General features: G+C 58.7%; 38 protein-coding genes and 1 pseudogene (2 of these 39 only partly in view). 22 read left to right on the top strand and 17 right to left on the bottom strand.

The features are described 5' to 3' along the window. Positions 1-300 carry the 3' end of an amidohydrolase gene (locus TBK1r_RS29155; protein WP_145218552.1) on the top strand. The gene continues 1,047 nt to the left of window position 1, outside the view, so 300 of the gene's 1,347 nt are visible here — the last part of the coding sequence; its start codon lies beyond the left edge, outside the window; it ends in the stop codon at positions 298-300. 40 nt (positions 301-340) lie between these two features. Here TBK1r_RS29155 and TBK1r_RS29160 read toward each other — a convergent pair whose 3' ends face one another. Then, a complete protein-coding gene (locus tag TBK1r_RS29160; RefSeq protein WP_145218555.1) occupies positions 341-541 on the bottom strand; it encodes a hypothetical protein in 201 nt (66 codons plus the stop codon). A gap of 437 nt (positions 542-978) precedes the next feature. On the opposite strand from TBK1r_RS29160, the gene TBK1r_RS29165 reads away from it, so the two are divergent. Next, a complete protein-coding gene (locus TBK1r_RS29165; protein ID WP_145211934.1) occupies positions 979-2,427 on the top strand; it encodes an IS4 family transposase in 1,449 nt (482 codons plus the stop codon). A 25-nt stretch (positions 2,428-2,452) separates the two neighbouring features. Here the strand turns inward: TBK1r_RS29165 and TBK1r_RS29170 are convergent, their stop codons facing one another. Next, complete coding sequence (locus TBK1r_RS29170) at positions 2,453-3,262, bottom strand: hypothetical protein (protein ID WP_145218557.1); 810 nt, start codon at positions 3,260-3,262, stop codon at positions 2,453-2,455. Between the two features lie 137 nt (positions 3,263-3,399). Between TBK1r_RS29170 and TBK1r_RS29175 the strand changes: the two genes are divergently transcribed. The 5 genes from TBK1r_RS29175 (at position 3,400) to TBK1r_RS29195 (ending at position 9,812) form a co-directional block, all read left to right on the top strand. Beyond that, entirely contained in the window at positions 3,400-5,541 is a 2,142-nt protein-coding gene (locus TBK1r_RS29175; RefSeq protein WP_145218559.1) for a CehA/McbA family metallohydrolase, read from the top strand. A gap of 177 nt (positions 5,542-5,718) precedes the next feature. Beyond that, positions 5,719-6,591 (top strand): hypothetical protein, encoded by an 873-nt coding sequence (locus TBK1r_RS29180; RefSeq protein ID WP_145218561.1) that lies wholly within the window; start codon positions 5,719-5,721, stop codon positions 6,589-6,591. A 22-nt stretch (positions 6,592-6,613) separates the two neighbouring features. Continuing rightward, the gene (locus TBK1r_RS29185; RefSeq protein WP_145218563.1) at positions 6,614-7,201 is read left to right on the top strand and encodes a hypothetical protein; all 588 of its coding nucleotides are present in this window, start codon (positions 6,614-6,616) and stop codon (positions 7,199-7,201) included. A gap of 130 nt (positions 7,202-7,331) precedes the next feature. Beyond that, positions 7,332-8,414 (top strand): hypothetical protein, encoded by a 1,083-nt coding sequence (locus tag TBK1r_RS29190; RefSeq protein WP_145218565.1) that lies wholly within the window; start codon positions 7,332-7,334, stop codon positions 8,412-8,414. Positions 8,415-8,549: 135 nt separating this feature from the next. After that, positions 8,550-9,812, top strand: coding sequence for an NRAMP family divalent metal transporter (locus tag TBK1r_RS29195; protein ID WP_145218567.1), 1,263 nt, complete (start codon positions 8,550-8,552; stop codon positions 9,810-9,812). On the opposite strand, the gene TBK1r_RS29200 is transcribed toward TBK1r_RS29195, so the two are convergent. Beyond that, the gene (locus tag TBK1r_RS29200; protein WP_145218569.1) at positions 9,772-11,904 is read right to left on the bottom strand and encodes an FAD-dependent oxidoreductase; all 2,133 of its coding nucleotides are present in this window, start codon (positions 11,902-11,904) and stop codon (positions 9,772-9,774) included. The genes TBK1r_RS29195 and TBK1r_RS29200 overlap by 41 nt on opposite strands. Before the next feature lie 370 nt (positions 11,905-12,274). Between TBK1r_RS29200 and TBK1r_RS29205 the strand changes: the two genes are divergently transcribed. Further along, the gene (locus TBK1r_RS29205) at positions 12,275-13,546 is read left to right on the top strand and encodes an IS110 family RNA-guided transposase (protein ID WP_145206998.1); all 1,272 of its coding nucleotides are present in this window, start codon (positions 12,275-12,277) and stop codon (positions 13,544-13,546) included. Between the two features lie 206 nt (positions 13,547-13,752). Here the strand turns inward: TBK1r_RS29205 and TBK1r_RS29210 are convergent, their stop codons facing one another. Next, a complete protein-coding gene (locus tag TBK1r_RS29210) occupies positions 13,753-15,210 on the bottom strand; it encodes a neutral/alkaline non-lysosomal ceramidase N-terminal domain-containing protein (protein ID WP_419580498.1) in 1,458 nt (485 codons plus the stop codon). A 386-nt stretch (positions 15,211-15,596) separates the two neighbouring features. On the opposite strand from TBK1r_RS29210, the gene TBK1r_RS29215 reads away from it, so the two are divergent. Then, positions 15,597-15,974 carry a hypothetical protein gene (locus tag TBK1r_RS29215; protein WP_419580499.1) on the top strand — a complete coding sequence of 126 codons (378 nt, stop codon included), beginning with the start codon at positions 15,597-15,599 and terminating at the stop codon, positions 15,972-15,974. Positions 15,975-16,061: 87 nt separating this feature from the next. Here TBK1r_RS29215 and TBK1r_RS29220 read toward each other — a convergent pair whose 3' ends face one another. Beyond that, positions 16,062-21,791 (bottom strand): neutral/alkaline non-lysosomal ceramidase N-terminal domain-containing protein, encoded by a 5,730-nt coding sequence (locus tag TBK1r_RS29220; protein ID WP_145218573.1) that lies wholly within the window; start codon positions 21,789-21,791, stop codon positions 16,062-16,064. 357 nt (positions 21,792-22,148) lie between these two features. Between TBK1r_RS29220 and TBK1r_RS29225 the strand changes: the two are divergent. Both TBK1r_RS29225 and TBK1r_RS29230 read left to right on the top strand, forming a co-directional pair. Further along, positions 22,149-22,397, top strand: a pseudogene (locus tag TBK1r_RS29225) (sulfatase-like hydrolase/transferase); the annotation flags it as partial. 7 nt (positions 22,398-22,404) lie between these two features. Further along, positions 22,405-22,722 carry an exo-alpha-sialidase gene (locus TBK1r_RS29230; protein WP_419580500.1) on the top strand — a complete coding sequence of 106 codons (318 nt, stop codon included), beginning with the start codon at positions 22,405-22,407 and terminating at the stop codon, positions 22,720-22,722. A gap of 117 nt (positions 22,723-22,839) precedes the next feature. On the opposite strand, the gene TBK1r_RS29235 is transcribed toward TBK1r_RS29230, so the two are convergent. Continuing rightward, entirely contained in the window at positions 22,840-23,832 is a 993-nt protein-coding gene (locus TBK1r_RS29235) for a sialidase family protein (protein ID WP_419580501.1), read from the bottom strand. A gap of 104 nt (positions 23,833-23,936) precedes the next feature. Further along, the gene (locus TBK1r_RS29240) at positions 23,937-29,762 is read right to left on the bottom strand and encodes a cohesin domain-containing protein (protein ID WP_145218577.1); all 5,826 of its coding nucleotides are present in this window, start codon (positions 29,760-29,762) and stop codon (positions 23,937-23,939) included. A gap of 491 nt (positions 29,763-30,253) precedes the next feature. Here TBK1r_RS29240 and TBK1r_RS29245 point away from each other — a divergent pair, with 491 nt between their 5' ends. Then, positions 30,254-31,072: an HAD-IIB family hydrolase gene (locus TBK1r_RS29245; RefSeq protein WP_419580502.1), complete on the top strand. Its 819-nt coding sequence runs from the start codon at positions 30,254-30,256 to the stop codon at positions 31,070-31,072. 212 nt (positions 31,073-31,284) lie between these two features. Here TBK1r_RS29245 and TBK1r_RS29250 read toward each other — a convergent pair whose 3' ends face one another. The 4 genes from TBK1r_RS29250 to TBK1r_RS29265 all read right to left on the bottom strand — a co-directional run bounded on the left by TBK1r_RS29250 (position 31,285) and on the right by TBK1r_RS29265 (position 37,793). Next, the gene (locus TBK1r_RS29250) at positions 31,285-33,276 is read right to left on the bottom strand and encodes an amylosucrase (RefSeq protein WP_145218581.1); all 1,992 of its coding nucleotides are present in this window, start codon (positions 33,274-33,276) and stop codon (positions 31,285-31,287) included. Continuing rightward, positions 33,260-35,491, bottom strand: a complete 2,232-nt coding sequence (locus tag TBK1r_RS29255; protein WP_473772466.1) for an HAD-IIB family hydrolase — start codon at positions 35,489-35,491, stop codon at positions 33,260-33,262. The genes TBK1r_RS29250 and TBK1r_RS29255 overlap by 17 nt, the downstream gene beginning before the upstream one ends. A 717-nt stretch (positions 35,492-36,208) precedes the next feature. Further along, positions 36,209-37,000, bottom strand: a complete 792-nt coding sequence (locus tag TBK1r_RS29260) for a transglutaminase-like domain-containing protein (protein WP_145218583.1) — start codon at positions 36,998-37,000, stop codon at positions 36,209-36,211. A 7-nt stretch (positions 37,001-37,007) separates the two neighbouring features. Then, positions 37,008-37,793 carry an Ntn hydrolase family protein gene (locus TBK1r_RS29265; RefSeq protein ID WP_145218585.1) on the bottom strand — a complete coding sequence of 262 codons (786 nt, stop codon included), beginning with the start codon at positions 37,791-37,793 and terminating at the stop codon, positions 37,008-37,010. A gap of 360 nt (positions 37,794-38,153) precedes the next feature. Here TBK1r_RS29265 and TBK1r_RS29270 point away from each other — a divergent pair, with 360 nt between their 5' ends. From TBK1r_RS29270 to TBK1r_RS29295, 6 genes are all read left to right on the top strand, one after another. Next, positions 38,154-39,116 (top strand): hypothetical protein, encoded by a 963-nt coding sequence (locus TBK1r_RS29270; RefSeq protein WP_145218588.1) that lies wholly within the window; start codon positions 38,154-38,156, stop codon positions 39,114-39,116. Between the two features lie 215 nt (positions 39,117-39,331). Beyond that, the gene (ylqF, locus tag TBK1r_RS29275) at positions 39,332-40,288 is read left to right on the top strand and encodes a ribosome biogenesis GTPase YlqF (protein ID WP_145218590.1); all 957 of its coding nucleotides are present in this window, start codon (positions 39,332-39,334) and stop codon (positions 40,286-40,288) included. A 244-nt stretch (positions 40,289-40,532) separates the two neighbouring features. Further along, a complete protein-coding gene (locus TBK1r_RS29280) occupies positions 40,533-41,228 on the top strand; it encodes a thioredoxin domain-containing protein (RefSeq protein ID WP_145218593.1) in 696 nt (231 codons plus the stop codon). Further along, complete coding sequence (locus TBK1r_RS29285; protein WP_145218594.1) at positions 41,213-42,706, top strand: sensor histidine kinase; 1,494 nt, start codon at positions 41,213-41,215, stop codon at positions 42,704-42,706. The genes TBK1r_RS29280 and TBK1r_RS29285 overlap by 16 nt, the downstream gene beginning before the upstream one ends. Positions 42,707-42,768: 62 nt before the next feature. Then, positions 42,769-43,239: a response regulator gene (locus TBK1r_RS29290; protein ID WP_095737026.1), complete on the top strand. Its 471-nt coding sequence runs from the start codon at positions 42,769-42,771 to the stop codon at positions 43,237-43,239. A gap of 80 nt (positions 43,240-43,319) precedes the next feature. Further along, positions 43,320-43,778: a response regulator gene (locus tag TBK1r_RS29295; protein WP_145218596.1), complete on the top strand. Its 459-nt coding sequence runs from the start codon at positions 43,320-43,322 to the stop codon at positions 43,776-43,778. 168 nt (positions 43,779-43,946) lie between these two features. On the opposite strand, the gene TBK1r_RS29300 is transcribed toward TBK1r_RS29295, so the two are convergent. The 3 genes from TBK1r_RS29300 to TBK1r_RS29310 all read right to left on the bottom strand — a co-directional run bounded on the left by TBK1r_RS29300 (position 43,947) and on the right by TBK1r_RS29310 (position 45,930). After that, positions 43,947-44,426, bottom strand: coding sequence for a nucleoside deaminase (locus TBK1r_RS29300; RefSeq protein WP_145218598.1), 480 nt, complete (start codon positions 44,424-44,426; stop codon positions 43,947-43,949). A gap of 64 nt (positions 44,427-44,490) precedes the next feature. After that, positions 44,491-44,796 carry a hypothetical protein gene (locus TBK1r_RS29305; protein ID WP_145218600.1) on the bottom strand — a complete coding sequence of 102 codons (306 nt, stop codon included), beginning with the start codon at positions 44,794-44,796 and terminating at the stop codon, positions 44,491-44,493. Between the two features lie 219 nt (positions 44,797-45,015). After that, on the bottom strand, positions 45,016-45,930 hold the full coding sequence (locus TBK1r_RS29310; RefSeq protein ID WP_419580503.1) for a response regulator: 915 nt from the start codon (positions 45,928-45,930) through the stop codon (positions 45,016-45,018). A gap of 361 nt (positions 45,931-46,291) precedes the next feature. Between TBK1r_RS29310 and TBK1r_RS29315 the strand changes: the two genes are divergently transcribed. Together TBK1r_RS29315 and TBK1r_RS29320 are read left to right on the top strand one after the other, a co-directional pair. Continuing rightward, entirely contained in the window at positions 46,292-47,143 is an 852-nt protein-coding gene (locus TBK1r_RS29315) for a class I SAM-dependent methyltransferase (RefSeq protein WP_145218604.1), read from the top strand. Between the two features lie 198 nt (positions 47,144-47,341). Beyond that, complete coding sequence (locus TBK1r_RS29320; RefSeq protein ID WP_145218606.1) at positions 47,342-48,517, top strand: type III polyketide synthase; 1,176 nt, start codon at positions 47,342-47,344, stop codon at positions 48,515-48,517. A gap of 22 nt (positions 48,518-48,539) precedes the next feature. On the opposite strand, the gene pap is transcribed toward TBK1r_RS29320, so the two are convergent. Further along, positions 48,540-50,030, bottom strand: coding sequence for a polyphosphate:AMP phosphotransferase (pap, locus tag TBK1r_RS29325; protein ID WP_145218608.1), 1,491 nt, complete (start codon positions 50,028-50,030; stop codon positions 48,540-48,542). 481 nt (positions 50,031-50,511) lie between these two features. Here pap and TBK1r_RS29330 point away from each other — a divergent pair, with 481 nt between their 5' ends. Both TBK1r_RS29330 and TBK1r_RS29335 read left to right on the top strand, forming a co-directional pair. Beyond that, the gene (locus tag TBK1r_RS29330) at positions 50,512-52,002 is read left to right on the top strand and encodes an efflux RND transporter periplasmic adaptor subunit (RefSeq protein WP_419580504.1); all 1,491 of its coding nucleotides are present in this window, start codon (positions 50,512-50,514) and stop codon (positions 52,000-52,002) included. 79 nt (positions 52,003-52,081) lie between these two features. After that, the gene (locus TBK1r_RS29335; RefSeq protein ID WP_145218612.1) at positions 52,082-55,192 is read left to right on the top strand and encodes an efflux RND transporter permease subunit; all 3,111 of its coding nucleotides are present in this window, start codon (positions 52,082-52,084) and stop codon (positions 55,190-55,192) included. Positions 55,193-55,239: 47 nt separating this feature from the next. Here TBK1r_RS29335 and TBK1r_RS29340 read toward each other — a convergent pair whose 3' ends face one another. Both TBK1r_RS29340 and TBK1r_RS29345 read right to left on the bottom strand, forming a co-directional pair. Then, positions 55,240-56,679: a sigma-54-dependent transcriptional regulator gene (locus TBK1r_RS29340; RefSeq protein WP_145218614.1), complete on the bottom strand. Its 1,440-nt coding sequence runs from the start codon at positions 56,677-56,679 to the stop codon at positions 55,240-55,242. Beyond that, positions 56,664-57,671: the 3' portion of a sensor histidine kinase gene (locus TBK1r_RS29345; RefSeq protein ID WP_419580505.1), read on the bottom strand. Its footprint extends 345 nt past the window's final position; the window shows 1,008 of its 1,353 coding nt (coding positions 346-1,353); the start codon falls outside the window, past its right edge — the gene reads right to left on this strand; its stop codon occupies positions 56,664-56,666. The genes TBK1r_RS29340 and TBK1r_RS29345 overlap by 16 nt, the downstream gene beginning before the upstream one ends.

Consider the following 57,671-nt stretch of genomic DNA (forward strand, 5'->3'; position numbering starts at 1 on the left):
TGGCAGAAAAACATTGGCGAAGATCAAGTCATCGACGAACCGTCCAAAGGGATGGGGGCCGAAGATTTCCCAATCTTCACCAGCGATCCGACGATCCCGTCGGTCTATTGGTCTGTCGGTGGTACCCCGCAATCCGCCTTCGACACCGAAGCAGCCGGCGGCGACGCGGTGCCGAGTCACCACTCGCCACTGTTCAAGATCGAATCCCGGCCGGCTGTCATTCGCGGCGTCGAATCCACCGTCGTTGCGCTGATGACGCTGATGGGCGGCGACGAAGGCAGCGCCCGAAAGCGCGAATGATTCGTTCGCACGAATGATGCGATGGCCGCGTTGCAGCCGACTACTCCATTTCTCCGTCGCTGATCACCGCATCATCGACGCTTCTGGCAATCGTGATGGCGTCCTTGATCGACTGTTTCAGGTATTTCGTGTTGTCGCCGTCGGCGGCTCGTCCGCTGGCGATGTAGGCGGAATAAATCTGAGCCGCGGCCTGCACGATGACGCTCTCGCTGTGTTGCAACGTGATGTGCTTCTTCGCCATGTCTGAGGGGTCCTTTAGATAAATGTCTCGGGTGGAGAGTTCAGTGAATCGCGTCAGTCTATCACAGGACCAGCGCTTCGATTGGCTCGACCGTTAACAACAAGCACCCCGATTGTTGTTCATTGAGAGCGATCGCGAACCGAGTATCCCGGAGGGTTGACAGCGAGTAGCCGGAGGTCAGCGCAGCGCTTAGGTTTGACCACATCTTTTTGTTTGCCGGCGGATGTGTCGAGTTGGCGCGGCTGTGAAACCAATTGTTGATCTTTGTAAATGAGTCAAGCTTGGTAAGGTTGATCTGGTAATTTGGCGATGCCTGGAGTTTTTTCCCTGTGGGAACCGTGGCGTGGAACACACGCTGCGATTGATTCGCGACGGCGGGTTGAGATGGTTGCTGGTGACGGAATGGCTACCAGCACTCGTATCACGGAAGGCCCCCCATGGTTTTGCCCCTGCAAACATTTGGACAAGTCAACTTTGCCAACGCTCAACTCGGCGACAAACGTAGAACAAATCGTCTCGTACAACTTGCTGACTCAATGGCTCGACGACCAAGTGGAACATTGCCACAGAAATTCAATAGCCCCAAAGACCTCAGGGCTTTCTACCGGTTGATGGACCGTGACCAGGTGACGCATGAGGCAATTCTCGCATCTCATCGTGAGGCAACCTGGCACAAGATCAAGCAAATCAGAGGCCCAGTCCTGATTCTTCATGATGCCACCGAGCTGGATTTTACCAATCACAAGTCACTTTCCGATGACATGGGCCAAATTGGCAACGGCAATCGCCGTGGGTACATCGCGCAAAACAGCTTGGCCGTGAACCCGAAAACACGGCAAGTAATTGGATTGTGCAATCAGGTTTTGCACCATCGGGAGGATGCTCCCAAAGACGAACTGACCGCTCAGAAACGCAAGCGTGAATCACGAGAGAGTCGATTGTGGTTGCGCGGTGCCGATCCACTGGCTAACAGCGAGAAACTCGTTGATGTTTGTGATCGAGGAGCTGACACGTTCGAGTTCCTCGAACATGAATTGGCCAGCGGCCGTAGGTTCGTCATTCGTGCCTCTCATAATCGGGCGATCATTCCTGGACATGGCGATCAAGGCAGTAGCGATCAAGCCTGTTACCTTCGCAACTATGCTGCCAGCCTTCCGCCAGCAGGACACTGGACGTTATCGGTAACGAGCAAAGTCGACAAGAAAGTACGGGTTCGCAAAGGCAAAAAGAAATCAGCCAATCGACGGGCTCGTGAGGCGAAGATGGCTGTCTCATTTGCCCCGGTTCAAATCAAACCACCCGCGAAGAAACTAGGAGAACACGGCAACGATCCGCTTGCCGTCTGGGTTGTTCGAGTCTGGGAAGAAGATCCGCCCGCCGGAGAAGAGCGTCTGGAATGGTTTTTGATTACAAACCAACCCGTACTTGATTTTGAAGATGCCTATCAGGTTGTCGGTTGGTACGAATGTCGCTGGATCATTGAAGAGTATCACAAAGGGATGAAAACAGGATGTAGCATTGAGAGCCCGCAATTCACTAGCGAAGAACGTTTGCAGCCAGCGATCGCTTTGATTTCAGTGGTGGCGTTGACTCTGCTGCAAATGCGTGATGCCAGTCGTCGTTGGGACGCAAAGAAACGCAAAGCGACCGAAGTTATCTGCAGCGACTACGTGAGTGTGCTGAGCGCTTGGCGACATGGCCAAATCAAACCCGACTGGTCAATTCACGATTTCTTCTATGCACTGGCGAGACTCGGCGGTCATCAGAACCGCAAATCCGATCACCCACCGGGATGGCAAACGATTTGGCGAGGCTGGAACGACCTCCAAGCGATGCTCTGCGGCGTTGACGCAATGAAGATTGTAAAAAGATGTGGTCAAACCTAAGGCGCAGCGCCACCTCCGGGAAGCATCAGTTGGCGGATTGTGATTTGATCACCAGGTAGGGCTGGTCGGGCCGGTTGACGGCCGGCCACGGCGGGGCCAGCTTCGGAACGTCCCAGATCAACTCGTCGTTTCGGTGCACGATAAAGCGGAGGCTGTTCTGTCGGCCCAGTCCATAATGCCATTGTGTTTGACCGTCTCGCTGGCGGGCTTCGAGCAACAACAGCACTTCCGGGTTGTTCGTGCTGCCTTGACAGAACGCGAACATCGCCCCGTCGACGATGCCCCGTTTTTCGCTTTGGTACCGGTAGATCGGTTTCGGCAAGCGGCGCAAATTCCAGGTCGACGTCGGATCGGAGCGATCTTCCGCTTGGGCGACGAATTGTTCCGCGATCGCGTGCATCTGTCTGGATCGCTGAAACGGGCGATCACTCGGCGCGGGGGCATCGGCAAGCAACTTCATCTCAAGCCCCTTTCCGGTCGACCAGGCCGTCGCTCCGTAGCGTGTCATCGTCAACTCCGACTCGCTGAGTGATTGCAGTTCGGTCGCCTGGTGCGTGTGCGGAGAGAACCATTTGTAAATCGACGCGATCGCTTCGGGGCGGCCGTCCAGCGTCCAAATGTAAACGTCGCCATAAATTTGACCGGAGACCGGATTGGTCCAACGCAACAGCGGTTCGGTTTCCCATTTCAGCTTTTGCGAGCCCTGGAACAGTTCCAACGCTTTCGCTTCCACCTTGGCCAGTTCGATCGCCCGTTTGGCCTGGTCCTCTGACGCTTCTTGGGCCACGCCCCAACATGAAATCAAACACGACATCATGACACAGAAAGCACGCATGGTTCACCTGCATGGAACGAGGGAGGTTTGCGTTGCGGTGTTCCGATACCGTTCCGCAATGGGGAAGCCGTCACGATAAGACGTGGTGTCTATCGCGTCAAGCAAAATGAAGTGAAGCGGGTGGGATCCGAGGTCGAATGGCGTCTACAATCAAGGGTGCTGAGATTCCTGGACTCTTTTGGGCGATTGAATTGAGAAACATCATCATTATCTCGCTGAGCATTCTCCATTGGCTTTCGATCGCGTCGATTTGGGCCGGTGATCGGTCGCCTGTTGTGATCGAAGAGGCGTTGCAGCACGTTCGGGCCACTGCAGAACGCGAATGGGCGTGGTTTCCCGAGAACGCTCCCACGCAACGCTTCGAACGAGAATTCGAATCGACCGCCAACGCTGAAGCCTGGACGCTCACACTGCGTCAGCAGAATGTCAAACAGGCTTGGGACGTCCGGCTCAACGGGACGTCACTGGGGAGACTCGTTCGCGACGAGAATGACATGCGGGTCGACTTCCCGGTCCCACCGGGCAGCGTGATCGACGGCAAGAATCGGTTGGAGATTCGCCAAAATGGATCGGACGCCGATGACATTCGGATCGGGGAAGTCCGGCTTTATCCGATTTCGGCGGAGACACGTCGCAATCGCGCCCAGGTCGAGATCTCGCTGGTGGATCCCGCTGGTGCCCCGATGCCCGGACGAATCACGATCACCGATCAAGCGGGCGCGTTGATTCCCGTCGGTGCCGTGTCCAACCACGATAGGGCCGTTCGCCAGGGTGTGGTCTACACGCTCAGCGGCAAAGTTGCCTTCGGTGTCGCGCCTGGTCAATATCGCATCGTTGCCACCCGAGGATTCGAATACTCGTTGGCGGACGTGACGATTCAACCGACGGCGGGACAACGGATCACGAAAACATTGGTGTTGTCACGCCAGGTCGATACACGCGGCTGGGTCGCATGCGACACCCACGTGCATACGGTCACGCATTCCGGGCACGGTGACTGCACCATCGAAGAGCGGATGGTGACGTTGGCCGGCGAAGGCATCGAGTTGCCGATCGCGACCGATCACAACAAAGCCATCGATTACCGGCCGATCGCCGAGTCGATGGGCGCGGACGCCTACTTCACGCCTGTCATCGGTGATGAATGCACTACGAAACAAGGCCATTTCAACATCTTTCCGATCCGTCCCGACAGCGAGCTGCCCGATCATACGCAAACCGATTGGAAATCATTGCTGGCCGACATCGCGTCGACGCCCGATGTCAAAGTCGCGATCTTGAATCACGCACGCGACATTCACAGCGGATTTCGCCCCTTCTCGCCGGCCCGCCACAACCGTTTGACCGGCGAACGACTGGACGGAAAAGCGTTGGATTTTAACGCGATGGAGATCATCAATTCGGGAGCGGTGCAAACCGAGACGTTGGAATTGTTCCACGATTGGTGCGGCTTGATCAATCGTGGACTGGACGTGACCCCGGTCGGTTGCAGTGATTCGCACGATGTCGCTCGTTTCATCGTCGGTCAAGGCAGGACCTACATTCGCTGTGACGATGCAGACCCTGGGCAGATCAACGTCGCCGACGCGATCGACGCGTTCGTTCAAGGACGTGTGATTGTCAGCTATGGCTTGATGGTGAATTTAACGGTCCACGACGACTCGGAGCCGGGGGATCTGGTTTCGCTGGATCCTGATCAGGGAGACCTGGTGGTGACCGCTCGGGTGACGGGACCGGCGTGGACACGCGCCGATTCGATCGCGTTGTACGTTTGCGGCCGCGAGAGGTTTCGCCACACGGTCGCTGCTCCGCCGGACCGCGAAACCGCAGTCGATGCGAGTGTCACTTGGCGTCTGCCACGTTCCGAGTGCGGGCACGATCTGTGGTTGACTGCCGTGGCCACCGGTCCCGGCATCACCGATCCCTCCTGGGCGACGGCGCTGCCCTACCAGCCCACGTCCCCCTCGTTTTCCCCCACCGTCTTCAGCTCCACGGGCGCGATTCGCGTTGATGGTGATGGAGACGGAACATTCACATCGTCACTGGAGTATGCGCGGCAGATCGTCCGGCGGCACGCGGGGGACGCCGCCGGATTGCTGAATCGGTTGCGTTCCAGCGATCCAAGCGTGATCCATCACGTCGCGTCGCTGTTGCGGACGTCCGCTGATGCGCTCGCGGAATTGGAGTCTTTGGCCCAGGGGGATGTGGCCAAGGCGTTGAGTGAAGCTCGCCGGGCTGACCGCATGTCCGTCGTCGCCAAGCTTGAAGGCGTCCAATAGCCGGTCCAGGGGACGACTGTCCCTTTCCAATCACTTCAGAGACTCGTAGGATCAGGTGGATCGCATTTTTGAACCGCATTCGATTGGTTTTGGCGCCCCGGTGGCGGCAAGAATTTGCCAGAATAACCGAATCGTCTCCCGCCAAGCCGCGCTCTTCACGTGAAGGACAAAACTGAAATGTCTAATTTTGTCGATCCCCAGACTCCAGGTAGCGAACCGCAAGTGCAGAGTTCCGGATCCGGCAACGGCTGTCTGTGGGGCTGCTTGATCGCAGGCGGATTGTTCATCGGATCGATCCTGTGCGCCGGATTCGGCGGCTATTGGCTGATCAGTAGCCAGATCGCCAAATACACATCAGACACGCCGGTTGACCTGCCGACCGTCGAATACTCCGAAGAAGAACTCGCCAAATTGGATGCGCGGGTCGAATCGTTTCGAGAGAAACTTGATGCCGGGGAGACGCCCGAAGAAGACCTGGTGCTGACCGCCGATGACATCAACGCACTGATCAGCAAGAACGAAGACCTCAAGGGAAAGGTCTACGTCAAGATCGAGAACAATCAGGTCGAAGGGGACGTGAGTATTCCGTTGGATAAACTGCCGATGGGCAAGGGACGCTACTTCAACGGATCAGCGACCTTCGACGTCTCGATGGACGGCGGCGTGCTGATCGTCACCGTCGACCAAGCAGAACTCAACGGCGAACCGGTGCCCGAAGAATTCATGCAGGCGATGCGGCAAGAGAACTTGGCCAAAGACGTCTACAAGGACCCCGAAAACGCCAAGTTCATGAGCCGGTTCGAAGACATCCGCGTCGAAGACGATAAGTTCATCCTGCGCGTCAAACGCGGTGGCGAAGGCGGTGTCCAGACCAACCCGATGGTCGAGCCCGCTGACGAAGCCACCCCAGACGAAGCCACCCCAGACGAAGTTTCCGAGGTGGAGCCCGCTGAGGCAGCTACCGGCGAATCGGAAACCAGCGACGCCGAAGCCGAGACCGCCGAAGCCGAAACCGACGAAGCCGAGACCGCCGAGGCGGCGAGCGAGTAGTCTCGCGGGAGCAAGTCACGCGATGGGAGAGAATGAATTCGAGGGTTCGCGAGCCGAATTCCTACAGATGTTGGCCGAGCAAGGTGAGGAGCCCGCGTTCATCACCCGCCATCGACGTCTCGATGCGGCGATGGAGCAGTTGCGTTGGGCGTGCCGGACGCATCGGCAGACCTTGTTACGCGGTCCGCGATTGCATCTCCGAAAGATCGCGTCGATGATTCGCGGTGACTGGTCCAAGCTGTCTCCGTGTCTCGCCTCGCCAAGTCAATGGCGCGTCTTCGCCTCGCTTCATGAAGAATGGAATCGGAATTCGCCGACTCCTGCCTGGGCCAACCAGGGGCTTTGGTTCGACAGACTCGACCGGCCGTTGCGAGAGCTTCGTCGGTCCGTGGATCGATTCAACCGTGATTGGCAAAGCCATCTAGACACGTTTGATTTGAAGCCGATCAACCAGATGATCGCCGGCTTCAACGACTACTACGTCTTGGAAAAAGCCTGTGCCTTCGGAAGCGAGGATATCGCGAGTCGGGGCTTCGATCCGGTTCCGCCCGTGACCCCGCAGTCCTTGTTGGATGAATTTCCGCTGGTCGAATTGCCGGCGCTTCGGTAATACTACATCCCCCGTCCGGCTTTCGTCTCGCCGACGTCCCTTGCCCGGGTTTCGTCTTGTTATACTCCCTGCTTTTCCCCAAAACAGCAGTTTTGATTCCTCAAGGCGGGCGAGACGGATGATGAAAACAATGGAGCGTTCCCCTGTGCTCCCAGCAATGTTGTTGGCGGTTGGGTTCGCCATCGGTTGCCACAGCAGTCACGCGGACGGCCCACCCCAGGTCAATGTCACGAATATCCGCCGCGTCTTTCATAACGGCGAGCACAATGCGTTCACGGATCTGGTGCGTTTTCGTGGTAAGTATTACCTCACGTTTCGTAGCTGCCCCGATGGGCATATGGTGCATCCGACCGCTTCGGTCATCATCTTGGCAAGCGACGACGCCAAAGAGTGGCATCAAGTCCACCAGTTCAGTGTCAAGCATCGTGACACACGCGACCCGCACTTTCTGGTGTTCCAAGACAAGTTGTTCGTCTACACCGGCACTTGGTACAGCGGCGAAACAACGATCCCGGTCAGCGATTACGATCTCAACATGCACCTCGGCTATGCCGCATGGAGCGAGGACGGCCGCAACTGGCACAGTCCCGTTCTGCTGGAGGGGACGTTTGGGCATTACATTTGGCGTGCCAATACCTTTGACGGAAAAGCATTCTTGTGCGGTCGCAGAAAAGCTAAGTTCGAAGCCGGTCCACGCGGCGAAGGCAAGATCGTTGAGTCGTTGATGTTGGAGAGCGACGACGGATTGATCTGGCGCAAACGGGCAATCTTTCAAGAAGTCCGCGGTGACGAAACGGCGTTTCTGTTCGAACGTGACGGAAGCGTGATCGCCGTAGGGCGGCGGGGCAGCGACACGGCGCAGCTTCTGCGTTCCAAACCACCCTACCAACAATGGGATCGTCGTGAATTGGATCGTTACATCGGCGGTCCGCTGATCGTGCGGTGGGGCGATCGCTATGTCGTCGGTGGCCGCAAGTCGATCGGCGGCAAAGGTCCCAAGACGTCGATGTGTTGGCTGATCGATGATGAGTTGCACGAATTCGCCGAGCTTCCCAGTGGAGGCGACAACTCCTACCCCGGCTTTATTGAATTGAGTCCGACGGTAGCGATCATGTCGTGGTATTCGTCTCACGAAAACGACGACGACGGCAATCCGATCACCGCGATCTATCTGGCCGACCTGGAAATTGCTCCGGTTCAGAGCCCGGAATGAGAACAAGTGGGATAGGCTTCCAGCCTGTCATTGCAGCATGGTCGATCTGACAGGCTGGAAGCCTATCCCACCTCTCGCTCGTCGCACGTCTTCCCCTCCCTTCCCCCGCCCACCTCATCTGCCCCCCAATCACCCATGAAACGAATTTTACAAGCCGTCGGTCCAGCCATCATTGTGGCGGCGGTGGTTCTCGGTCCAGGATCGATCCTGACCAGTTCCAAGGTTGGTGCTTCGCTAGGATTACTCGGTCTGCCCGTCGTTTTTGGGGCGTCGGTGTTGATGATCGCGATGGTCGCGTTGTCGGCCCGGTTAGGGGCGGTCTATGAAAACAGCCCCTGTGATGAATTGGCCAGTCGGTTGGGACGCCCCGTGGCGGTCGTGATCGGCGTGACACTGTTCACGCTGGTCGCGTTTTTTCAGTCCTCCAACAACATCGCATTGATCGGCGGCGTGGAGCCGATGTTCGGCGACGATCCGCTGCCGCTGGCTGCGCGAGCGATTGTGTTGCTGGGTGTCAACGGTTTGGTGATCGCCAGTTTGTATCTGTTAAAAAATCTGTATCGCAGCGTCGAAGGGTTGATGAAGATCCTGATCGGTTTGATGACGCTGGCGTTCTTGTTTAATTTTGTCGTGATCTTCATCAGCCCACCGGATTTCGAGCGTGTGGTTCCCGAGGCTGCGCCGGATGTGTTTGCCTTGTTGGGCATGATCGGCACCACGTTTTCGGTCGGTGGGGCTTTTTACCAGGCCTATCTGGTCAAAGAGAAAGGCTGGGGGATCGGTCAAGTGCGACAGGGGATGGTCGATTCGATTGTCAGCATGACCGTGTTAGGATTGATCACGTCGATGATTCTGGTGACGTCGTGGCGGGTCTTTTACGGCAACCCCAACGGCGTGGCATTGTCCTCGGTCGGCGATGTGGCACGGCAATTGGAGCCACTGTTTGGTGCGTCGGCCAAGCTTATTTTCTGTACCGGAATCCTCGCCGGCGCGCTCAGTTCGTTCCTGGTCAACGCATTGATCGGCGGGACGGTGATGTCCGACTCGCTGGGCAAGGGATCCAAGCTGGACGACAAATGGCCGCTGCATTTGACCACTGCCGCGCTGCTGGTCGGGATGTGCGTGGCGATCGCGTCGCTGGCCCGCGAAGGCAGCACGGTGCACCTGATCACCATCGCCCAAGCCTGCACGGTGTTGGGCATTCCGGCGTTGGCCGCGGCGTTGATCTATCTAGGCACACGGAAGGAACTGACCGGACCGCGCAAGGTGCCGCGCTGGATCATCGCACTGGCGGTGATCGGGTTTGTCGTTTCCTGTGTGTTGGCTGGTTTAACGGCCACCAAGGTCTATCAAAAAATCAATCCGCCAGCGGCAGTAGCTGAATTGCGTCAACGATGACGTGGCCGTCGGTGTCGCGGTTGTTGATCTCGACTTCTGCCTGTCCGACCGGGAAGGTAAACTTGCCGACCGTGGCGAATGCGCTGTGTTCGGGCTTGCGTCGTTGATCGACCGTCACCGTCTGCGTGGATCCGCCGGCGCGGATGATGACCGGAACATTGGTGGCGCGATTGGCGTTGGGCGAGTATGCGAGACGTAGTTCGTAGTTGCCTGCCGTTTTGATCGTTACCGGAAACCGAAGACTTTGGTGGCCCTTGTCGGTGTCGCCGTCGTGGCGATAACCGACGGCGACGAAGGGACCGACCATCTGACTGGTCGCGTGAAAGCCTGTTCGCTCGGCGGCTTCGTCATCAACGACGATCCCCGGCAGCGACTTGGGGGCGACCGACGCCGCCGCTTTTCGGACGGGGCCGGTCCAGGTCAAAATCTGTCCGTCGGCCACCAGACGTTCCTTCAGTCCCGCATAGTCGATCGCTTGAACCGGGACGTCGGCTTCGATCGCTTGCATCGCGGCCGTCGCCGACGACTGCCCGAGGACCATGAACACCGGTTCCATCCGGATTGAGCCGAAGGCGATGTGCGTGGCGCTCAAACAGACCGGGACCAATAAGTTTTCGCAATGCTCGGTCTTTGGCGTCAACGAGCCATAGTCGATGGCGTAGGGAGAAAAGCCACCGACTTGCACGTCTCCTTCATTTCGGGCGTGTCCTTCGGCGTCGACATAGCGCTGGACGTTGTGGGAATCCATCGTGTAGGCGGCCAGCCCAATCGGGGCTTCGGCAACCTTGCGACCTTGACAGTGGTGTTGTGTCATCACCGTTGCACCGATCATCCGTCTCGCTTCACGGATGTAGAGCTGTTCTTGCCAGCCGTCTTCTCGCTCGAATTCGTCGCGGCACGTTCCCCACCGGGCGACGTTGCTTCGGATCGACTCGGGCACCCGCGGATGATTCGCCAGCGTCCACATCAACCCCTGTTGGTAGTCGTGGTGACGCTGAATGATCGTTTCACGCTCGGCATAGCTGGCTTCCGGATAATCGTAGTTCTGGCCGATGAAATCCGTCGAGAATCCCGTCCGGTTGTTGGTGTCTGTCTTACGATTGGGCATGCTGGAATTGATCCACGGCATGCCCCGCTCGCCGGCCTCGAAATTGCGCAGCAACAATTCATAGTCCAGCGGATCGTAGCCTTCGGGTTTCGCGAACGGGATGCGGTTTGGGGGGTGATCGGTCAAACACATGCGAAAGCAGAAGGCCTGAACGCGGTGATCGCCACTGCCTCCTTCGCCCGGTCCGTCGGCGTCGATGCCCGGCAGCAATCCACTGCTGGCGTCGCCTGGAATCACGTACGCATCGACACCCGGCACGATTTGATGGTGCTTGGCCTGGCGGGTCTGAACGCCGTTTAAGGTTTCGTCGTACTCGGCATTGCTTTCGCGTCCGACGGTGTACGCGACGCCGGCACCGGCCAACAAGTCGCCTTCGTACGTGGCGTCGAGAAAGATGCGTCCTCGGTATGTCTGACCGCTTTCGGTACGGATCGACACGATCCGTTTGCCCTCAAGCGTGACGCCCTGCACCCGGCTGGTTGAATCCGAGATCGGTGTGCGGTCGAGCCGCTGGTTGTAGATCACCGGGATGTCGTACTGGCGGACAAAGTCGTGCATGATCGAGAGGGCCGCCGACGGTTCGAACGTCCACATCGTGTCTTCGCCCGATCCCGTTCGTGACTGACCGCTATCGCGAAACTGATCGCTCCGCTGCCACTTCCAGTGTTCCGGTTGCTCGTAGTACTTTCGCACGCGTTGATAGAACTCACGTGCGATGCCACCGATGGCGGCCTTGTTACCAATGTCGGTTTGCCCGAGCCCGCCGGTCGTCAGGCCTCCGATTCGTGTTCCCGGTTCGATGACAACCACCGAGCCGCCCATGCGTTTGACTTGGACCGCCGCGGCGATCCCGGCGGAGGTGCCACCGTAGATCACGACATCATGGACGGAGTCATCGGCGGCATGCACAGTGCCAGACGTTGTGCCGAGGAAAAACGCCAGGATCAAGGCGACGGTTAGCGGGAAGTGAGCACGATTTATCATTGTTTTTATTCCTTTGCGGCATCGTTGTTGTCATCGGTGGGTGCGGGGCAGCGGAAACCCTCCCCTTATAGCATCTCCTCAGTGTTCGGCGTTGAGCGTCCTTGCCATCGCGCAGCCCTTTCCGCAGCGCAGCTTTGGCATGGCGGATTCTCAACGCCGCGCTGATTATTATTTGAAGCGGTAGCCAGCGGAGTGCTACGGATCCCCTCCCCAGCCGCATGACGGCTTAGCGAGACTTCCGAGCACACCGCTCGCTTCATCCCAAAACGGATCACTCAGATGTAGCTTAGCGGGCTCTCTATAAGGTTTCCGAAGTGGGTGAGGCTGGACTACCAATCACACAAGCCTTTCAACTCGGTGAGACTACAGCATGAACGACAATTCACCCACACTCAACCAATCCATCGCGCTTTTTGTTGGAATCGATTGGGCTGATCAGAAACATGACTGCCACATCATTGATTCTCAAGGCAGAGAATCGGCGATGGAACTGCCCCACACCCCCGAAGCGATCAACCAATGGATCGCCAAGATGACTGAGAAAGCCAAGGGCGGGAAAATCGCGATCATGCTCGAACAGTCCAAGGGCCCCCTGATCCATGCCTTGATGTTCCGTCAGAACATCGTTCTCTACCCGATTAACCCTAAACAACTCTCTCGCTATCGAGAAAGCTATCCGGGTGGCGATGGCAAAAGTGATCCTACCGACGCGATGTATCTGGCCAGGCTTCTTCGCGAACGAATCGAGACCCTTAAGGCATGGCTGCCTGATGATGAGCAGACGCGATTGCTGAACCGGCTTTGCGAGCAAAGACGCTTCATCGTAGGCAGCCAAACAAAACTGCGTCAGCAGCTTATCAGCGTACTTAAACAGTATTTTCCTGTAGTTTTGGAGCTGTTCGGCAAATCCCACCAGCTGGATTTGCTACTGGCTGTACTCAAGCGGTGGCCTGATCCCAGGCAACTCCGTCGTGCTGATCGTCGGTTGATTGTTCGGGTTCTGCGAGAACACGGAGTCCGAAATGAGGAGCGGCAAAAAGAAGCCCTCGATGCCATTCGTAGCTCGCCGTTGCTCTGCGATGACTCTGCCCTGATCACTCCCATGTCCATGACGGTTAAGCATTTGGCTCAGCAAATCGAAGGATCCATCAAAACGATTGAGCAGTTCGACCAACAGATTAGCGAGTCGTTCAAGGCTCACGGCGATGCCCACCTGTTCTCCTCGCTCCGAGGAGCCGGCCCAGCACTTGCGCCTCGACTTCTGTGTGCGTTCGGTTCGCAGCGTGATCGCTGGTCCGATGCCGATGAACTGGCTTCCTTTAGCGGAATCGCACCCATCACGCGTCAAAGCGGAAAGCAGCGTCATGTTCAACGGCGCTATGCCTGCCCGAAATACCTTCGCCAAACCTTTCATGAGTTTGCAGCCGCAGCCCGGACATGGTGTCCGTGGACCAAAGCTCGCTACCAAATGTTACGAGCCCAAGGAATGAAACACCACGCGGTGCTACGCAAGCTCGCACGTAGTTGGATCCGGATTCTCTACCGCGTCTGGCAGACCCGCATCCCGTTCGACTGTGGTCGATACATTGAAACTCTCAAACGCCGATTACCCGGTATCGTCCCCTACCTCGAAAATTCCTGAAATCCGAAAACAAGCCACTTGCTCAGAGCTCAGATGTCTCGCTGCGCTCGACCCTCCCGCACACGGGAGGGTTACTTCTCAAATTGATGCGTGTGGGGGGCGCTGACGCGACCCCAAGCTTTGTTGTGGCACGCCGCTGGCGTGCACCTCCAAGGTTGTCGCGGATTTGACCCACCCTGCGTGAATCACCCGGGCCTTCATCAACACTACTGCGAAACCTGTTCGAGCAAGTCCAGCAAGGTCTGTCGCACTAGCGGTTCGGCATCGGCGGACAGATAGCTGGACTTGGCACGCCAGGTTTCGTAACCACCCCACGTGTGTTGCTCCGCAGTCGGCAGGTAGCCGTTGTATCCGTTGGCCAGTTCGATCGTGAAGGTCGGTTTCAAGGGGCTGTGTTTCTTGATCGCCAAGCCCGTCTCGACGAATGTTTCACAGGGACTGCTGACGATTCCCAACTCACCGATCCGGATCGCTTGAAGCTTGACATGGACCGTCTCGGGGTACTTGGCCAGATCCAGCGTTTCGTTGGCATAGATTAACCGGCGGTCGCGCCACGGGCCCGGTCCGGCTTCGGCGATCAATTCCTCCGCGCGGGCCAATTCTTCAGCGTCGGGGCGGCGCACGCCGAGTTCGATTTCGGTTTCCCGCATTTTCAACGGCACCCAATCCAGATACTCGATCCGTTGGTACGCGACGAGTGCGGATGCCGCGACATCGGCGGCGACCAGTCGGATCTGTTCGAACGGTTGCTGCCGTGCGGCGCCTTCAAAGAAATTGATGTTGTTGATGTCACCGCTGGTTCCGTTGGTCATCGCGGCGACGAACGCGGGCTTTGTGTCGTCGGCGTCGATTGATCGCGAGAACTGACGAGCGAATTCGCCGAAGTAATCCGCCGAAAGCGAGTTGGCCGGCACGCCGCCGACGTAGTGCAGCGAGTAGTTGGCCCACATCGCGATCGGGCGACCATCAATGGCCTGGACCGCCAAGACGGGGACTTGGGGATCGATCGGGCCGGCCGGTTGCAGCAGGCTCTTGCTGTTCGCGGCGGGATTCATCCGGACCTTGTCGGTGCCACGGTCGAACGGATCAGCCAAGGAATTTCCGGGACGCAGGAACCAGCGGCGGTTGAACACCTGCCGCGGATTGTTTCCGATCGCCCAACCCACGCGAGCCGGTTCCAATTGCGAATGGGCTTGGACGATCCCGTCAGCAATTCGCTGGGTAAGAAACTCGAGGTAGTCGTCTTGGACGATGCTTTGAAAGGTGGGTGTCGCCGTCACCGCGGTGTGCGTGTGGGTGGCCGAGCAAAGGATGTGATCGGTTTCAATGCCGGTCGCTTCGGACGCCCGTTGCTTGGCCGCGTCGTAGATCTCGCGCGGAATCATGCAACTGTCGCAGGTCACCAATGCGATCGTCGTTTGGCCGTTGTCCATCACCAGACACCGTGCGTGCAGCGGGTCATGTGCCTTGTCGGCCATCCGATGCGTCATGCTGCCGGCCGAACTGACGGGGAACTTGGTCGGAGTGATGTCGATCGCGAACGCACCGGCGCGAAGCAGTTTGGTCGGTGTCTCCGCAACGACGGTCACGCTACCGAAAAAGAGGCTCAGGGAACCAACAAGGGCGGCGGCAAGGTGCAGCCTGAAACGAAGCGACGAATACATGGATGGATGCTTCCGTGGGAGGTGCCGTTGCGTCGTCCGGTGGGAACAAGCAGCGTGCATGGGTGGTGGGCAATGATCTCGCGTGGTGAATCGCGAACCATGGTGCAGGCGGGCGTGAATCTGTTTGTCGACAAGCGATTGCGGAGATTATGCTATCTTGTCGGCGGGGCAGACGCAACTAAATCTCGACTTGCCCCACACCAGCCTGCCATCGGAACGGTGCTTGCGATGACGATTCTTTCGAACGAGAAAGTCGCAGGGAACTTCCTGCAGCGATCCCAATGACGATAACCAGACGCAGGCAATTTTCGATCGCTTCGTTACTTGCAATGACTGCGATTGCAACCTGCGCTGTTGCATTTCTGCATTTCAAATACGAACGGGCAATGGCTCAGCAGGCGCTCCATCGATCGACGTTCTACGACCGTGTCATCAAAGAACAAGCGACTGTCACCGGGCCTCCACTGGCCAAGGTCGTTGCGATGGATAGCGGCGAACCGGTCGCAGGTGTGATCATCGGAATGACTCTGATTGGGCCCGACGGCGGCGATGGTGGTTTTCAATGCTTCACGACTCAGCAAGCCGGGATTGCCATTCGGCACCTCCCACTCGCGCCCGGACGATACCAGTACCACTTGGATCCCGATCCCAAATCACGATTTGCTCCTACCCAATGGCGTCGAGGCCAGCCCTATGTCGTCGTTGCAAATGATGGCACGACGGCAGTGCCGGTCTTAAAGCTTGGTGTTCGTGTCGCCCGATAGCTATCGATTCGCGTTGGAACAAAAGGTCTCGCAGGCTCTGCGTATTGCTGCACCGGAAGGACTGGTTGGCGTCAAACGGCTGATCTCTCAATCCGTCGTCGTCGGATTGGACCGCAACAACACGATCAGGTCGGCGACGTCTTGTGGTGAAAGTTCTTTTTCCAACCCATCAGGCATCAGCGATTTTCCCGATGCCCGTAACTCTTCAATCTCCGATCGCAGGATCGTTTCCCGTTTGCCTTCGCCGGACAACAGCGTGATGCTGCTGCCCGTCTCGGTGCCCAACAATCCGTTTCGGACGCGGCCGTCATCGCTCAGCACGATGTACGTCAGATAGCGTGCTTCGACCGCGGCACTGGGGTCCAAGATGTTCGACAGCAGCACGTGGGGACGTTTGTCGGTGATCGACGCCAGGTTGGGGCCGACTTCATGGCCGACGTTTCCGAGTCGATGGCAGGCGGCGCAGCTCTTGGCAAACACCTTCTTTCCCCGTTCCAAGTCACCGACCAACGTCAATGCGTTTTGGTAGTCTTCGATCACCTTTCTACGGTCTGGGCTGGTCGAAGACGCGAAGGCTTTCGTCCAGCCGGCTTGAAGCGTTTTGTCCTTGGTCGCCAACAGCCGTTCACGGATCGCGGGACCGATTTCGCCACTGGAAAGTTGTTCCGAACGCACCGCCGCCAACAGCGCCGAACTCCACGCCGTGCGACCGGACAGCACGTCGAGTACACGTGATCGTAGCGCGGGACCGTAGGACGGCCAGCCGGACAGCAAGGCGTCCCCAATTTGCGGATCGGATTGGTCGGCCAATCGATCCACCACCGCCAGTTGCAACTCCACCGTCGATTGCGGCACCAGCAACTCGGCGAGCAGCCGCATGTCATGGGTGTGATCGCCTGGTTGTCGTAACAACAGACGCAGCGCACTGTCGACCATGGGGGTCAACGTTCCCGACGCTTCGGAAACCACGCTCCGCGCCTGTTGGATCGATCCGGCGATCAACTGTTGCTGAGCATCGGAAAGCTGTGTGATCGAAAACTTGCGTTTTTCCAAACCATCGAGCAGCTCGGCCAACCCGGACAGCTGCCATGGTTCTGGGGGCAAGTCTGACCGTCCCACGAGGCTGGCGATGGTTTGACCGATAGCGTCGACATCCCCCAAGGCCGCGACCTGTGCGAATAACTGTCGTTGCAATGGGTGGGCGCTTCGGTCGCGCGCCGATGAATCAGACGCGATCGCCATGAAGGCATTCAGCACCTCGGTAAGGTTGCGATCACTCAGCGAACTCATCACGTTGGCAACGATGTACGCATCGTCGGCTGACTGCCACGCCAGACTTGCGAGTGCTTGGGACGCGAGCGGATCGTCGTACGCCCCCAGCGTGGCCGCGAGCTGTAATCGCACCTTGGCGTCCTTGTCCTCGATCAGCGACGCCAATGTCTGTACCTCGACCACATGTCTGGCAGCCAATCGCACGGCTTGGCGGCGGACTCCCGGATGCGGGTCACGCAACGCCGTCTGCAAGACTTCAGCGTTCAGCGCCTGCAGCCCATCGAGTGTGCACAGGGCTTGCAGTCGCTGGCGTGGACGGTCGTCGGCGGTTGCCATCGATCGAAGATGCGGAACCGCTGCCATGTCCTTCGTGCGAACCAGAGTGCGCTGTGCCGCGTCTCGCTGCCAGCCGTTCGAGCTGGCCATGGCACGCAGCAATCCTTCACGCGAGTCGTCGATCTTTGGCATTCCCGGATGCTTGCCGGAGGGTAGGATGCGATAGATCCGGCCATGGTTTTCTCCCAACCGATAATACGGTCTCAGCTCATCTTTGCCGTTTTGAGGCAGCCATTGGGGATGTTCGATCATGTAGCGATACATATCGACAACCCACAGCGCGCCGTCGGGGCCGGTGCGGACCATCACCGGCCGGCACCAGCGATCTTCACTGGCAAAGAAATCAACGACATCCTCGGCCGGGTCTCGGTGGAAGTCAAAACTGACGCCGTCCTCGGTGATGATGTTGTGTTGAACCAAGTTGTGAAACGGCTCGCAGGTAAACGCGTGCTGCTGGTCGTCGGCTTGCGGGAATAGCACGTCGTCGCGATAGATCATTGCCGAGCAGGCTGACGTGAAACGTCCGGATTGGTTGAAGCTGTGAAAACGCTTTTGCAGTTGTGCGGCGGGAAACACCGGAGGATTGACCGGTGTGACGACCAGATGCTTCGGATCCGGCGGGGCGAAGTGCGGATTGCGACGGATGTCTTCATCGGCCAAGACGTAATGCCAAAGCGGTCGACTGTTTTGCACTCCGAACCAGTTGCCCCAGTCGTCTCGATTGCGTCCGTATTGTGAGGGACCACTCTGCGGATCGATCTCGCCGGTGTCAGGCCGAATGCGAAAATCACGGCTGCCGATTTGATGACTCTCGCCCGTGATCACCGACGTGATTTGGTTGCCTTTGCCGTACCCCGCATGATGGCTGCCGCTGGCGCAGTGGACCCAGTTGTCCAACCCCCAGCGCAACCCGTTGACACGCAGTTGCTGGTTGCCTTCCAGGAACCCGTTGAAGACCGTTCGTTTGACGTCGGCTTTGCCATCCCCGTTGCTGTCTTCCAGATACAGAATCTCCGGTGCGGCGGTAATCAGAATGCCATTGCCCCAGACCAGGATTCCGGGCGGGAAACTGAGGTCGTCGGCAAACAACGTGGATGTTTCGTAGTACCCGTCCGCATCCCGATCTTCCAAGACGCGAATCCGGCCGCCCGGTTTGCCGTGCCCATCGATGCCCAACGGATAGTCGGCCATTTCCACAACCCACAGTTTGCCATCGAGTCCCCAGTCGATCGAAACCGGATCCTTCAACTGCGGTTCGCTGGCGACCAACTGGACGTGATAACCCTCGCGAACATGAATCTTTTCCAGGGAATCGGCCGCTGCGATCGGTGTCGGTTCCGCTTCCTGTTGGGGCTGCGTTGTGGTGTTTTCAACGGGAGTCGGTTTGACGCCAGCGGCCGCGAAATGAGATTTGGCTTCTTCCAATGTGATCGCCCGATCGTACACCGCCACCTCGTCGATCATCCCTTGCAGATTGGCGAAATTGTCATTGCGACCACCGATTTGAAGTTCTCCGCAACCATCGGGATAGGTCTTGGGAAGCCGATCCTCGATTTCAATCTCGCCGTTTAAAAAGACCGTTACCTTGGCTCCCTGTCGCGTCATCACCACATGGTTCCAGCCACCGGGGACAAGCAACGTCTTGCCGGTCACTGATTCCCCGCGTTCGTTGCCGTTGAACACCAACAATCGTCCCGTGGCAGTGTGCGTTCCGCCGAGTCCCAGGTTGTCACCGGGGGCACCGTTGGCGCCGTCGACCCCTCGCGTGAAGAGGTAGGCGGTGATCGGGCGGCTGGTGATCGGGAGCTCATTCCGGAACCAGAATTCGACGCTGTATTGATCGTCCAGCTTGGAAACGCCCGCCAAGACTCTGCCGCCGGAAAAGTTCGGCGTCGCGGTGCCAGGTTTTCGGGGACCGGCATGGGGTTCGTAACGGGCGTGGTTGCCGCCCAGTTCGTCTCGGGCGGACTGGCGGTCGGCGTCATGCAACCGCCAATAGGCGATCGGTTGCGAAGTCCGAACCGCTTCGGCGTACCGTTTCAGCGAATCGTCGTTGGACGGTTTTTCGCTTTGAATGAACGGCCGTCGAGGACGCGCCGGAGGTTGCATTTCAGAGGTGCGAAACAAATCGCCAATTTCGTCTGCGGAGAGCGTTCGCGCGAACAAGGCAATGTCATCGAGCTTGCCGTCGAATCGGCCGAATGAGAATTCCTCTGCCGGTGAGCCGTCCTTTGCCGGGAGTGGCCGTTCCAATTCCGGTTTCGGGTTGCCGTCCAAGTAGATCTTGATCGAATCGACATCAAGCACCAACGTGACGTGATGCCATGCTTTGGTCGACAGGGGTGTCGCAGCGACGTGCCGTGTCGAGCCATCGCCGAACGCCAGCAAAGTCATGCCTTGATCGCCACCGACGATCGATAACGATTCCATTGATTCGTCGCGGCCACGCGAAAACAGCGTCCCCGTTTGGTCATGTCCATCGGCGGGCAAACCGTTCCAAAACCACATCGACATGCTGTAGGTATTCGACAGCGAGTTCACGGTGGCTTCTAACGAGCCGCCGGCGAAGTAGACACTGCGGTTGGGAGTTTCACCGAATCCGTGGCCGCTCGGTCCCGGCAAATAAAGGGCGACACCGCCCTGGAACGTCGCATGATGATTGCCCGTCGCATCGGTCGCACGGTCGACCACCATGTCGCCCAATCGCCAGTACGCCGTGGGCTCGGCATCGAGGATGGCGCGGGAATACGCGTTGGGAGGATCGACCAGCGGACGCCGCTTCTTTCCCGAGACGGATTCCAACAGCGACAGCACGCGGTCGACGATCTTCGGTTCCGCATCGATTTCCAATCCAGCCGTACGTGCCGGCCAGGTTGTGTATCCGCCCAAGCGATGCTGTTCGGGTGGCGGAATGTAACCTTCGGCGCCGTTGGCGAGTTCCAAGTTAAACGTTTCGCCGAGCGGACTTTGCTGTTTCAGTTTCAATCCCGTGATGCCGTAGACTTCATTCGGCAGTGCGGTGATGCCCAGGTCGCCGATCCGCACGGCTTGCAAAACCACTTCTGTTTCCGGATTCTCGTCAATCCACTCAGCCTGTTGCGCGTAGACTTCCGGGCGATCTTTGGGTGGACGCTCACCCCGTTGTTCGTTGATTGTCTTGGCCCACGCCAGACGTTGGGCGTCGGGAACTCGCCTGCGGAGTTTCATCCGTGATTCGGCCATCGCGATCGTCAGATCCGACCGATGCTCGATTTGTTTCCACGCCGCCAATGTTTGTTCGGCGATCGCTTTGGCGTAGTCTTTTCGATTCACAGGTTGATGCGGTTTGGCGTAGTTCATCCAATGCAGATCACCGCTGGTCCCTTGCGACATGATGCCGACGAAGGTGTGATCGGATGCGTTATCCGTTGGAGCGATTTGCGATTCCAGCAAATCGGCGACTTCACCGAAGTAGTCCGCCGAGAAGCCGGAACTGCTGCCGAAGTAGTGCATCGAATAATTCGCCAACACGCAGATCGGCGCGTCGTCCTGGGCGGAAACGACGCTCAGCACGGACAGTTGAGGATCGACCGGGCCGGCCGGACTGACGTAATCGGGATTCAGGTACCCCGGATGCATCATGGCCCGCACCGTCGTTTCGCCGAATGGATCGGGTCGGATCCGATCGCTGCGGGTGATCCAGCGACGACAATTCGTGTGTTCTTCCGCGTCCACGGACGTCCAGCCGAGTTTTGCCGGTCGCAGGTTCCGGTGCGCGGACACGATCGCCTGGGCGATTTGCGGCACGACGAATTCGACATACGCCTCATCGCGACTGGTGCCCAAGCAGTACGACATCACCGAAGGGGCTGAATGGGTGTGGGTGGCGCTGATCAGGATGCGTTGGGGCGGTAGCGAAATCTGATCGGCCACCTTCGCTTTGATGGCGTCGCAAATGTCGGTGGGAAGCATGCACGAATCGACGATTGCGATCGCGATGGTTTCCTCGCCATCGGACAACACCAGACAACGAGCGTGCAGCGGATCGTCGACACGATTCCATTCAGCTTGTAAGAAGCCACCGTTGCGAATCGCCGGCAGGCTGCGGGGAGAGATGTCCACCGATGCCGCTCCGGCGCGCAATTCACCAGCCCACACGGGTTTGTCGTCGAGCGTTCCGGCGGCCAGGGAGACCAGAAACAACCAACACACGAAGCCGTTTCGATTCATAAAATTCACTCGTGGAAATGATCGCTTGTCAAAAGTGGGATAGGCTTCCAGCCTGTCAATTCCGCATTCGTTCAGTCGTGATCATTGAGGGGTGCTGGATCAAGGTGGGCAATGGAAGCAGCACGTCGGGGGTGGGGCAATCGACATCGATCGATGTCCACTGCGGTGCGGGAGATTATTGTAACATACCGTTACAGCATCAATCGCGGTTGAAATCCTGCGGTCTCCATTCCACGAAAGCTTCACATCCATCGTCAAGATGCTTACTCCATGAAACCACTCCTGGGTCATCACTCTGTTTGGGTATGCGCGCTGTGTCTGTTGTCCGCTAGCTTGGTTCCCGCGACCTCCTATGCGATGGAACCCCAGGCAGAATCTCCCAACATCGTGCTGATCGTCGCCGATGATCTCGGTTACGGTGACCTCGGTTGCTATGGTCAGCAGTTGATCGCCACGCCCAACATTGACCGACTGGCACAGCAAGGAATCCGTTTCACCCAAGCCGATGCCGGAGGACCGGTGTGTACGTCGTCACGGAGTGTATTGATGACCGGGCTGCATGGCGGGCACACTCCGGCTCGCAACAACATTCCGCACTATCCGACCTACCTCGATGACAACGATCACACCGTTGCTGAACTGCTTCAGGACGCCGGTTATCGATGCGGTGATCTTGTCCGATGGTCGGCATCTGCTGGTCTACAACCACACCATCAAACGCGGCCCGTTCCCCGCCGGCCGCTCGATGTTGAATGTGGCCCTTTCCTCTGACGGGAAACAATGGAATCCCGTGCTGACGTTGGAACGCGAACGCGGCGCCGAGTTTTCCTATCCGGCCGTCATTCAAACCGCCGACCACAAGATTCACATCACTTACACGTGGAAACGCACGAGCATCCGTCACGTCGTGCTGGATCCCGACCGATTGTGAACGCGGCTTTGGACGATGAAGTGCACGCCGCGATTGACGGTTCGACCTCCCCTCGCAACGACCATGGATTCGGTCGACTTGCCGAGCGACAGGAGTTACTGATCAAACGGCGGCTGCTTAACCTTCGAAGCGGACCTTGGCCAAGTAGATGTTCGTCTTGCCTTCGTGTGACGAATAGTAGCTGATCCACAGCATCTCATCATGCCAAACCAGCCCTGCGTAACTGGTGTCTCCGCCCGACGGCAGCTTAAGTGCTTCGGTCAGCGTGCCGGTCTCCGGATCGAGCCAACAGAGCGACGTACGGACGGGCGAATCGTATAGACGAACGACGGCGACGAAACGACCGTCGGGCAGCTGGATCATGTCGGGACCGCCTATCCGCACTCCCAGGGGCTTCCAATCCCAATGCGTGTACGGGGGACGCGACGTACCGAGGTTGCCCGAGTTGGGTTTTCCGTCCTGTCGCAATAAGCAATACGCCGTGTCATTGGGAAGGAAAACGATGGACGTTTCGTTGGGGTACGTGCCTTCGACGTCAACGTTTTCGATCAGAGTTTCAAACGACTTTCCGTCGGAACTTTTGAACAGCCGCAGGCATCGATCGCCCTTGCCGCAACCGTAGCCGAAGCCGTACGCATTTCCCTTGTGCCAAGTGATCCGCCAGAGCCAGTTGTCTGGATCACCGACCGCGGTGGGGGCACTCCAGTGGGTGCCGTCGTCGGAGAACCAGACCAGCGATTGATGGTGTCGTCCCTCCGGCGTGTCGGCCGCTCCGGCGCCGGCGAGCATCAGCCGGCCATCGGGAGTGACGGTGATTTTGGCATCGCGCAGATCGTAGTCTTGCGACGTGACGAGCGCCGCGGACTTCCAATGTTCACCGTCCGACGACGTCAGAACTCGCAACGCGCCGTCGGGAGAGACGTGTTTTTGACCCTCGCGAAAAACGCAGTACCAACGCTCGTTAAACCGCACCAGATCGGTGAACGCGTTGTGTGGAGCCGCGTCCCATATACGCTGCGCGTCGACGAGAACGGGTTTAGGAAAGTCATCGGCCGCCAAGAGTGCGACGGGGAGGAGAAGCAATGCAAAGAGGGAAGCGGCACGGTTCATGATGCATGTCCTGGGTGGGCTGGGGAGGGTGGGAGGCGTGCATTCTAACGAACCGGGACAGCGACGGGGGAAGATGACCTGGCCAGCACCCGACTGCCATCCTCCTAAAGCCTCTTCAGGAAATTCAAACCGAAGCGGCCATAATCTTGTCCATCGACATCGCCATCGCCGTCGGAATCCATGAAGGGGTCGTAATTTGGGTCATCGGATTGGCTGAGGAAGGCCCGTCCGAAACGACCATAGTCCTGGCCATCGACGTCGCGGTCGCCGTCGGTATCGCCATAGAGTCGAAAGAACTGGTCGAGTGAAGTTTGGCCGAACTGATAGGGGGCCGTCATTTCACCCTCGGTTGCGGCGCGGACGTTGCCGGCGGTGATCTCCAGGCGATAGTTCCCGTCGGCCAGAGAGTTTGCGAACAGTCCTGAACCGTTGCGTGGCACCGTGGAATCGCCGGCAAAGGTGAGTGTCGCAATCGTTTTGCCAAGCCCAGGATCGTCCACGGCCGACACATGGATCACACCGACACTTTGCAACCGATCGAGATTGACCAGTTCGAACGCATCGCTCAGCAAGCCATGGTCCAAGATCGTGTTGAATTGAATCGTCAACGACGTGATCTGGGAGCGATTGTTCGTTCCATCGTTGACCGTGATTTGCTGGACACCGGGCATCACCGTGATCGCTCCGTCGACCGGATCGTTGGCGCCGTTGGTCGGTGACGGAACCAGCACCAACTCTTGGACGTTTGCGTTGGTCGCATTGGTCGTCGTCCGGCTGATCGTGTCAACGAAATTGGCTCTCAAGTTGATCGTCGAAGCGCCGATCAACGCGTCGCTTTTGACCGTCATGTCGAACACCAGCAGCGACCCGGTGGTCCCGTTGGCAAGCAGCGGTGTGCTCGCGGCGGTGGACATCGTGACCCGGATCATTCCCGGACGCTGGACATTGACGGCGGGGGCGCTAAAGCCCGCATCTTGGACCAAGTCTCCCAGACGGAAATTTGCAACATCGAATCGGTCGGGATCAAACTCGATGACCAAGTCGACACTGCTGAGCGTGATGCCGTCACCTTCGGTCACGGTCAGCATCACGGGTGTGGCGACGGTCGTCGTCGGCGAGGCTTTCAGGTCGGTCGGAATGAAGATCAGCGGATCGGGGCCGTCGGCCGCTTGTGGTGTAATGCCACTGGGGATCGCCGGCACCACGTCGACCGGAACGCCGATGATCACGCGTTGCAGCAACGTCGCATCGCCACCGGATAGGTCGCCGCTATGGTTGAGGTCGGCGATCACCCGCGGATCGGCAAGTTTGTAGTCGGCAAACCCCGAAGCGCTGCCCACCACGACGCGTTGAAGCAGGGTGACGTCGCCACCGGTGTACGAACCGCTGGCGTTGTGGTCGCCGACATAAGCCGCGACGTGCAATCCATCATCGTCACGCGTCGGACGCAGCGCAGGCAATGGGGCGCTATCGCGGACCTCGACGGTCCGCAGGTCCAAGACCTGTTTGGCCGTGTAGGGTGCGGAGGCGGGAACCGATGCGGCGAATCGTCCGAGTTCCATCACACCCTCCACGGCCGCAAACTCGTTCGGACTGCTGACGGTGACGCGTGCCAATCCGGGGTTGACCAGATGGAACGCCGCAACCGCGCCGGAGATGTCGGTGGAAAACCCACTCAGCGTCAACAGGTTGGGATCAAATGCCAGTTCAAAGTCGACGCTGGATACATCGTGCCCGGTGCTTAGCGTCACAGGGATTCCGGAGTCGGCGTTGCCGGGCAGATTGACCGTCTGGCCGGCTCCGCGGGCGAATTCGGGGATTGAGATGGTCACGTCATTGGCCGCCGGCGTCGCGATCACAAAGCCGCGAATGAAATCGTCCCCCACGGTTCCGTCTTCGTTGCCGTCGAGGCGTTCGCCCTGGTCGTCTTTGAATCCGTCGGTTGCACTGCGCAAGGTGACGGTGTAGTGGTCCGGTTCCAAGGGACCACCGGTGCGGACAAAGGTCACGCTGCGCCCGGTTTCAGCGACGACCAGTGATCCACTCACGATTCCCGTTGCGGCACCTTGCACGACGACATCCGCCGGCCCGAGGGATTGGGCAAAGTCGTCGTACAGGTTTAAGTCGGTGTCATCGAGCGAGCGATTGAAGTGCGCGACAAAGCCGTTGTGGTTGGCCATGAAGTGCGTGACCACCAGCGTCGGCGTTGCTTGGTGATTGCCAAAATCGATGGCGCCAACCACCTCGTCTTCGCCAAGATGCACCAGATGCGACTGATCGTTCGCAGTGCTGGTGAATGTGAATTGATCTACCACACCACCGCTAAACACGATTCGCGAAATCGGATCGGTCGGATCGAGTGTGACAAAGTTCGCCGGATCGGCGTTGACCGTTGCCAGCCGGCTGGTGACCTGTCCCAACACGGTCCCGTCCACACCGTAGGCCGTCGCCGTCGCAGGGGTGGGGCCGGCATGAACGAAGAAGAACCGCGTCGAATCGATCGGGCGGTTGAACTCCACGCTCCCCTCCGTGTCGTTGATTTCGTAAGCGAACAGCCCCGACGCGTTCAATGCCGGCATGCCCGTGTTGAGGACGGTTCCGCCGGCGAAGTGCGCCCCGGAAAAACTGAAATCGGTCACGCCGGGAAGCGTGATCCCCGACTCCGGCCCAGTCGCATCAAATTCAATCGTGCTCGAAACCGCCGCCGCGATCGGAAAGGTCTGTTGGAATCCCGTCGGCACGACTTCGCGAATGACATGACTTCCTTCGATCAGGTCGATGATCGTGTACCGGCCGGTTTCATCCACGTCGCTCGTCGAGGGGTTGTCCGCCGATGAGATGGCAAAGGGCTCACCGACGTCGTACTGTCCGTCACGGTCCACGTCGACGTACATCCGGACACCCCCGAGTCCCGGTTCGCCGGCGTCGCGTTGTCCATTGTTGTTCAAGTCATTGAACTTGGTCCCGGTGACTTCACCGAAACCGGCTCGCGGCGCGGGCAACGGCGGCATGTACACAGCCAGCGGGCGGCTGGGATTATCGACCTTGTCCAGGATCTTGGCGTCAATTTGTGCCGGAGTCGTCGTGCCCCAGAAATTGTAGCGCAAGTCGACTTCCGCATTCGAATCGCCGACCAGCACGATGCCGGTATTGTTGGACGCCAGATTGCTGAAGTCATTGATGCGAATGTTTGTCCGGGCCGAACTGTCGATTTGCAGCGGAGTGTAGAACTCATTGCGGTCAAACACGACGCTCGCTGCCGGATCGATCTCGATCTTGTCCCAGGCAAAAAGCGACTTCTCGGCGAAGAAGTTCCCACGGACAAAGATCCGAGCGATGTCTTGGAGGTTGCCCGTGCTGATGCGGGTGAAATCGGTCTTGATCACGTCCAACGTGCCTGTCGCGCTGACTGAAATGCCCGAGGTTTGCCCGCTGTATCCATCTTCAAGTACCAGGGACGCGGCGTTGTCGAATCGCAAGGTGCCATTCACGTTGAATTGCTGATTTTCCTTGAGCAGTGTTCGCACATCATGATTGACCGACAGTAACGCCTCCTCTTGGATCGTGAATCCGCTCGGGAACACGTAGCGAAGATCAACCGTCGTCGCCGTACCGATCAGATTCAGATTCAGCGTTTCCCCGGTCGGCAGTGAGCCGGCCAGGATGTCGATGTCTTCAAAACGGAGGTTGTCCGCAAGTCGTGAGGCATCGTGCAGGTGTGGATAGGGCACCGAGATCGGCTGGGTGAACTCGTTCCGCAGGACCCAAGGCGTGGCACCGTTGCTGATCACACTGCCATCGCTCAATCGGATGGAATCCCAGTCGAATTGTGAGTCCGTTGCTTTGAATTTCCCACCGGCGGCGACGTCGATGCGAATGTCGTCTTGAAAGTTGCCGGTGTTGGTACGCGTGAAGTCCGTATTGATCACGTCCAGCGTGCCCGTTCCATTGACCGAAATCCCGGCGAATTGACCGCTGTAACCGTCTTCGGCGACCATCGATGCCGCGTTGTCAAGCTTCAACGTGCCATCAACCGAAATCTGTTGGTCTTCTTTCAACAACACCGAGACGCCCTGATTGACCGACAGCGTCGCGTTGGATTGGATCTCGAATCCGCTCGGGAACACGTAGCGAAGATCAACCGTCGTCGCCGTACCGATCAGATTCAGATTCAGCGTTTCCCCGGTCGGCAGTGAGCCGGCCAGGATGTCGATGTCTTCAAAACGGAGGTTGTCCGCAAGTCGTGAGGCATCGTGCAGGTGTGGATAGGGCACCGAGATCGGCTGGGTGAACTCGTTCCGCACGACCCAAGGCGTGGCACCGTTGCTGATCACACTGCCATCGCTCAATCGGATGGAATCCCAGTCGAATTGTGAGTCCGTTGCTTTGAATTTCCCACCGGCGGCGACGTCGATGCGAATGTCGTCTTGAAAGTTGCCGGTGTTGGTACGCGTGAAGTCCGTGTTGATCACGTCCAGCGTGCCCGTTCCATTGACCGAAATCCCGGCGAATTGACCGCTGTAACCGTCTTCGGCGACCATCGATGCCGCGTTGTCAAACTTCAACGTGCCATCAACCGAAATCTGTTGGTCTTCTTTCAGCAACACCGAGACGCCCTGATTGACCGACAGCGTCGCGTTGGATTGGATCTCGAATCCGCTCGGGAACACGTAGCGCAGGTCAATTGTCGTCGCCGTACCGATCAGATTCAGATTCAGCGTTTCCCCGGTCGGCAGTGAGCCGGCCAGGATGTTGATGTCTTCAAAACGCAGGTTGTCCGCAAGTCGTGAGGCAACGTGCAGGTGTGGATAGGGCACTGAGATCGGCTGGGTGAACTCGTTCCGCAGGACCCAAGGCGTGGCACCGTTGCTGATCACACTGCCATCGCTCAATCGGATGGAATCCCAGTCGAAGTGCGAGTCTGTTGCTTTGAATTTTCCACCGGCGGCGACGTCGATGCGAATGTCGTCTTGAAAGTTGCCGGTGTTGGTACGCGTGAAGTCCGTGTTGATCACGTCCAGCGTGCCCGTTCCATTGACCGAAATCCCGGCGAATTGACCGCTGTAACCGTCTTCGGCGACCATCGATGCTGCGTTGTCAAACTTCAACGTGCCATCAACCGAAATCTGTTGGTCTTCTTTCAACAACACCGAGACGCCCTGATTGACCGACAGCGTCGAGTTGGATTGGATCTCGAATCCGCTCGGGAACACGTAGCGAAGATCAACCGTCGTCGCCGTACCGATCAGATTCAGGTCCAGTGTTTCCCCGGTCGGCAGTGAGCCGGCCAGGATGTTGATGTCTTCAAAACGCAGGTTGTCCGAAAGTCGTGAGGCATCTTGCAGGTGTTGATAGGGCACCGAGATCGGCTGATTGAACTCATTGCTTTGGACCCAGGTCGTGGAGGCATCGGCAATCAGACTGCCGTCATCGAACACAACCGTATCCCAGTCGAAACGGGAATCGGTCGCCATGAATTTCCCGCCCGCCACGACCGCGATGCGTGTTCGGTCAAACGCGTTGCTGATCGTGCGACGCGTGAAGTCGGTGTCGTCGATGTCCAGCGTCCCTGTCCCGCTGACGACGATTCCGGAATCCTGTCCACCACTTCCATCGGTGATCTCGACGCCGGCCGAATGGTCGAACTTCAACATTCCATCAACGGTGACGTTGACGTTTTCAAAAATCCTGATCGGGACGTTTGCTCCGACCTCGACGATCACCCCCGACGCGATCTGAGTGTCGGCGACGAACTCCACTGGATCGGACGGGTCGGTGAACGTCAGGTTGCTGGTGATCAGCCCTGAAACTGCGGCCAGCACTCGGCGATTTTCCAGTCGTTCCAAGCGGGGACGCAGGGTCGGGCGACGCAGTCGTTTCGAAAGTGCAGTGCGTTGACGCGTTGACCGGTGTGCATTTCGACGTCTCATGTCATGTTTCCCCGATGCGTGTGCAGATCAAAAAATGTCCCAGTGTTGGCTGCTCGCAAGTGAAATCGCACCAACACACCGACGGCGTCCTCGTCACCCTCGCGACGTCGGGCCGGCAATCCGTTGATCGATTCCCAGGGGAGCATGTCGAGCCCCCCAGATAGCATCCGCCAGGCAAGAGCTTATGCTTGTCAGGGGGTGGTGTCTATGCTCTTGCGAGGGGATATCCGACGGGATGATTGAGGAAATGGCAGGGCTGAGCGGATCAATCAGCCTGGCGTCCGAGGCGTCGAACTTGTTCAATGCAGCCTGACCCACCATGCGGTGCAGGTTCATATCCCTCGGATAGGCTGGCAATTGGCACTGCGTTTGCTCTTCTGAGAAACTGCGATGGAGATAGAGAGAGAAGGAGAACGAGCAGAAGTGCCCGTTCGACAAAAAGTCGTCGATCCATCGATCGGCGTTCCCAGCAGACCACGTTCAGCATGCCCATGAATTTGAAAACAAACTCGACGGTCACGACGCTCGCCACCGACTTGGATGGAACGTTCATCCCAGTTCATGAAACTCCAGAGCAACACGCGGCGGTCAAGCATTTGGGCAGTCTGGTTGAAGAACATTCCCTGCAGCTGATCTTTGTCACCGGACGTTCGTTCGAGCTGACGTTCGAAGCGATCACGCAATTCGACTTGCCGCATCCGGCTTCGATCCTGTGCGACGTCGGGTCCACCATCTGGCATCGCGGCGAGGATGGCAGTTACGAGCAGGACCGCGATTACGAACAGGCCTTGCTGGATCGGATGGGACGCTGGACCAATGCGAGCATCCAATCCGCGCTCTGCGAGCGTGTCGAATGGTTGACGCCACAAGATCCGCGTCAACAGACGCCGCTGAAGTGCAGTTTCGACTTTCCGCACCGGGCCGTTTCGGCGGTCCGCGAGTCAGTCGCGATGTGGATCGTCGAGTTCGATTGCCCGCTCGCATTCACCATCAGCCGCGATCCGGAAACCGGTGACGGTTTGTTGGACATCCTTCCGATCAACGTCAACAAGGGTTCGGCAATCCATTGGTGGGCAACCCGTCGTTCGATCGATCCCGCATCGATCGTGTTCGCCGGGGACTCCGGCAATGACACCGCGGCAATGACCAGCGGGGTTCGCGCCGTGCTGGTGGGGAACGCGGACGAACAATTGCGTGCCGAAACCAGGGACGCGATGCGGGATCAACAATGGCTGTACTTGGCCAACGGAATCGGCCCGGAAGGAGTCCGAGACGGATTGATGTATCACCTCGGTCGACGCGAGGAGTGATTGGTCGGCACGCGAGTCTGTTGAGCGGAGCCACTCAATTTGGCGACGAAGGCGTTCGGCCGATTCGGCCAAACCGAATACCGCTAAATCGACATGGATGGGCGCCGCTCGCGCTGGCGCGAACCGGCTAATGTCAATTGATGATCAGCCGTTTGGCGCCAGCCTACGGGCCCTGCCCTGATCAAAACCTAGTGGAGTTAGCGGGTATTGGGCTAAATCCTCTTGAGCCACAGCAGTTCATACGGCTGCAGCAGCACGGGTTCGGCGGTCCCGTACTCGACATCGTTGAGCAGATTTTTAAAGAAACGACCGAGTCCGGCGGTCCGCAATCGATTTGCGTCCAAGACCTGGGCGTGTTCGGTGAAGTTCGCCACCACGACGACGTTGGACGCTTCGTTGGAGCGGACGTAACCGAGCAAGTGATGGTTGCCGGTCGGAAACAGCTTCATTTCCTGGCCGGCGAAGGCCAGCGTGCGTTTTCGGATCGCGATCATCGATTGCAGCGAACGGAAGATGCGTCGGCGAATCGAGTCGCGTCCGGATTCGTCATCCAGCTCTTCCAAGTACTCCCACTTCATCCGCGGCCGGTGAATCCAGCGGGAATCGCCGGCCTTGGCGGGGTCGGTGGTGAAGGAGTAGTCGTTCAACATGCCCCACTCTTCGCCCATGTACAACAAGGGGATTCCGCCGATGCTGAGTGTGACGCCGTGCAGCAGCATCATCCGTCGTATCGCAAGTTCCTTGCCTTCTTCGTCTTCTTGCTCGATCGCCCGTTCTAACCCGGCCAGTGACGCCATGGTTCCCGAGATCCGCATGTCGCCGGTCTCGTGATTGTGCTGGAACGGAACACCCCTGGCGAAGGAACCTTCGAACTGACCTGAATAGAACGCATTGAGGAAGTTGCGATGGTCGTAGGCGTTGATTCCGATCGACGCCGCGTCGTCATCATCGAACGTCCAGCCGATGTCGTCGTGGCAGCGCAGGTAATTGACCCACGACGTGCCATCGGGCAATGAAAAACGTCGCGAGAGTGTTCGCACCAACAAATCGGTTCGCCGGGTCGCCAGGGATTCCCACAGCAAAGCCATCAACGTCGGGTTGTAGGAGACCTGGCATTCATTCTTGTCGATGTACTTGACGACTTCATCGGGGTGCACGATCGCTTCGGATTTAAACACCAGCGCCGGCGCGGCCAAACGCACCAACCGATTGAACGCGCGGATGACCAAGTGTGCTTGGGGCAGATTTTCGCAACTGGTGCCCATCTGTTTCCAGATAAACGCCACCGCGTCGAGACGCAGAAAGTCGACGCCCAGGTTGGCGATAAACAGCATCTCATCGAGCATCGCTCGAAACACGGCGGGGTTGCTGTAGTTCAGATCCCACTGAAAGCTGTTGAACGTGGTCCAGACCCAGCGTCCCATGCCGTCGTGCCAGGTAAAGTTACCGCGGCGAACGGTGGGAAAGATCTCGCGCAGGTTGCGTTCGTATTGCTCCGGCACCGATCGATCGGCGAAGGTGTAATAGAACTCCTGGTATTCCCGTTGTCCGGCCTGGGCTCGCTGAGCCCACTCGTGATCGTCCGACGTGTGGTTGAACACGAAATCCAGCACCAGGCTGATGCCGGCTTCGCGAAGGTCATCGGCCAGCAGCTTCAAATCTTCCACCGTTCCCAGGCTGGGCGCGATGGTTCGATAGTTGCTGATCGCATAGCCGCCGTCGTTGTTTCCCGGACGGACCGCAAACAACGGCATCAAGTGCAAGTAGGTCAGCCCCAGGTCCTTGAAGTACCCGACGTGCTCGCGCAACCGGCTCAGATTGTCGCTGAACAGGTCGACGTAGAGGGCGCCGCCGACCACGTTTTCGGACTGGAACCAATCCGGCTCGATCACCCGATGGCGGTCGATTTCACACAGGTCCTCGCTGCGCTGGGCGAATGCCAGCGCGCAGGTCAATAGCACCTGTTCGAGATGATAAAAGAAATCGTAGCGTCCGCTGTAGAGTTCATGCAGCTGCGCGAACAACGGTCGCCAATGCTCTCGCAATCGCGTCTCGAAGATCTTTTGTCGCTCATCCGATGTCGAATACTGTTCCCAAACCTGCTCCAACCGCGGCTTGAGCCGTTGCAGTGATAGATCGGCCTGAAATGACAGCTCATCAAGCTCTGCCTGGGTGTCCGTACCGTAGTCAATCAATCCGATCATTGGGAATTACGATTTTGTCCAAAAAGTTGTAGTACTCGATGCCTTCCAGAATTCCGCCCGCGTGCGGCGTGTTTGCGAAATAGATGCGCGGTCGATTCTTCAGTCGATCCAGTTCGCGGCTGTGATTGGCGACCACGACGCCCAAGGTTCGCCCCAGCAACATGCCGGCATCGTTGCCCGAATCACCGGCGACCAGGACATGATCCGGCTGGAAGCCCCATTTCCAGAGCACATGCCGCATCGACAGGTCACTGCCACCCCGGACCGGGATTACATCCAAAAACATTCCGAGGGACAACACCACCTTAGCCCTCAGTCCGGCTTCTCGCAGTTTCTTTTTGACGTTTGTGACCGTGATTTTACTCGGGTCCATATCGAAGCTGACTTTGAATTCGGATTGTCGGTCTTCCGACTGCGGGGTCAACCCTTCCAGCTCCTCCAGACAGGCGAGGATCCCGTCCCGATCCCAGGCATAACCGATCGATTTCTGCCAGGTCCGGTCAGGGGTCATCGACTCCCCGTAGTGCAATTGAGTCCCCGCATCGGTGTCGAGCAGATCCGGTTGCGGCAACCCGAGCGACTCGATCAATTCCAACGCGCTGTCGCGTCGCCGTCCGGTCGCGATGCCGAATCCGATGTGATCGTTCTCGCGAATCAGGTCCGCAAACCGTCCCAGGGCCTCGTCGTCGCCGGTCAGCGTGTTGTCCAAATCGGTAATGATCATGCGATCAAATTGCGGCAGCCGACGTACCGGACGGTTCACCGAACTGGGGTACGTTGCCCGTTCCAGGATCTCTTTCACGTCGCGGAGATAACGCGAGGCGTGGTTGCTCCAGGCATAGTGCTTGCGCGTCCCCGCGATCCCCGCCTGCGAGAATTTTTGCCAGACGTCTTCTTCGGTCAGCACCCGCAACAACGCTCGTTCGATCTCGCCGGCGTCGAGCGGATCGATCAGCAGCCCGTTTTCACAGTTGGAAATGATGTCCCGCGGTCCGCCATCGTTCGTCGCGACGATCGGCAGCCCGGTCGCGCCGGCTTCCAGCAAGGTCAGTCCGAATGGCTCGGTCAGCGCGGGGTTGATGAAGACGCCTTTGGACTGCGCCGCCATCCGGTACAGATCGGGCACGTCGCACGGGCGATGGGTCTTGGGATAGGCCACCTTGCCGTACAAGTTGTACTTGTCGATCAAATGCAAGATATTCGTGATGATCGTCTGCTGCCCCTTGGGGAGCTCCCGCAAATCGTCTCGCGTGCCCAGGATCAAGACCAAGTTCGCGATCTTCTGCAGTTCTTCGCTTTCGCCGTAAACCTGGACCAGCATCTCCAGATTCTTTCGCTCATCCGGGCGCGCCATCGTCAAGATCATTGGCTTGTCGCGATCGCGCAGAAACGGCTCGAGCGCCTTGTGGATTTCCGGTTCGTGATTGGGGGCGGCCTGCGGAGAAAAATTGGACAGGTCGACGCCCGGCGGGATCACTTCCATCCTCGCCGGGACGTAATGATCGTACAGCTCGTACTGCTGCTTCACTTCCTGATTTGTACTGGTGACGACCATCGCGGCCGTCTCCAACGCCGTCTCTTCGGCCTCGATCCGCTGCGTGAACTTGTACTTCTTTTCCAACGCTTCGGGGTTCGTTTTGCCCCCCGACAACCGCTGGCGTTTGACCCGGCCGAGCGAGTGCCCGGTAAAGATGTAAGGCAGATGCAGCAGCTGCGCCAGGTGCGCCCCGGCGATGCCGGCGTCGGCGTAGTGGCCATGAATCACATCGGGTATCCCGTGGCGTTTGAAGTGCGCGAGTGTCTGGTCGATGAACATCTCGATGTAGGGCCACAGCGATTCTTTCTTCAAATACCGTTTCGGCCCGAAGGGGATGCGAACGATCTTGGCGCACTCACCGATCGGCTCTTCCAGAACCGCATAGTCCTCCGAGACCTTGGGGTCGATGATCTGTCGGGTTAAAAGTTGCACCTGACGGACGTTCGACCGCGCTCCCAGCTCGCGAGCGAGTTCCAAGACGTATTTCACCTGGCCACCGGTGTCGGCGTCGCAGCCGAGCTCGGGGTCGGTGCCGCGGATCAGCCCGTGCAAGCTGATCAGGCAGATGTTCAATTCGCCGGCCGCCTCAACGTTCAAACTCTCGCTGGGCGGCGCAAGCACCTGAGGAATCGTGTCATTGGGTTGGGGATGGTTTTCAGATTCGATGATCGAGCTCATTGATTCTTGGATCCGTGTCAGTGGCCGGGCAGACAGCCCGCCTGTGGTAGGTACAAACAACGCCCTAAGGAATGGCAAGTGGTATGCCAAAGAGAATCGCGGCGGCGCCAGGCCCCCTTAAGCGTCGCTAAGGTGCTCAGAAAGCGTTCGAGATGGATGCCCCACCCGCCGGTTCGGGGGAATCTGATGGGACCTGGGCCTGGAATGCAAATCCGTCTTCGCGTCGATTGATTTGACTGCATTGAAGACCTCGAGATGCGAACACGCGTCGTGAATGCTCGGCTGCTTCCTTGCCTGCGGTGCGAATCCGCCAGCTCTGTGTTCCGGTCGTCGTGACGACAATTTTCGGCGTTTTAATCGTTTTCCTGTTGGTTGAGGGCACATCGAATGGACGTCGGCCGGCGCGATTCTCCACGGATGAACGATTGACGCGCCCCCTGGGGCGATCCCCTTCAGGCTGGTCGATTGCCGACCAGTGTGGTCGATCGTCGTTCATTGCGGCGCAGGCTGTTCAATCGCCGACAAAGGCTCACTTCCCCAGAGCGCATTGGGGCTCGCTCGCCGCCTGTCGACCCACCAATGACGGGCTGGAAACCTCTCTCACGGGCTTCCGCTGCGCAACTGCGTCACCGGGGGAACGGCTAGTGTGAAGTGTCGAGATCGTCTGACCGACGTGGTGGGATATAAGCGTGCAACTGTCATTCCAACCCGGGCCGCTCACTCGGGCAAGAAAACGGCGCTGACGTTTTTCGACGTCAGTCCCGCGTCCCCGGTGATCGTCGCAAAGGGGACATCGGCGGCATCGCGACCGGTCGCAATGCGGACCAGACCGTCGACGGCGGCCAGCTCGGTGGGATCAAAAAAGTACCACTGACCGCTCAAGAACACTTCCATGAATCCATGGAAATCGGGTGGCTGCAACTGGGCGGCATAGCCGGACACGTACCGCGCCGGCACGCCGATGCCCCGGCACAGCGCGATCGCCAGGTGTGCGTAGTCGCGACAGACCCCGGTTCGTTGCAAGACAACGTCCGCCGCCGTAGTCATCACGCCGGTGCTTCCCGGCGTGTAATCGAGATGTTCGTTGACCCAATCACAGATCGCTTGGATTCGCAGCAGCCCGGGCTGAACCTGACCGAACTCTTCAAACGCGAATCGGCCCAGCAGATCACTTTCGCAGTACCGGCTCGGGTTGAGATAGGGCAAGACCTCCATCGGCAGACTGCCCACGTTTGATTCGGGAACATTGCCCAGATCGGTCGGTTGAGAAATCGAGACGACCTCGGCTTCATATTCGATCGTCAGTTGGCAGGGTTGCACGGACAGACGCTGCATCGTGTTCCCTTCCAAGCCGACGTCCAGCGTTTCCATCTGGATCTCCGGGTGGACCGTCAGACGCTCATTGTGCACCTCCTGCCGATCGGTGCGAGCCGCTGCGATTTTGAACAACATGTTGGTCGGCTGACGCACGTCGTATTGAAGCTGGCTTTCAACTTTGATGGTCGGCATGGCACGCTTAACTCTGAGTTTGATCTTGGTTCGGCGGATTCAACACACCCGAAGGGCCGGCAGCATCAAAGCTGGCAGAGTTGAGCAATGGATCGGCCCAGGACATCGGCAGTTGCCCAAGGATGTCTTTGAGCCCCTGTGCCCAGCTGTCGGATGTTTCGGCAAGATCCGCCTGGGTCAAACGTTGATAAACAGGAAGCCGGCTTTGCGTTGAAATCACCGCAACGTCAATCGGATAGCCGACGTCGGTGACACTGGCACGCGTCGCATCAAAGGCCAGAAAGGCGAGCGCCAGGGCGGCACGCAAGGGAGTCTCGAACGTCAGCAGGCGATCCAAGATGGGTTTGCCGTAGTACGTGCGTCCGATCATGAAGTACGGCGAATCGATCGCGCACTCGACCCAATTCCCTTCCGGATAGACATAGAACATCTGGGGGCGATCATCGGCGGGCAAACAACCGCCGATGATCGCGTGCAGGTTGAACGAGTGCCCGGTGGAGGTTAGGGAGGGGCCGTCTTCCTCTTTCACCCGCCGCAGTTGTTGACCGAACAGGTTGGCAAATTGATACAGCCGATCCTGCGTTTCTCCGCCCCCACGCAGCGATTCTTCGACGTAAACCAGCGTCTTGTCGCGGACCGACCGCAGTCCACTGGTCATCGTGAACAAGGCGCTGTTGCCGTGCTGAAACGCGGCCAGCTTTTGCTTGTTGACCTGCTCACTGCCCCGAACAATGCGGGTGTCCGCCAGGGCGATGATCCCTTCGCGGACTTGGATTCCGATACAGAACGTCATCGTTCGGTTAACACGTCGGTGGATGAATTCAATGATCGATCTTCCACTCGCGGCACAACGCCGACGCCGCGATGATCGCTGTCTTCGAATGATCTTCCTGGTTGCCGGCCCGCTTGGCAACCACACGACCGGTTCACGCCCAGCGGCTGGAACAACTCGCCGGGGCTGGGGCGTCCGTCGAGCCCCCGCGGGCGGGCGCCTTTCGGTCGCGTCTTTATTTTCTCTGTCGCGGAGGCTGCCATCGGCTAAAGTGAACGGTCGGTCAGCAAGCGGCCGCCGGTGAACGTTCAGCGGCACGCGATCACCGACTCCGCCGACCGCCGACTGAAATGGGAGCCGACTGAAATGGGAGACCGAACGATGAATCCTTCGCTGGACCGTAGACGATTTGCAATGGGCAGCGGGGCGCTGATCAGTGGATGGCTGCTCGCTGGTGATCGCCAATCCAACGCGGAGGAACGCAGCTTGACCGAGAAGCGTCTGGTGCGGCTTGGTCTCAATGCCCTCGCGCGAGCGCCCGAAATGAACTACTTCGCCGACGGCCATCGCGGCGCGTCGATGATTTCGGCGCACCTGATGTGCGTCGACAACGGCTTCGATGATGTGGCCGCCGGCAGAATCGTCCAACTGTTCGACCTCAATTGGGCACCGTCGAAGCTGTGTGAACCGTTCCCCGAACAGGATCCCGTGCCCGACGCGGTCGAACAGGTCGGCAAGGCGCTGGCCGAAGGCGGCGGGGTGTTGCGCGAAGTCGGCCACGACGCGATCTTTGCGATGCACGCGATCAAAGCGTTTCGCATGCTGCCCGAAACCGCCACGCCCGAGCGGGTTGCCGGAATCTGCAACCTGATCAAAGCCTTCAAGCCCTGGCGCGACATCCAACCAGACGACGCCGTTGACCCGCCACCTTTCGATGATTCGCAGGCTGCATCGCGATTTATCTTGCAAGAAGCCAGCGATGCGATCGATCGGTTCGTCGGCTATGGACAAGGGTTCGCCGGGCACATGCTGACCTTCGGTCAGTCGCTCGTTGAACTCGCCGCGATGGGAGATGTCGAATGGGCCGAGAGTTGTCGCACCGCGTTTCGAAAATACGTGACGGTCACGCGGTTGGGCCCCCAACCAGGCGACCGCAAGATCAAAGATCACCCGCTCAGCCCGCTGCGTCCCCGAGACGCGGAATACTGGCAAAAACGAGGCGACAAAACCTTGGGCATCGGCCACGTGTTCAAGTATCCCTACGGCTACTATGACCTGCTGGCGCGAGCCAATGACCCCGAATTGGCGAGCCGCTTGGACGCCAAGGCTTACCATTTGTTTTAGTCCCGGCCCACGCCAACCTTTCGGTTCGGCCTTTGGCGTGGGCGGGGGACGGCAGAAGGATACGGGGCAGCGTGAGATCGGGGCGAGATTGACAACCCGTTGACGGGTTTTGCCCTTTTTCGAGGCCTTGGGGTTAGCAGAACGGCTTTCAGTGGCGACACTACACGACGCTTTGTCGTTTTCCGTTTCACGTCTCACGCCCCATCGAGCGTCCCATGTCCATCCAGTGGTTTCCCGGCCACATGCATAAAGCTCGGCTTGAAATGCAGGCGACGTTGCCGAAAGTGGACGTGGTCATCGAGATCCTCGATGCGCGGATTCCGTATTCCAGCGAGAACCCGTTGCTGGCCGAACTGCGCGGCGACAAACCCTGCTTGAAGGTGTTGGCCAAGAGCGACCTGGCCGATGAAGCGATGACGGCGACCTGGCAAGCTTATTTTGAGCAAACCGTCGGCGTGCGCAGCCATGCGGTGACCACCGACGACGTGCCGACGATTCGACGCTTGAAATCCATCGCGACCCAGATGGTGCCCCACCGCAGCGGCCGAACCGTGACCGCCATGATCGTGGGGATCCCCAACGTCGGTAAATCGACGATCATCAACTATCTGGCGGGGCGAAAGATCGCCAAGACGGGCAACACGCCCGCGGTCACCAAGCAACAACAACGCGTCAACATCGGCGACGGTGTCACGCTGCTCGACACGCCGGGAATGCTGTGGCCCAACGTGCTCAACGCCAATAGCGGTTACCGGTTGGCATTGCTGGGTTCGATCAAAGAAACGGCGATGGAGTACGCCGACATCGGTTTCTTCGCCGCGCGGTACATGCTGGCCGAATATCCCGACAAGCTGACCGAGCGTTACGAGTTGAATCCCAAGCCGACGACGGAATTGGAAGCCATCGAAGCGATCGGACGCAAACGCGGCTGTTTGGGCAAAAACAATCTTGTCGACATTGATCGCGCCTCGCGAATCCTGGTGACGGAATTTCGATCAGGCGTCTTCGGCCGATTGACGCTGGAGACGCCCAAGATCATGGAGCGTGAGAAAACGCAAACCGCAATCCTGGCCGCCGAGAAAGCGGAAAAGGACGCCGCCAAGGACGCCAAACGCAAGAAGCGATTTCGCGATCAACAGCGCGCCAAGCGAAAAGCACGCGAACGGCGTTGAGTCCCGTCGGCTCGCGCCAAACGGCGGATCTTCGTTTGCCATCCGCCGGCTCGCGGCCAGCCGCCATCAAGTGCTTCACCGCGATGTACCCGCCCCGCACGTCCGATCTCCCTCAACGAGGTCGTGAACGTGACGGTCCTGAGGGGAATCCTCCCTTTGGCGGGTTTGCAAAAGCGGCCCCTTCAATCGCGGTCTACGCTCCCCACAATGGCTAGAGACTGCCTTTGCCCCGGCGAACGATTTGATGACCCCAAGACCTTCCGACGACCGCGACGCCCCTGCCGGCCAGGGGACGGCGTTTGACCACGTGGCGCGTCGCCCTGGTGGATGGACGATCCCCGTGTTGGTGATCGCCTGGAGCGTGATGGTGGCGGCCGGCCTGGGCATCGTCTGGCGATACGAACACACCGCAGGCCCGCTGCACGTCGCACCGGATCGTTGGCCGAGCGACTCGCAAATCGAACGGTCACCGGAGCGTTGGACGCTGGTCCTGTTCGCCCATCCCAAATGCCCTTGCACTCGCGCCACGCTCGGCGAACTGGCCCGAATCATGACGCAATGCGCGGATCGGGTGCAGGCTTCGGCATTGTTCGTCAAACCCCCGGCCTGCGCGTTGGAACCCGGTTGGGAATACTCCCAGCTCTGGCAGGCCGCCGAACAGATACCGGACCTTAGCGTGTATGCCGACCCCGGTGGCGTGGAAGCGAATCGGTTCGCCGCAGTGATCTCCGGTTTGGTCTTGCTGTACGACCCGGCCGGTCGATTGAGGTTCCGCGGCGGCATCACGGCCTCGCGCGGACACAGCGGCGACAACCTGGGACGATCCACGATTGTCCAATTATTGAACCAAGGCTCTGGCGACGTGGACAGCACCAAGGTCTACGGTTGCGAACTCGGCACCAACCTTCAGGAGACCCATCAATCATGTCATCAACCGTAGCTGCCACGCCGGATGCGGGCGACCGCCGCCGTGCGGACGAAATATTGCGCGAGCAACAACAGCTCATTCACGTGCGCACCGATCGACTGTTCGCGGCGCTGATGGTCATCCAGTGGGTCGCCGGGATCATGGCGGCGCTGTGGATTTCGCCACGGACCTGGTCGGGCGCGATCAGCGAAACCCACGTGCATGTGTGGGCCGCGATTCTGCTGGGCGGAGTGATCACCGCATTGCCCGTCCTGTTGGCTTGGAAACGACCGGGACGCGTCGTCACGCGACACATCATCGCGATCAGCCAAATGCTCACGTCGGCATTGTTGATCCACTTGACCGGCGGACGTATCGAAACGCACTTTCACATCTTCGGTTCACTCGCGTTCCTGGCCTGCTATCGTGACTGGCGGGTCCTGTGCACCGCGACGGTAGTCGTCGCCGCCGATCATGGGCTACGCGGTTGGTTGTGGCCCGAATCGGTCTACGGTGTGATCGGCGGAGCGCCGCTGCGTTTGATCGAACACGCCGGGTGGGTCGTTTTCGAAGACATCTTTTTGATCGTCACGATTCGACAAAGTCTGGCCGATATGTCCCGCAATGCCTGTAACCAGGCGCAGTTGGAATCGACCAATCAACGCATCGAAGCCGAGGTGCATCGACGGACCGAAGAGCTCCGCGAATCGGTGGAGGAGACGGCGCGAGCGAGCCGTCAATTGGTTCACGCCAACAAGGCTCTCGAAGAGCAGAACAAGGAACTCGATCAGTTCACGTACATCGCCAGCCATGACCTCCAAGAACCCGTTCGTAAACTGGTCTCCTTCAGCCGCTTGTTGGAACAAGACATCGACGGTGACTTGAACGAAGACGCCCAACGCGACTTGCAATTCATCGTCGATGCCGCCAAACGGATGCGTAGCCTGGTGCAGGCGTTGTTGGAGCTTTCTCGCGTGGGCCGATCGGCGATGAAACACGAGCCGGTCGATTTGGAACAATGTGTCGATGACGCCCTCGATTCATTGGAGCTGCGCATCAAGGAGACCGGCGCCGTGATCACTCGGGATGAATTTCCCACCGTCATCGGTGACCGTACCATGTTGACGCAGCTGTACCAGAACCTGGTCAGCAACGCGCTCAAGTTCACCGACGAAGTGTCTCCCACCATTCAAATCTCCGTCACGCAAAACGATGATCACTGGGTGCTCGGCGTCCGCGACAACGGCATCGGCATGAAACCCGAATACGCCGAGCGAATCTTCCAGCCCTTTCAGCGATTGCACAACCGTGGCGAATACGAGGGCACCGGCATCGGACTGTCGATCTGCAAGAAAACGGTGCAGCGACACGCCGGTGAGATTTGGGTGGAATCCGAACCGTGCCAAGGCGCCCATTTTCGGTTCTCCTTGCCGATCGCCGAACCGCAGATCGAACCAACGGCCCCGACCGAATCGATCGAAACCGAACCCGTTGAATTAGCGATCTGCTAATCCCGCCTCTCAATCTCCTACCCCAATCTCCTACCCCAATCTCCTACCCCAATGGAACTCTGATGAGCGACCAACCCCAACGTCGACGACCCGCGGTGATTCTTCTGGTCGAAGATGACCCCGGTGATCAAGAGCTGACACGCCGCGCACTCAAACACGACTCGATCCATGTCGACCTCCGGATTGCCAACGACGGCGTGCAGGCGATGGAGTACTTGACGCGCCAAGGCGAATTTGAAGATCCGGCATCCTCCCCCACCCCGGATCTGATTCTGCTGGACTTGAACATGCCCAAACGAAACGGGCGCGAAGTGCTCGGCGACCTGAAAGAACACGAGCATCTGTCACGCATCCCCGTCGTTGTCCTGACGACCAGCGAACAGGAAGCGGACATCCTGCGCAGTTACGACTTGGGATGCAATTCCTACATCCAAAAGCCGGTCGACATCGATCAATTCACCGAGTCCGTTCGTCGGCTCGGCACGTACTGGTTCAATGTCGTCACCTTGCCGTCGGCAAGCGTCCCCGCGTGATCCCAATACCGCTGAGTTAACTTAGCGGCATTGCGTTTGAACCCCACCGCCAATCACTCTCCGACGCCAAGCCGATCCACATGGGCCACACCTCCCTCGACGCCGCCAAGATTCTGCTCATCGAAGACGATGAAGTCGACGCGTTGCTCTTTCAACGGACGCTCGCCGATTGCACCGGTCGCTACGAACTGGACGTTTGTGTCACCCTGGATTCGGCGATCCAGTGGATCCTGAACCATGAATGCGATGTCGTGCTGCTCGACTATTCGCTACCCGATTCCTTCGGGATCGAAGGCCTGCGCAAATTGCAGTCTCGATTCGCCGATTTGCCGGTCGTCATGTTGACCGGATTGGACGATCCCCAGACGTCGCTGGATGCCCGCGAAAGCGGCGCCCATGCCTACGTCGTGAAAGGACAGTTCGATCCCGTCGAGTTGGACGAAACGCTGACCAGTGCGATCCGGAGCGGCCGACCGCTTCATGGAGATCAATCGAGGACTCGCTCGCGCCTGCGAGAAACGGAAGATGCCAAACGATAGTCTGTCGATTGGGGCGAGCCATCGGGACCCACCCTAGTACTAGTGTTCCGCCGCACCTTGGTTTTCGGGTAGGCGGTAGTGGACGAGGCGACGAGTCCTCTGTAGTCGGCATATTCGCAAGGACTCGTCGCCTCGTCTACTACCCGAAAATTGAGCTGCGATAGACCACTAAGGTAGATTGAACAATGCGCGGCACTCTTGCCGAAGCACGTTGGGATAGACGGTAATCTCATCGCTGCTGCGATCAAAAATTTGGCGGCTCGGTAATTGCAATTCCGAAAATCCCGCCTCCTGTGCATCTTCCACCGAGGCACCATAGACGACGTGACGCAAGCCCGCGAACACGGCCGCGGTAGCACACATCGGACAGGGTTCACAGGTCGTAAAGAGCCAACAGCCCGTTAGCGTTTGCCGGTCAATCAAACGACAGGCCAATCGGATCGCGAAGACCTCTGCATGGGCGGTCGGATCCAACATCTTTCTGACCTGGTTGTGCTCCGCGACGATCAACTCACCTTGCTCGGTGAAGATCGCCGCACCGAACGGAGCTTGCCCGGCAAGGATCCCATGACGTGCCGCGTCGAGCGCCGCACGCATTCCGCCGGCGCGTCCTTCTTCGGTTTGAAGCATGTTTTCGCTGGCAGACATGGAAACAGGCGTTGGTAAGATCGAAAACGGAAAGAGTCGGCCGCACAAGTTGTCCTTGCCCGGTTTAACGAATCATCCAGTACAACAGGGCGAAGGCGAGTGCTGCCAGCAGCAGTATCCCCAAATAAGAAAGGGCCACCAGAAGGAAGGGGCTAGAGGGTGCCTTCTTGCTCAGCGGTGCGTCTTGGCTGGTTGTCTCAGTCGAATTGTGGGTCTTTGTTGTGGTATTCATCGGAAAGCTTGTAGCAGCATGGTCAAGGGATTGGACCGAAAAGGAATGGTCCTCGTGGCCGCATCCAATTGCCGCAGTAATCATGCCAAACATTTTCGGCGCCTCGGAATAGCCGCTAATAGCGTATCGCTGGGTCAACAGGGCTCCGCGGTTGGTCGCCAGGGCTCCGCGGTTGGTCGCCAGGGCACCACGCTGTTCGATAAGCCAGCACCCCGATGACGTTACGTTGACGTCAATGAAGAGGCCGCTTGCGGGCGCGCGAACCGGTGGATCTCAAACGATGATCAACCGTTTGCTGTGCGCCTCAACCGGCTGCTGTGAGCCTATGGGCTCCAACCCGTGGGTTGGGTTTCGTGCTCAAACCGCCTGCGGGCGGAGTTCCTTGAGCGTCATCCGCAACTCACTTCCCGTCTCGTTGAACAAGACTTCGTCCATAAAGGTTCGGATCAGTAGCAGGCCGCGGCCGGATTCCTCGTTGATCCGGTCTTCGGCGGATTGGGGCCAGACGCTTTCGACATCAAATCCTGATCCGCCGTCACCGACAACCAATTGGGCTCGGCTGCGATTAAAATCAGCCGCCACGTGGATCTTACGATCGGCATAAGGCTGTTCACTACGACGCTCTTCCACAATCGTCGACGTCTTGCCTTCGTGCAGCAGATTGCGGATCTCGAGCAGTTTGTTCGACGGCACTTCGAGGTTGCCGTGCAGCATCGCATTCAACAAAGCTTCTTCCAAGGCGATCCCGATGTGCATTCTCTGCGTTGCCGAACAGAGATGCATCGCGATCATCCCTTGCTGGATGCGGTCGATGACCGGAGAGATCAACGTCGGGTCGTTGTCGAGAACGAATCGGTAACGCGTGTTGGTGGTTAGCTGAACGACTCGTTCGTCATAGTGATCGGCGTCGCGGACCGCCAACACCTGTTCGACGGTTTCCAGCAAACTTTCGGCGAGCTGCTGTTTGGGGACAAAACTGGCGGCGCCGTGACGCAGTGCTTTGAGTGCAATTTCCGAATCGTCTTCTCCGGTCACCAGAATCACTGGCACTTCGGGAAAGGATTCCGCCATGTGCGAGACCAGTTGCAAACCGTCCATCTCCGGCATGTTCAGGTCGGTCACGACGACGTCGGGCAACGCATAGGTGACCATGTCGACCGCTTCGACCCCATTCTTGGCTTGAGACACCAACCAATCCACGTCGGTACTGAGCAGCCCTTTCATCAACAGGCGATCAACGTCCGAATCGTCCACGACTAAAATGATCGGCATCCGAGTCACCCGCCTTTTTGCGCGCAAGAGAAGTTTCAACAGGACTGAAACTAGCATCTCGGCTGGCGCAATTCCAGTTCCACACGGTTTTCCGATCCTGAAACGGCAAACTTCATCGCCGCAGATGCAAAAAGCGATCCACCCCATGGCAAATCAAGTCCAGCTTTGCCGGCCACGGGGCTGCCCCGGGTGATGACGAAGACGGTCGGCCGCGAACTTTCCCCCAAAACCGTGCCCTTGGAAAGTCGCCGGGCCGTTGGCTCATCGAATCCCCCGTCTTTGGCATGAGACGTGCAACTCTTAATGGGTCCTACCGCTAAAAAATGCTCACAGCGTTACCCACTCCGCAGCCAGAAAAACAATGATCGCCGTCGAAGGAGTCAAGCAGGATTCCATCCGCAGCCACTACCAACTCGGCACGCTGTTCTACCGATTGCTGTGGGGCCCGCACATTCACCATGGGCTGTGGGACGAAAACGTTTCCGAGGACGACACGTCGGCTTACCAAGCCCAATGCCAATTGACCGACACCCTGGCCGATTTGGCCAGCATCACGTCCGTGGACCGGGTGGCGGATATCGGTTGTGGGATGGGCGGGTCGGCCATTCGACTTGCCAAACTGCGCGGATGCGACGTCACCGGCGTCACGCTCAGCCCGGTCCAACGAAATTGGGCTGCGTTCTCTTCACGCCTCAAACGGGTCGCCGGCCAGACACGCTTCTTGGCCGAAGACGCCGAGCGTGTGATGTTTCAGCCCGCCAGTTTTGATGTCGTGTGGTCGGTCGAATGCACCGAGCATCTGTTCGACAAACCCCGATTCGTCCGACGCGCCGCCGAGTGGCTTCGGCCCGGAGGACGCTTGGCGATTTGCGTGTGGTTCGAAGGCGAAGACACGACGCAACCGGGGCACCGAAGGCAATGTGAAGAGGTTTGTGAACGTTTCGTCTGTCCCTCCTTGGCGACCCGCCGCGACTATGCCGAGTGGATGGTCCAAAACGGATTAGAAATTCGACACAACGTCGAATGGACCGATCGAGTGGCTCGCACCTGGGAAATTTGCAAACGACGTGTCCAGCGGACCGGCGTTCGACATCTGGCGCGTGTCCTGGATCGTGAACAAGTCGACTTCATTGACGGTTTCGATGCATTGCTGAATGCCTATCGTAGCGGTGCGATGCAATATGGCGCGATCGTCGCGGAGAAACATGAATGAGTGCGCGCGACTGCTGACCGCCGCCCCGGTTGGCGATTCGATCGTTTGGCCCGCGGTTTTGCTCCCTTCGCTGGGCCGGGAATCGGTATTTGCCCCTGGGAGCGAGACGGCGTGTCAAGTAAAACGGATTGGCGTGTTGGAACAAAACGATCGGTCGAAGTCGGTTACCGATCAACATCAGATGAATCGGATAGGAACATGAGCATGATCATTGACGGCCTCGGCACGGCGACGCCGGCTCATGGAATCTCCCAGAGTTCCGCCGCGGAGATCGCGCAAACCCTGTGTTGCGACAACGCCAAGCAAGCGCGGTTGCTATCGGCGCTGTACCAGCGATCCGGGGTCCGCTATCGGCATAGCGTTGCCTTGGAATCCTCCGAACCTCGATTCGATTCATCCGTCTCGCAAAATGGTGACTTCGACACAGGGGATCATCGTGTTTTGGCGATGACCGGCGTCGCGGAAAAGACGCAGCCGGTTCGCCAAACGTTTTTCGCACCTGCAACGAGCCCCGAGGATTGTGGGCCGACGACCGCACAGCGGATGGAGCTTTACGAACGTCACGCCGGCCGCTTGGGTTCTGAATCGGTCTTGCAAGCGTTGGATCGATCGTCGTTCAACGCCGCAGACATCGATCACCTGATCACGGTTTCCTGCACCGGATTTTACGCGCCCGGGCTGGACGTTTCGATCATCAAACGCTGTGGGCTCGCCCCGTCGGTGAGCCGCACGCACATCGGGTTCATGGGATGTCATGGTGCCCTGAACGGACTTCGGGTGGCCGAGTCGTTTGCCCGTTCGAATCCCGAGTTGCGGATTCTGATGTGTGCCGTTGAATTGTGTACGCTGCATCAACAATACGGATGGCACCCCGAGCGTGTGGTGTCCAACGCACTGTTCGCCGATGGGGCCGCCGCGCTGGTCGCCTGCGCGGCGCCGTCATCATCGCGAGGCCCACAGGTGATCGCGACCGGATCCACCATCCTGCCCGACAGCGAAGACTTGATGCGTTGGCGGATCGGAGACCACGGTTTTCAGATGACTTTATCACCGCGTGTGCCGGCGTTGATCCAGCGGACGTTGGAACCCTGGCTACGGGATTGGCTTGGCAAACATCGTCTGACGATCGACGACATCCGCGGCTGGGCGATTCATCCCGGCGGCCCCAAGATCTTGCAGGCCTGTGGGGACGCGTTGCGATTTCGACGGGGAGAACTCTCCGTGTCGCAAAGCATTCTGGCTGAATACGGAAACATGTCCTCGCCGACCGTGCTGTTTATCTTGGAGCGGTTGCTGCAAGAACCGGAATCCTTGCCCTGCGTGATGCTCGGTTTCGGCCCCGGCCTTTCGATCGAAGCCGCGTTGGTCGGTTAGTCCGGCGAGCTTGCACGCGCGGTCAGCCGAGGCGTTCTTGCAAATGGTCGATCACGGTCTGCAAGACCTTCAGGCGGGCGTACTGTTTGTTGTTCGCTTCGACGAGTATCCAGGGGGCTTTCTTGGTGCTCGTGTACTGGATGATGTCCTGGCCGTACTGTTTGTAGGCCTGCCACAGTTCGCGGTTGCGCCAGTCTTCGTCGGTCAGCTTCCAGTGCTTATACAGCGACTTCTCTCGCTTCTTGAATCGTTTAAGCTGTTCATCCTCGTCGATGTGCAGCCAGAACTTGAGCAACAGGATGCCGTGGTCGACGATCTGGTGTTCGAAGTCGTTGATCTCGTTGTAGGCCCGCCGCCATTCGTCCTCGGTGGCGAAGCCCTCGGCGCGTTCGACGAGCACCCGCCCGTACCAGCTTCGATCGAACACCGAAACATTTCCCGCCCGCGGCAGATGACGCCAAAAACGCCACAGGTAGTGATGCGCACGCTCTTCTTCGGTTGGTGCGGCGAACTGGTAAATGCGGTAGGTGCGGGCATCCAGGCTCCAGACCGTGCGGCGGATCGCGCCGCCTTTGCCGCTGGCGTCGGGACCTTCGAACACGAGCACGGTCGACTGCTCCATTGCCTGCGCCTTGCGACCGAGTTCACCGAGTCGAGCCTGGCCGGTCTTGATCTCTTTCTTGTATTCCGACTTCGGTACCGAACGCGTCAGGTCCAACGCATCGAAGACCGTGTCGACCTTCGGCATGTCGGGGCTGGCGACCCGCACCGGCGCCGACTGATTGGCCGCTTTCTGCTCTTGTGCATCCAGATGGCGAGACAGCTCGGCAGCGATGATTTCGCCGACGCGGAGGTGTCGATAATTCTCGTTGCCCCCTTCGACGATATGCCACGACGCGGCGCCGCGGTTGGTGCGGGTGATCAGCCGCTCGGCCGCCGCGATGAAATCGTCGTAGTGCTCGTGGTTGTTCCAGTCTTCCTCGGTGACCTGGTAGCTCAGCAGCGGATCGGCCTCGAGTTCTCGGAGCCGCTCTTCCTGCTGGGTGGAGCCGAGGTGCATCCAGAACTTCAAAATCAGTGCGCCGTCGTCGACCAATGCGTTTTCGAAGCGGATGATTTCGGACAGGTGATTGTCGAATTCCCGCTCGTCGATCTCGCCGTAGACCCTGCCCAGCAAGGGCTCGGAGTAACGCCCACTGAGGTACAAGCCGATGCGGCCTTTGGGTGGCATGTCGCGCCAGTAACGCCAAAACCGCGGGCGTGCCGCTTCGACGTGCGTCGGTTTCTGGTACCCGATCGTCCGGATCCAACGCGGATCCATCCACATGTTGAGCATGTTGATCGCGGTGGTCTTGCCAGCCCCTTCCACGCCGGCAAAGTCGATCAACACGGGGAATCTCGCCAATTCGCCCGTGCGAAACTGCAAGGTCAGCAGCTTGGTCCGCAGCTCGAGCTCCCGTTCCTTGAATTCTCGCTGGCTAACACGTTGTCCCAGCTCTGCCGCGTCGAACATGAATGCTCCTTAAGCTCCTGTGATCCCCAACCCTGACGTGCCGATCCTGAGCGACGACCGATCGCCGGCCCGATCCCTGGTTCCAGGCCAAGAGTACCCGAAACCATCGATTGCTTCCACTCCGCGCCTCGGTCGATGCGATCGACTGAAGCTTTGGTATTCAGTGCGGGTTGCTCGGCGAGGCAATGATCATCCAGTGGGACGAATGGGACGCATCGGACACATTGGACGTATCGGTCCCATCGAGAGCGACAGGATTCGCAGCAGTGGTCGGACCAACACCCGCGGTCGCTACTCGCCGCGGTGGACAGAAACTGTCCACTGCCGTGGCGAATCTCTGTGCATTGGCCGGCCGTGGCCACTCCCGCCCGACCCAAACGGCCCCAAAACCTCGTCTTCTCGCTCCCGGTGCACTCTGGCACGGTGCGTGCTTCTGGGTTTCGGCAAGACCCGAATCCCAACCTTCCGATTGCTCCCCGCGATGTCCGAGCCAACGAGCCCCGCCGCCAAGCCGAATCTCTTGCACACACTCTCGCAGGGGCTTCCCACACTGCTGGTCTTGGTCGTCATGGCCGGGGGCTGGCTGGCGATCCACACGATCAACAACCCCGCGGCGACCGAAACACAATCCGAGCAGGTCCAGGAACCTGTGGATCCGGACACCGTGATCCTGCCCGAGGGGAAGCTGGCGGTCGCGCGGATCGAAACCATTCCGGCCCAGCAGCAAATGGTTCAACATGTTCACACCGTCCCGGGCCGATTGCGTTACGACCAAACCCGGCACGTCGACGTGAAGGCCCCGATGGATGGGATTTTGTCGGAGATCTTGGTGACCCCCGGTGACCCCGTCGCCAGCGGTCAGCTGATCGCCGTCTTGCGCAGCCCCGAAATCGGACAAGCACGCGCCGAAATCTTGAAGCGCCAGAAAGAGCGTGAGATCGCTCGGCAGGTGCTGACGCGTGAAACGACATTGTCCAAAAATCTGCAACGGCTCTCGGAGATGCTCGATCGGGGTGAAACCGTTGAGGTGATCGAAGCCGCGTTTGCCGACGAGGCCTTGGGCAGCTACCGCCAGGCCATCTTGTCGAGCTACTCGAAAATGAAGTTGGCCGACGCGTTGATCACCAAGATTCAGCCCTTGGTCGAATCCGGCTCGGTTTCTGGACGGACGGTCCGTGAACGCGAGGGCGAGCGACAACTGGCCGAAACGGCGTTCCGAACCGCTCGCGATCAAGCAACCTTCGACGCCGAACAAGCAAAACTGCAAGCCGAAGCCGGGTTGTCGCAGGCCGATCGTCAACTGAATTTGGCGTGGCAGTCGCTCGAAACCCTGCTCGGATACAAGGAGGACAAACGAACCGCGAATCTGAGCAACGAAGAAGCGTTGTCGCGATTGGAAGTCCGCGCCCCGTTTGACGGTACGGTTGAATCGCGGATGTTCGCTGACAACGAACGCGTCTCACGTGGCGACTCGCTGATCGTGCTGGCCAACACCGATTCGTTGTACGTCGAAGCGAGTATTCGTGAAAGCGATTGGTCCGCGGTGTCGCTACGACCCGGAACCGAAATCGCGGTCCGCGTTCCGGCGCTGGAAAACCAGTCTTTCGGCGCGACGATTCACTACGTCGGCCGCGAAGTGCAACCCGACACCAACTCGGTCCCGTTGGTCGCAAGAATCGACAATCGAGACGGCCTGCTGCGACCGGGCATGTTTGTCCGCGTGACGATTCCCATCGGTCAAGCGCGGCAGGCATTGTCGGTCAAACCGGAATCGGTCATCCAACACGACAACCAGCAATTCGTGTTCGTCGACGTCGATGGTGGTGCCTTTCGACGCGTCGACGTGACCACCGGCGACGTGTCGGACGACTGGGTGGAAATCACCGAGGGATTGTCGCCGCGGCAACGGGTCGTGACCGAAGGGGCGTTCCTGCTGAAGTCCGAACTGTTGCTGCAAGGCGAAGCCGAGTGAGAGCCGGTGGAAGCATTGGCATCCACTTCGCTCCCACTGAACCCACCTCCACACGTGAATCAACTCCGATCCCGGCACCATGCTCACTCGCATCATTGAACTCTCACTGACCAACCGTGGTCTGGTCATCATTCTGACGTTGTTGATGGCCGCCGCGGGAATGTACTCGGCGTTGCACTTGCCGATCGACGCGGTGCCGGACATGACGAACGTGCAAGTGCAAGTCGTCACCGATGCCGGTTCGCTCTCGCCGGTCGAAGTCGAACGCTACGTCACGTATCCGGTCGAGAACACCATGGGAGGGCTGCCGGACGTCGAAGAGCTCCGCAGTGTCTCCAAGTTCGGGATCTCCGTCGTCACAATTGTGTTCACCGAAGGCACCGATATCTATCGTGCTCGACAACTGGTGACCGAACGCCTGGGAGATGCCGCGGCCAGCATTCCGCCCGGTTACGGATCACCGACCGTCGGTCCGTTGACGACCGCGCTGGGAGAAATCCTGCAGTTTGAAGTCCGCAGCGACCGGCATACCCCGATGCAATTGCGCACGCTGTTGGAATGGGACGTCGCGCCACGCTTGCGCGAAGTCAGCGGCGTGACGGAAATCAACACGCACGGCGGTTACTACAAGACGTTCGAGGTGCAGCCCGACCCCGACCGCATGACCAGCTATGGCATTTCGATGGAATTGCTGTTTGAGCGTCTGCAGAACAACAACAACACGTCCGGCGGCGGCTACGTAATCCACCACGGCGAACAGCGTTTCATTCGCGGGGTGTCGCTGTTGGAAAACGCGCAGGACATCGAGGAGGTGGTGGTTCGCCGCGAAAGCGACGGCAATCCGATTTTGATTCGCGACATCGCTGAGGTTTGTATCCAGCCGATGACTCGTCAAGGTGCGGTCACACGCGACGGACGGGGCGAAGTCGTGACGGGATTGGTGATGATGCTGATCGGCGAAAACTCACGCGAGGTCGTCACCGCGGCGAAACAGCGACTGAAAGAGATTGAGGTCACACTGCCCGAAGGCGTGACGCTGGAAGTGACGTATGACCGCGCCGCGCTGATCGGTCGAACGCTGAAAACGGTTCTGACCAATCTGACCGAAGGCGGGATGTTGGTGATCGTGGTGCTGTTGCTGATGTTGGGCAATCTTCGCGCCGGGATCATCGTCGCCTTGGCCATCCCTCTGTCGATGTTGTTTGCCACCAACGTGATGGCCTACACCGGCGTCACCGCCAGCCTGATGAGTCTCGGGGCGATCGATTTCGGATTGATCGTCGACAGCAGTGTCATCATGGTCGAAAACTGCATCCGCAAACTCTCCCACGATAATGGTGACACGACACACGAAGACGTGATCCGTGACGCCGCGGTCGAAGTCCGAAAACCGACCATGTTCGGCGAACTGATCATCGCCGTCGTCTTCTTGCCGATCCTGCTGTTGGAAGGCACCGAAGGAAAACTGTTCCGGCCGATGGCGTTGACGGTGCTGTTCGCGCTTGGAGGATCCCTGGTGCTTTCCCTGTCGTTCATGCCCGCGATGGCTTCGATCTTCCTTCCCAAAAAGATGAAGGAAAAAGAGGTCTTTCTGGTGCGTGTGGTAAAGTTCTTCTACACACCACTGGTCACCCGCGCGATCAAGCACCCCGTCGTGACGATCGCCTCAGCGCTGACGATCTTTGCGGTCAGTTTGCCGATGGCACGGCATTTGGGTGCGGAGTTCATGCCGCGGTTGGAAGAGGGCGATTTGTTGGTCGAAGCGTTGCGATTGCCCAGTGCGACGCTGGAGGGATCGATCGAAATGTCGACCCAGATCGAAAACATTCTGAAAAAGTACCCCGAAGTCGAAACCGTGTTCTCCAAAACCGGGCGGCCGGAGATCGCCAACGATGTGATGGGCGTGCACCAGACGGACGTCTGGGTGCTGCTCAAGCCCGTCGCCAGTTGGCCGGAGCCGAAGACGCGTGACGAGTTGATCGAACAGATGTCCGATGAACTGAACACAAACGTTCCCGGTGTCGCCTTCGGTTTCACCCAACCGATCGAAATGCGGGTCGATGAATTGGTCGCCGGCGTCAAGGCCGACGTCGCTGTCTTGCTGTACGGGGACGACATGGAAGAACTGGGGATCAAGGGCAAAGAGATTGAGTCGGTGCTGCGATCGATTCCCGGCGCCGTGGATGTCAAAGCGGATTACCAAGCGAACCTGTCGACGTTGACCATCAAAACCAAACCACAAGCACTGGCACAATACGGCATCGATGCGCAAACCGTGCTCGACGTCGTCTCGTCGCTCGGCGGACACCAGGTCGGACAGATTTTTGAAGGCCGCGCGCGTTATCCGATCATGGTGCGTGTGCCGGTCGACTGGCGGGAGAACCTCAAGTTGCTCGAACAGGTTCCGGTGGCCGATTCAGCCGGCCAATCGATCCCACTGAAGGAGCTTGCGGACATCCGGCTGGAAGAAACACCGCCGACGATCGAACACGAAGGCCAACGGCGGCGGACATTTATTTCTGCCAACGTGCGTGGGCGTGACGTCGCGACGTTCGTCAACGAGGCACAAACCGCGGTGGAAGAGCAGGTTGAATTTGCCCCCGGCTACGAAATTCGTTGGGGCGGTGACTTTGAAAATCTGCAATCGGCCAGCCGCCGACTCGCCATCATTCTGCCGATTGTGTTGATCATCATCATGCTGCTGTTGCACACCAGTCTGGGATCCCTGCGATTGGCACTGCTGATCTTCTTGGCTGTCCCGATGGCGGCTTCCGGCGGCGTGATCGCGCTGTACTTGCGTTCGATGCCGTTCAGTATTTCCGCCGGCGTCGGGTTTATCGCGCTGTTCGGTGTCGCGGTTCTGAACGGGTTGGTTTGGGTCAGTGCCGCAGAAAATCTGCGTCATACCGGGATGCCACTGTGCGAGGTCAGTGCCGAAACCGCCCAAGTGCGACTGCGGCCGGTGCTGATGACCGCCTTGGTGGCGAGCCTGGGGTTCTTGCCGATGGCACTGTCAACGAGCGACGGTGCGGAAATGCAGCGTCCGTTGGCAACGGTGGTGATCGGGGGCTTGATCACATCGACCCTGTTGACCTCACTGGTGGTGCCTTGCATCTACCCTTGGTTTGCGCGCGGATTGAAGGACATCGAACTGACGCATCATGGCGAACCGGAACCGACACTGCACTGACCGATCGTGCATCGACGAGCCAGGAAGCCTTTCCCGCTCGCAAACACTTAGGTGAACTGATTGATGTCGATGCCCAGCGATTTAATCTTGCTGCGAAGGGTCACCCGTGAGATGCCCAAGATCGTCGCGGCCTTGAGTTGATTGCCCGAGGTGTGGGTCAGCACTTGCGTGATCAATTGCCGTTCGGCGATCGAGATCGCTTCCGCGTACAAGTTGTCCGTCCCCTCTATTAAACGTCGGGCGACAAATTGTTCGGACAGAAAACTCGATATGTCGGCCTGCGAATCCGCTTGCGTGCTTCCGGCGCCGAGTGCGGGTAGGCTGAGCGGTGGCAGAAAGTCGGGCAGCAGGATGTTGCCCCGGGCCGTCAACAGCGACTGCTTCATCACGCTTTCCAGCTCTCGAACATTGCCGGGCCAATGATATTGATCCAGAATCTCGAGCGTCTCGGGCGCGATCGTCCGGATGTCCTTGCCGAATTCGTTGCTATAGCGTCGCAGAAAATACTCGGCCAACACCTTCAAATCGTCCTCACGCTCGCGTAACGGAGGCAGATGGATGGTCACGACGCTGAGCCGAAAATAGAGGTCCGATCGAAACAGGCCTTCGGTGACGAGCTTTTTCAGATCATGATTCGTCGCCGCGATGATCCGCGCGTCGACTTTGATCGGTGTGTTGCCGCCGACACGCTCGAACGTCTGGTCTTGCAGCACACGCAAAAGCTTGGCTTGCGTCATCGGTGACATGTCACCGACTTCGTCTAAGAACAATGTGCCGCGGTCGGCCTGCTCGAGTTTGCCGATCCGCTGGCGATGGGCGTCGGTGAACGCTCCTTTCTCGTGGCCAAAGATCTCGCTTTCCAACAGCGCATCGGGAATCGCCGCACAATTGATCGCTTGAAACGGTCCGCTGGCTCGGGCGCTGTGGTGATAGATCGCTTGGGCGACGACTTCCTTGCCGGTTCCACTTTCGCCCAACAGCAGGACGGTCAGGTTTTGCGACGCCACGCGGCCGATCGCCTTGTAGACTTCTTTCATCGCGTGACAACGACCGACGATCGCGTCGGCAACTGGTTCACCCATCGGGGCATCTTCATCGGCCAGCACGGGTTGGACCCGCACCATGCGGCTGAGGTTAAACGCCTTTTCCAGCAGCGCACGCATCTCATCCAGCTCCAACGGCTTGAACAGATAGTCGTACGCCCCCAGCTTGGTCGCTTCGATCGCGGATTCGACGGTGCCGTGACCGGTGATGAAAATGAACGGGATGCGGGGATCGATCTCGCGCAGCCGCTTGAACAATTCCAGTCCGTTGGTGTCGGGAAGGCTGAGGTCCAAGACCACGACGTCGGGTTTGGCCTGGATGAACAACGCTTCCCCGTCGGCGCCGTTTTTTGCGGTCATGACCGCGGTCGTTTCTGTCGCGAACGCACGCTCGAACGCCTTCAAGATCGAGGCTTCGTCATCGATGACTAACAGGCTTTGCATGATTCCTCGCTGTCGGACGTGTCGCCGGAATCTCGGTCCCGCTCGCAGTCCGTTTGACCGGCGATTTGACCGGCGATCGGCAGCGTCAATCGAAACTGTGCCCCCCGCGGGATTCGGTTGGAACCGACCAAGCTGCCGTGATGTGACTGGGCGATCCGGCGACAGATGCCCAGCCCCAGACCGACGCCATTGGGTTTGCTGGTCGCGAAGGGCGTGAACAGTTTGTTCAACATCGCGTCGCTGATCCCGTCGCCGGTGTCGGCAACCGTCACTTCGACTTGCGAGTCATCGGACGTCACCGAGATCGCCAATTCGCCTCCCTCGGGCATCGCATCGAGTGAGTTGAGGGTCAGGTTCAAGAGCAGTTGTTGAAGCTGTGCGAGGTCACCATCGATGTAAATTGGCGCATCGGGGCAGTCCAGCGCCAGGTTGACGTTTTGGGTGCCGCACCGTCCGTCGATCAATTGAACGGTGCGACCAATGGCGTCTTGAATCGGAAACGTCTTCGACTCACCATGTTCGGGGCGAGCATAGTCGAGCAGACCATTGACCGAGCGTTCCATCCGCCGAATCTCGTGTTCCACCAATTCCAGATCGTCGGTCGGCAGTCCCTCGTCGGCGAACTTGCTGCGATTGACCTGGATCAACATTTTGATGGACGTCAGCGGATTGCGGATCTCGTGCGCGACGCCGGTGGCCAGTTGAGCCAATGTGGCCATCTGTTGTGCACGCAACGCTTCGGTTTCGCGCGCCATCAACAATCGTTCTCGTTCGGCCCGTTCGAACTCGGTCAAATCACGGAGGATCGCGATCCTTAATTGCCCGGTTTCAGAGGGGTATTCGCTGACGGAGACCTGGACCGGAAACGATGTCCCGTCTTGCCGATCGACGTTGAGACGAAACTCGCAGGGAAGCGTCTCGAACGAACGGGGAAAGTCCGGCATCCGTGATTGCGTTGTTTTTCCGACCCAATCGGCGGGGTCGACGCCCAA

Origin of the sequence: Stieleria magnilauensis (genome assembly GCA_007753675.1) — a bacterium.
Classification (GTDB): domain Bacteria; phylum Planctomycetota; class Planctomycetia; order Pirellulales; family Pirellulaceae; genus Stieleria; species Stieleria magnilauensis.

What these genes read in the sequence shown, in the direction of transcription:
- TBK1r_RS29160 (WP_145218555.1), bottom strand. Translation starts at nt 541, where the DNA reads ATGGCGAAGAAGCACATCACGTTGCAACACAGCGAGAGCGTCATCGTG.
- TBK1r_RS29165 (WP_145211934.1), top strand. Translation starts at nt 979, where the DNA reads ATGGTTTTGCCCCTGCAAACATTTGGACAAGTCAACTTTGCCAACGCT.
- TBK1r_RS29170 (WP_145218557.1), bottom strand. Translation starts at nt 3,262, where the DNA reads ATGCGTGCTTTCTGTGTCATGATGTCGTGTTTGATTTCATGTTGGGGC.
- TBK1r_RS29175 (WP_145218559.1), top strand. Translation starts at nt 3,400, where the DNA reads ATGGCGTCTACAATCAAGGGTGCTGAGATTCCTGGACTCTTTTGGGCG.
- TBK1r_RS29180 (WP_145218561.1), top strand. Translation starts at nt 5,719, where the DNA reads ATGTCTAATTTTGTCGATCCCCAGACTCCAGGTAGCGAACCGCAAGTG.
- TBK1r_RS29185 (WP_145218563.1), top strand. Translation starts at nt 6,614, where the DNA reads ATGGGAGAGAATGAATTCGAGGGTTCGCGAGCCGAATTCCTACAGATG.
- TBK1r_RS29190 (WP_145218565.1), top strand. Translation starts at nt 7,332, where the DNA reads ATGGAGCGTTCCCCTGTGCTCCCAGCAATGTTGTTGGCGGTTGGGTTC.
- TBK1r_RS29195 (WP_145218567.1), top strand. Translation starts at nt 8,550, where the DNA reads ATGAAACGAATTTTACAAGCCGTCGGTCCAGCCATCATTGTGGCGGCG.
- TBK1r_RS29200 (WP_145218569.1), bottom strand. Translation starts at nt 11,904, where the DNA reads ATGATAAATCGTGCTCACTTCCCGCTAACCGTCGCCTTGATCCTGGCG.
- TBK1r_RS29205 (WP_145206998.1), top strand. Translation starts at nt 12,275, where the DNA reads ATGAACGACAATTCACCCACACTCAACCAATCCATCGCGCTTTTTGTT.
- TBK1r_RS29210 (WP_419580498.1), bottom strand. Translation starts at nt 15,210, where the DNA reads ATGTATTCGTCGCTTCGTTTCAGGCTGCACCTTGCCGCCGCCCTTGTT.
- TBK1r_RS29215 (WP_419580499.1), top strand. Translation starts at nt 15,597, where the DNA reads ATGGCTCAGCAGGCGCTCCATCGATCGACGTTCTACGACCGTGTCATC.
- TBK1r_RS29220 (WP_145218573.1), bottom strand. Translation starts at nt 21,791, where the DNA reads ATGAATCGAAACGGCTTCGTGTGTTGGTTGTTTCTGGTCTCCCTGGCC.
- TBK1r_RS29230 (WP_419580500.1), top strand. Translation starts at nt 22,405, where the DNA reads ATGACAACGATCACACCGTTGCTGAACTGCTTCAGGACGCCGGTTATC.
- TBK1r_RS29235 (WP_419580501.1), bottom strand. Translation starts at nt 23,832, where the DNA reads ATGAACCGTGCCGCTTCCCTCTTTGCATTGCTTCTCCTCCCCGTCGCA.
- TBK1r_RS29240 (WP_145218577.1), bottom strand. Translation starts at nt 29,762, where the DNA reads ATGAGACGTCGAAATGCACACCGGTCAACGCGTCAACGCACTGCACTT.
- TBK1r_RS29245 (WP_419580502.1), top strand. Translation starts at nt 30,254, where the DNA reads ATGAATTTGAAAACAAACTCGACGGTCACGACGCTCGCCACCGACTTG.
- TBK1r_RS29250 (WP_145218581.1), bottom strand. Translation starts at nt 33,276, where the DNA reads ATGATCGGATTGATTGACTACGGTACGGACACCCAGGCAGAGCTTGAT.
- TBK1r_RS29255 (WP_473772466.1), bottom strand. Translation starts at nt 35,491, where the DNA reads ATGAGCTCGATCATCGAATCTGAAAACCATCCCCAACCCAATGACACG.
- TBK1r_RS29260 (WP_145218583.1), bottom strand. Translation starts at nt 37,000, where the DNA reads ATGCCGACCATCAAAGTTGAAAGCCAGCTTCAATACGACGTGCGTCAG.
- TBK1r_RS29265 (WP_145218585.1), bottom strand. Translation starts at nt 37,793, where the DNA reads ATGACGTTCTGTATCGGAATCCAAGTCCGCGAAGGGATCATCGCCCTG.
- TBK1r_RS29270 (WP_145218588.1), top strand. Translation starts at nt 38,154, where the DNA reads ATGAATCCTTCGCTGGACCGTAGACGATTTGCAATGGGCAGCGGGGCG.
- ylqF (WP_145218590.1), top strand. Translation starts at nt 39,332, where the DNA reads ATGTCCATCCAGTGGTTTCCCGGCCACATGCATAAAGCTCGGCTTGAA.
- TBK1r_RS29280 (WP_145218593.1), top strand. Translation starts at nt 40,533, where the DNA reads ATGACCCCAAGACCTTCCGACGACCGCGACGCCCCTGCCGGCCAGGGG.
- TBK1r_RS29285 (WP_145218594.1), top strand. Translation starts at nt 41,213, where the DNA reads ATGTCATCAACCGTAGCTGCCACGCCGGATGCGGGCGACCGCCGCCGT.
- TBK1r_RS29290 (WP_095737026.1), top strand. Translation starts at nt 42,769, where the DNA reads ATGAGCGACCAACCCCAACGTCGACGACCCGCGGTGATTCTTCTGGTC.
- TBK1r_RS29295 (WP_145218596.1), top strand. Translation starts at nt 43,320, where the DNA reads ATGGGCCACACCTCCCTCGACGCCGCCAAGATTCTGCTCATCGAAGAC.
- TBK1r_RS29300 (WP_145218598.1), bottom strand. Translation starts at nt 44,426, where the DNA reads ATGTCTGCCAGCGAAAACATGCTTCAAACCGAAGAAGGACGCGCCGGC.
- TBK1r_RS29310 (WP_419580503.1), bottom strand. Translation starts at nt 45,930, where the DNA reads ATGCCGATCATTTTAGTCGTGGACGATTCGGACGTTGATCGCCTGTTG.
- TBK1r_RS29315 (WP_145218604.1), top strand. Translation starts at nt 46,292, where the DNA reads ATGATCGCCGTCGAAGGAGTCAAGCAGGATTCCATCCGCAGCCACTAC.
- TBK1r_RS29320 (WP_145218606.1), top strand. Translation starts at nt 47,342, where the DNA reads ATGAGCATGATCATTGACGGCCTCGGCACGGCGACGCCGGCTCATGGA.
- pap (WP_145218608.1), bottom strand. Translation starts at nt 50,030, where the DNA reads ATGTTCGACGCGGCAGAGCTGGGACAACGTGTTAGCCAGCGAGAATTC.
- TBK1r_RS29330 (WP_419580504.1), top strand. Translation starts at nt 50,512, where the DNA reads ATGTCCGAGCCAACGAGCCCCGCCGCCAAGCCGAATCTCTTGCACACA.
- TBK1r_RS29335 (WP_145218612.1), top strand. Translation starts at nt 52,082, where the DNA reads ATGCTCACTCGCATCATTGAACTCTCACTGACCAACCGTGGTCTGGTC.
- TBK1r_RS29340 (WP_145218614.1), bottom strand. Translation starts at nt 56,679, where the DNA reads ATGCAAAGCCTGTTAGTCATCGATGACGAAGCCTCGATCTTGAAGGCG.